A 57,671-nucleotide genomic window follows, 5' to 3' on the forward strand; every position below is an offset into this window, starting at 1 on the left:
TATTCATGACGGACTCCTTTTGTTGGTTGATCCCCATGCCCATGCGAACCAGTACGTCTACTTTGGCGCAAAAAGACGGAGGGAGTCCATCCCATCAAATGAGATCGATGGACTTTTTTGACTGGCAAGGCGCAGGAGGAGTCAATAGCGGGCTATTGACGACGAGTGCAACGCCGGCAGGCGGCTCGGCACCCCCGGAAAAAGACGCGATGTCATGTTGCATTATGGGTTGGGATTGGTATTAGGCCGCTGTCATTTGCAATGCATGACGATTGATAGCCATGTGCGCCACAGTAATGACCACTGGAAGCAAAAGTTCGGGATAAAGTCGCCTAGCCGTACTACTGCCGGGTCTGGAAGCCCGACTTGACTGATGGATACGAGTTTCCCGGCTCTGGCAAAGAGCACTCCGACGGCTAGGAGGTACACCAACGGTCCTTGCCTCCGACTGTCAAGCCTGCCCAGAAGCTGATAATCCCTGTGGAAAGATACACACCTTCCATGCTCAACGCTGCTTACTTTTGCATTTTCCGTTTTGGATCCGAACCTCGGGCGGAATAACATAGCTACAAGTACTCATCACATGAGCAACGCGGTTAAATTTCTCTTCAGCTTCCGCATACTGCCTGGCAAGCTCCTGAAGCTTTCGTTCGTCAGAGTCGACAGTTGAATAGATCACGAAGGTTTGGGGGCCTCCACATGCCTTCGCACCAACCGGAAGAACACGGCACTGCTCAAGCGACTGCGCGGATGCATCCCCCACCTCCTGCTCCATCAATAGTCGTATTTCCCGCATCTCGGATTGCAGTCCCCCGGCGATGGGGTATCGACCTTCGGTCCCTGTATGCCCGCATGCCTGCAGTCCTCCACACAGGAGCAGCATTGCAATAATTCTCTTTTCTATAGACCATGCCATGACTCTCCTTCGATATTTGGTGGTTGTCCGGTTACAGGTATAGCAGTTGTTGACTGGCCGCGCAGCAGTCAAGTCGCCTCGATGGATGCGTCAGATTTGCCTGAGAAACTGTTCGATTGCGGCATTGACCGCCTCCGGGTTCGTGATCGGGCCCATGTGGCCAAGCTCATTGAATCTCACAAGATGCGCTTGAGGAAGCGTCGAGAGCAATACACGGGCCACGCCGTGAGCCGACGCAGTCGAACGACCGCCGACCATGTAAAGGATGGGTATGTCGAGTTGGCGAAACGTTGCCAGCGGCGTAGGTTCGGACATAAGAGCATGTGCCCAGCGACGGACGTTCTTTACCGAAGCAGCAATGGACTGTTTGCGGGGTTCCGGCGTGTTTTTCCAACTACCGGTCCCCATCCAGTAGTCAATGAACGCCTCTGCCGCTGCTTCCTGGTCACCGCGATCAAGCGCCATGCTTGCCATCTGGACCGCGTTTCGAATACCGTCCGCGTCATTTGGGGGAGGACTTTCAGCATCCACCAGGGAAAACAGCGTGGGCTCATATAGAGCGAGCGCACGGACTCGTGCAGGATGGACAAGCGCGGCGATTAGAGCGACAGCTGCGCCGTAAGAGTGTCCGACCAACACAACAGGATCCTTGGCTTCAGTGAGCAGAGGTTCGATCAGCGCAAGTTCGTCGCGGAGTGAAATGATTCTGTCGGAATGCCAGTCCGGGCTCTTGCCAGCCCCATAAGAATCCGGAGCGACAATGTGATACTTTGGAAGTAACAGGTCTATAAGACCGCGCCATTGAGCGGAGGTGCTCGCGTTCGCGTGGATGCAGATAACTCTGGAGCCGGCACCACCTTCACGCACAAAGGGTTGGGGATGAGTCATAAGAACTCCAGTGGTTTTATTCAGGCTTAACGTTTGACATGAACGACGCCCGGTAAGGGCTTAGCTGTTGGCTGAATAGCGGACTGATGGCTCCGTTACGCTTTTTATGTCTTGTTCTGGGCCAAGAGCCGCTGATACTCTGCGGACATCTTGTCCATATATTCGAGTGCGGCATTATATTGGTTTGAATGAAACTCCATTAGTTTGTCAAACTGGTCAGCTGCGAGTGCGAAAGGCGCACCTGTGTTACGCATCGAGTCCATCATGGTTTTTTGAGATCGCATTACCAGGTCCCACGCCTGATGGGCCTGTAGCACGGCAGTTCTAGACTGTTCCCAGAAAGTTTTGGCGAATTCAACTTGAGCTTGGTCGATCATGGATCGTCTCCTCTGTGACTGACGAAAAAGCCTTGGCGTTTACGACTACCGACGCGATATAAATGCACAACGGCCAGTTATCACCCGTATGGCAGTTCAGTATGGAAAGCCATTCCCTGGCAAAACCACAGGCTACCGCTTTGCTTCTGGCAGCTGTGTGAAAACGACGCTGCAAAGAATCGGCAAGCCGCGCAATGTAACAACCATCGGATAAATTCTTAGCTTGCAAGCATATTTGAAGATCAGGTTTGATGCATATCGAACGACTGCCTCCGTGTCTGGAAGACAGTGCTTGAGAAACCACTAATGGCCACCCGGGGACGAGTGCATCGTTTCCTGCGATGGATTGTTTCGGAATGAATCGAAGGTACCGACCACGATTGCGGAATGCCTGGCGCAAACATCAAGGATCAACTGTTTATTTGCTGCAGAGCATATTCTGACCGGCAAACAAAGGAGACTTCTCATGAGAGAACTGTTGGCAATGACTGCCGAGCGGGCAAGTCGTTATCTCGAAGGTGTGCAGACGCGAAGTGTTGCTCCGAATGCAGACACGGTCGCTCGCCTTGCGTTACTTGATATGCCACTCGCCGACGAACCAGCGAGTGCGGAATTGCTTCTTCAGCAACTGGATGAAATCGGTTCACCGGCGACCATGGCAATGGCGGGACCGCGCTTCTTTGGCTTTGTTATCGGTGGTTCGCTCCCTGCCACCGTGGCTGCTGGTTGGCTGGCAAGCGCGTGGGATCAAAATAGCAGCCTATACAATGTCACTCCGGCTACCGCCGCAATTGAACAAATCGCACTCAGGTGGGTGCTCGATGTGCTGAAGCTACCATCGGATTGCGGCGGTGCGTTTGTCACAGGCGCCACCGTTGCGAATTTCACGGCGCTCGCTGCGGCACGGCACGCGGTGCTGGCAAAGGCAGGATGGAACGTAGAAGCCGATGGATTATTTGGCGCTCCTCCCATTACGGTCATCGTCGGTGCAGAGGCGCATCCGACGGTGCTAAAGGCACTGGGCATGCTCGGTCTTGGACGTCAGCGGGTCGTGACATTGCCAGTCGATATGCATGGCCGCATCCGCAGTGAGACACTACCTCCAATATCTGGTCCGACAATCGTATGTGCGCAAGCTGGAAATGTAAACACGGGTGCATTCGACCCATTTCTTCAGATCTGCAAACGTGCACATGATGGCGGTGCATGGGTACACGTCGATGGAGCATTCGGGCTATGGGCTGCGGTGGCCCCGTCTCGCGCTCACTTGGTTGAGGGTATTGAGGACGCCGACTCCTGGGCTACCGATGGACACAAATGGCTGAACGTGCCATACGATAATGGCATGACATTTGTTAGAGACTCGCACGCGTTACGGGCTGCGATGGCGATTACCGCGGAGTATCTTCCGACTGTGAGTGAACACCGTAATCCTGCGGACTTTACTCCCGAACTCTCGAGGCGTGCGCGCGGGGTTGAGGTCTGGGCCGCGTTGCGTTCGTTGGGGCGGACAGGATTAACCGATCTGGTTGAACGTACCTGTGCTTATGCGCGGCGGTTTGCGGAAGCGTTTTCTTTTGCCGGATACCAGGTGTTGAATGAAGTGATGCTTAATCAGGTGCTGGTCTCGTTTGGTACGCCTGAGATGACAAAGCGTGTGATCGATGACATTCAGGCTGACGGGACTTGCTGGTGTGGGGGTACAGTGTGGCAGGGACATACGGCGATGCGGATCAGTGTCGTCTCCTGGGCGACGACGTATGCGGATGTGGAGAAAAGTATTGAAGTAATTTTGCGGATAGCGGCGAGACATCGTCAGCCTGCATAGGCTGGGGTTGACGCAGCACTTCGCGCCTACTGGCATGGCCGAGGGGAACGCGCAGGAATATTAACGTTTCATTTCCTCAAAAAGTTTTGCATTTCGGTCGTCGTAAAGACCACCTTTATATTCTCGTCACGTTCAATGCGTGCCAAAGAATCGGTCATGGACTCAACAAGTGCAGTCGCGGCAGGCGAAAGAGTACGTCCTTTCTTCTTCACCACATAAAGCCGCCGTCGAAGGGTCGGCTGGATCAGCGGTTTAAAGCAAAGGCCATCGGCAATCAGGGGTTTGGCAGCAAGGGCTGGCAGCGCCGCATAACCAAATCCCTGTACCAGTAACGGCTGCAATGACGACATTGAGCCAACCTCATAGGCCGGGTTTTTATACTGAGATGCGATTTTTGAATGCATGTCAATCAACGCGCGAATGCCATTGGCACGATGTAATCCGACCATGGTGTGCGGCGCAAGCTGACTCCAGGCTAATGGCGCTTCTTCGCCAACAAGGGAATGGTCCCTTGAATAGACCGCGCCGTAGTCGTCTGTCAATAGGAGCGCGGCATCCAGTGCTGGTGTTTTCTGAAATAAGGTCGTTACCCCAAAGTCGGCCTCTCCTGAAACGACCAGCCGCGCCACGCTTTCGGTGGTTTCCTCCGACAGGCGCACGTTAATTCCCGGATAGGTTGATACGGTCTTCGCCACGGCTGGGGCCAGCACATAATTGATGAAAGAAGCGGCGGCCGCAATGATGACCGAGCCCCGTTGACGGTTGGCTGTCAGGCGCAACTCATCCAGCGATTCCTGTAAGTCGCGCAGCAACCGCTCGGCAACCGGCAGGAAGGATAAGCCTTGCTGTGTCAGCACCACCGAGCGGGTAGAGCGGTCCAGCAGCCGCATTCCGATTTCCGCCTCAAGGATCTTCACAGAGGAAGTCAGCGTTGATTGCGTCACGTGCAGACGTTCTGATGCACGAGTAAAGCTGCGTTCCCGCGCAACCGCGGTAAAGGCGCGAAGTTGTTTCAATGTAATATTCATTTATCGCTCGGATCTATTAATCCATTAAAACTATTCGTTGGACGATTCTACCCCGCGTTATTAGACTTGTGCGCAACATGTCCACCATGAGCAAGGAAAGCCCGATGAACAGCCCCGAACGTTTTAACGAAACAGCAGTTCCCCAGCATATCGATGGCCCATCGGCCTGGTATGGCGCAGAGATGGCGGCCCGTCGCGACTGGATCTATGAACTTGGCGAACAGGATCTTGCAGAAATTGATGCTGCGATCCGGCAAGTCAAATCCAGCGGACTGAGTCTGGGCGATATCACGCCTGAGACGTTTCGGCTTCCACAGTTGCACGCTCAGCTGAAGGCAATCCTGGACGAAGTCCTGAATGGCCGCGGATTTGTGCTCGTACGTGGATTCCCGGTCGATCGCTATAGTCTTGAAGAGACGGCTATCGCCTACCTCGGGCTTGGATCTTACCTGGGAAGCTTCCGGTCACAAAACGCCAAAGGCCATCTATTGGGACATGTACGCGACCTTGGTGCTGATATCAGTAAGCCCATGACGCGCTATTACCAAACCAATCGCGAGCTCGAATACCATACGGATTCGTGTGACATTGTCGGCCTGATTTGCCTGAAGACTTCGCGCTCCGGGGGCGAAAGTCGAATTGTGAGTTCGGTGACTTTGTATAACGAGATGATGGCCAGGCGGCCTGATCTGGCGGCAGAACTCTTTCATCCTTTTCCGACAGACCGCCGCGGAGAAGTGCCAGATGGCATGAAGCCCTGGTTTGATATTCCGGTATTTAACTGGTATGCCGGCCAGCTGACCACGATATATGTCGGCCAGTACATTCGCAGCGCGCAAGAGCTGTTTCCCGAGGCACGACGTCTGAGTGAGCGCGAAATTGAAGCACTGGCATACCTCGACACTCTGGCCAACGACCCGAAGCTTAACTTGCAAATGGAGTTCCGACCGGGCGATATGCAATTTTTGCACAATCACCAGTTGCTGCATTCACGCACCGACTTCGAAGACTGGCCAGAACCGGAACGTCGCCGCCATCTGTTACGGCTTTGGCTTGCACCGAAAGAAGGGCGTCCGCTTCCGGAAGTCTTTGCGACGCGATATGGTTCGACTAAACCCGGCGAGCGCGGTGGTATCATCGTTAAAGGTACCAAGCTGACGTTTGCGCTTGACCCGGTCTGACACAGACCAGACGCGCTGACGTTCAATACAGAATACAAGGAGCGAGACAATGACACTATCCAGACGTCAATTCCTTACCTCGGCGGCGGCTCTCGGCGTTGTGGGCTTTCCTGGCATCGTTTCCGCTGAAGACTGGCCCTCGAAGCCGATACGGATAATCAGTCCTTATCCGCCCGGAGGCATCGTCGATATTCTGGCACGTCTCGTCGGAGACAAGTTGTCACAGAGTTTAAAGCAGCCAGTCCTTGTCGAGAGCAAGGCGGGTGCAGGCGGTAACATCGGCACTGCCTACGTTGCACGATCACGCGGCGATCCTTATACCTTGCTACTTGGCGCAAGCGGCCCGTTGGCCATCAATGTCTCGCTTTATAAAAACATTGGCTATGACGTTGCCGCCGATTTCACGCCAATTAGCCTGCTCGCTGCAACCCCTCTGGTGCTAGTGACATCGGCCGATACGGGCGTCAAGAATGTATCAGAGCTTCTTTCGCGGATTAAGTCCCCTGGCGCCAAGGCTTTCTATGGATCAGCGGGAGCCGGGACGCCGCAGCATCTCGCTGGTGAACTATTCAAGCAAAAAACCGGTACCACGTCCACCCACGTTGCTTACAAGGGCGGCGCGCCCGCGGTGGTTGCCGTACTTGGATCGGAGGTGCTTTATGCATTTGAAAACCTCGCCCTCGTCGATGCACATATCAAGTCCGGCCGTATGATCCCGCTCGCGGTCACGACCACAAAGCGCACTTCCTTGCTGCCTTCGGTACCAACAATGATGGAAAGCGGCATTGCTGATTTTGAAGCGCGTGGCTGGTATGGTCTTCTTGCTCCCGCGGGTCTGCCCGATGCGATAATCAAGCGTCTGAGCGAAGAAACGATGAAGGCCGGGCGCATGCCGGACGTTCGCGCAAAGATTGCCGCCTTTGGATCAGATGACGTCATCAATACACCGGATGAGTTCCGCAAGTTGATCACAGCGGAAACAGCGAAATGGCGTGGCATCGTCGAAGCGGGAAAAATCACGATTGAGGGTTGATCCGTTTTCTTTAGTCCATCGGAAAAAGGGGTCTACCCGTATTCCGTTGTCCAACGATCGTTCACCTTTTATAAGGCATTGCAATGCTAAGGACAGTTTTTGTCCGACTCTCTGACACGCTGTCCATGTGGCATCCAGCCACCGTCAAAAAAAACTGGCCTGGCATGGCTGTCGCGATCGTTATAGCGCTGGCTGCCTCGTTCATTTCTGATACTTATGGTGGGCCGCAACTGCTCTATGCGTTATTTTTCGGCCTGTCATTTCACTTTCTGTCGCAGGACGTTTCTTGTAAACCCGGAATCGAATTTTGCAGTAAAACAGTACTGCGTATCGGTGTTGCGCTCCTCGGTGCACGGGTCACGTTTGGACAGATTGAGTCGATGGGTATCCGGCCCATTCTGATTGTGATCGGGGCGGTATTGATCACCATACTATTCGGCTACGCGCTGGCATTCAAACTGCGACGGCCGGCAACCGAAGGCGTGCTGTCCGGGGGCGCGGTTGCGATTTGTGGCGCATCGGCGGCATTGGCCATCGCCGCAGTGCTGCCTCAGACGAAAGAAAATGAAAAATTCACATTGCTGACGGTCGTGGGTGTGACGACTTTGTCGACCATCGCAATGATCGTATATCCCCTTGTCGCAAGGGTCCTGGGACTAGATCCGACGATGGCTGGAATTTTCATCGGCGGCACTATTCATGATGTTGCACAGGTGGTGGGGGCTGGTTACTTGATGTCCAACCACACCGGCGATGTCGCCACGCTAGTGAAGCTAACGCGGGTCGCATGTCTGGTGCCGGTCGTCATTGGCCTGACCATTATTTTTTCGACCAGGAATAGCACCACTGAGTTCGACACACCACCCTTGGTACCCTTCTTTCTGATCGGTTTCGTCTGGCTGATGGCTTGCAATAGCGCGGGTTTTATTCCGCCGGAAGTGGCGAACGGAATTAGCCGTGTGTCGCGTGCGTGCCTGGTCACTGCAATCGCTGCGTTGGGTGTAAAGACCTCATTCCAGTCGCTGGCGTCGTTGGGTTGGCGGCCGATTGCAATGCTGGTGGCAGAAACGGTATGGCTTGCAGCCTTCGTCCTGCTCGCGTTGGCCGTCCTCTGATACGTCTTCATGGCTTGAAGAGACTGCAAGCGCTATCCGGGGAACAGTTTGAAACCACTCTCGTTTAGTTCGGACCTGATGCTTTCGGCAATATCCCGGCGACGTTTTTCGTCGAGTCGTGAAGCAATTGCCGCAACACTGAGAGCCGCGTAGTGTCCTTTGGTGAGTTCGAATGCGACTCCGACCGCGTGTACTCCTGGAATCAGCAGATTAAGTCCGGTGGAGTAGCCGTCACTGCGTGTCTTTTCCACAATTTTCTTTATCCGGGATTCACTCATGCCGCTCCGTTCGTACTCGGCGGCGTGCCTGCTGTAGAGCGCCTTGAGTTCTGCAGCGGTCAGTGTGGCCAGTAAGGCCTGTCCAGCTGTCCCCAGGCCAAGAAGGCGAAAGCTGCCGGTCAGCGTCGTCATCACGCGTACCGGAAATGGTCCTCGTTCCAGATGCAGGCAATGTGCAAAGTCTCCGTTTCGGACGATCAGGAATACAGTGTCTTCCGTCGAGCGGGCAAGAGAGCGCATGAGCGGGCGGCAACGTTCCACAATGGGCGGACGAGTCATCGCCGTCAGCCCAAGTTGCATGGCATTCAATCCGAGATGATACCTTTTTGTGGCTTCATTCCGCTCCACATAACCACCCTCCGCAAGCCCACAAAGCAGACGGTACACCGTGGTTCGGTTGAGCCCCGTCAAGGCAATCATCTCATTGAGATCAGCGCCTTTTTCATGATGCTCGGACAGCATCTTGAGCATCGACAGCGCGCGGGCAATGCTTTGCGCCCCGGAAATCTTATCCGTGCTCGTGTTCATAATATGCACAATCGATATAAATGGGTTTGCTTAAGAGATCTCTTCCTATGTTAAATGTACTTTGCCTGCTTCGCACACGAAGGCATGACGGTGTCGGGATGAAAAGTACAGATCCGTAGATCTGTATCGCGCCCGAAAACCCTATTCGGCAGCCAAACGTAAGGCAATTTCGATTGAGATCAAGGAGACAAAAATGAGAAGGTTTATTGCAATAGTCGCGGCGACGTTTGGCTTGCTAGCCGTACCATTTGTTCATGCCGATACTTTTCCAAGCAAAACGATCACTCTGATCGTGCCATTCCCACCTGGCGGCAGTACCGATGTCCATCTGCGAACTATCTCCCAGCTGGCAAGCAAACACCTTAACCAGACAATCATCGTAGAGAACCGGTCCGGCGCATCAGGATCAGTAGCACTCAGTGCCCTGAAGTCAACGCCCCCTGACGGATACAAACTGTCTGTGGTGGTTCCAACCAGCTTGCGCCTCCCCCTTCTGCAAAAAATGGCGTATGACCCGCTGACTGACTTTACTTATATCAGCATGCTGTCGAGTTACGCCTACGTCGTGGCGGTACCTGCCAATAGTCCATTCAAAACCTGGAAAGAATTGCTTGCCTACGCCAAGGCAAATCCCGGCAAGCTCAGTTATGGAAGCGCGGGCTTCAATTCAACCATGCACCTCATCATGGAAAACGCAGCGATGCTGGAAGGTGTGAAGTTGAACGCCGTACCCTATAAGGGCGATGGTGACCAGATTCAGGATCTGGTCGGTGGACAGCTGGATTTTGCATTGCCTAGTCTCGGCGGCATAGCGCCCATGGTCGATACTGGGAAAGCGCGAATGCTGGCTGTGTTTACCAAGGAACGCGCCTCGCGTTTCCCGGATGTTCCCACTTTGCCGGAAGCTGGTACCAACATGATTGCGGAAGTCCCCTATGGCATTGTCGGGCCCGCAGGAATGGATCCAAAGGTAGTCGCAATCCTGGAAAACGCCTTCCGTAAGGCGTCTGATGAATTGCCAAACAGGCAGATGCTGACTCAGCTTGGACAGGTGCATTCTTACCTCGGATCTGCGGAGTATAAGGAGTGGGCTCAGCGCACCTATGCTAAGGAAAAAGAGCTGATTAAAAAGTTTGGAAAACCGGTAAAGGATTGATGAAAATGGTGCAACCCAAGACAGTAGTGATTACCGGAGCGGGATCCGGTATCGGCGCCGCGGCAGCAAGGCGTTTTGCAGCAAGCGGCTTAAACGTACTTGCATGTGATATTGATAGCGCGGCCCTGTCCAAACTCAAGATGGAAATTCCATCCGAGCGACTGGAGACCCTATGCATAGACATCGCCCAGGATAACGCTGCGGATATTGTTGCCGAAGCCAGCCAGCATAGATGGGGGCCTGCGCAGATTCTGGTAAACAACGCAGGCATCGCACCCAAGTACAACGGCGTTGCTTTGAACATACTCGACATGACGATGGATGAATGGAATCGCATCTTGTATGTCAACCTTACCTCCTCGATGCGACTGTGCCAAAGGCTGCTGCCGGCAATGAAAGAGGCACGCTGGGGACGCATCGTCAATGTATCGTCTTCGGGCGGACGTACGCGGGCGCTTGGTCCGGTCGGTCCTGCTTACATGGCGTCGAAAGCAGGACTGCTTGGTTTGACGAGACATATAGCTACCGAGCTTGGCCCGTTTGGTATCACCGCCAATGCGGTAGCGCCCGGACGGATCGCAACCGCACTCGGGGCAACGACCGGGGCAGCAGTCGCCGAGGACTACGCAAAAAGGGTGCCGGTCGGTCGCATCGGCAAGCCTGATGAAGTGGCCGCCGCCATTACCTTCCTCGCGACAGAGGACGCCAGCTTCATTAACGGCTCGGTCATCGACGTCAACGGCGGCATGTTCATGCTCTGACTATTTTTAATCCCTATTTATCCAACTATTCCATGATCTATACAGAAGAGCATCACAAGCTGATGGATGCGATCAATCGCTTCATCCAGGTCGAAATCGAGCCTTACTCCGATGAGTGGGAAGAAGCAGGCATCTTTCCCGCACATGAGTTGTTCAAGAAAATGGGCAATGCCGGCTTCCTGGGAATTAACCGGCCAGAGGCCTATGGTGGCATGGGACTTGATTACTCTTTCAATATTGCGGCTGCAGAGGCGCTTGGTTCCGTGACGGCGCAGGGCGTAAGTATGGGAATTATCGTGCAGACAGACATGGCGACACCGGCGTTGGCCCGTCATGGCAGTGATGCGTTGCGGCGCGAATATCTGGCTCCCGCTATTGCCGGGGACGTCGTGATCTCCATCGGCGTTTCCGAAACGGGCGCCGGCTCGGATGTTGCGTCACTGAAGACTCGTGCCCGTAAGGATGGTGGCGATTACATCATCGACGGATCGAAAATGTGGATCACCAATGCGACACAGGCCGACTGGATCTGCCTGCTTGCCAATACATCGGACGGCCCGGCGCACAAGAACAAGTCTCTGATTATTGTTCCGTTGAGGGAGAACGGCAAGCTGCGTCCGGGAATAGAGATGAAAAAAATTCGCAAGATTGGCAACTGGTCATCCGATACTGCTCAAATCTTTTTTGATGGGGTCCGCGTTCCACAAAGCAATCGCATTGGACAGGAAAATATGGGTTTCATCTACCAGATGGAACAATTTCAGGAAGAACGGCTTGCTGCTGCTGCACGGCGTCTGGGCGCGGTACATCTGATTACCGAAGTGGCCGACTATTTGCGCCAGCGAGTGGCTTTTGGAAAACCGTTGCTGGACAACCAGTACATCCAGTTTAAGCTGGCTGAACTCAAGACAGAAGTTGAAGCTTTGCGCGGACTCATTTATATGGCGGCTGAAAAATATATTGCGGGCGAAGATGTTGTCGAGCTTGCATCGATGGCCAAGCTGAAGGCGGGCAGACTTGCGCGTGAAATTGCTGATTGGTGTGTGCAGTTTTACGGCGGGATGGGATATACCTGGGAGAACCGCGCGGCACGTGCCTACCGCGACTCCAGGCTTGGATCAATCGGCGGCGGTGCTGATGAGGTCATGCTGTCGATCATCGCCAAAAAAATGGGCCTGACGACGGCCCGTTCAGCCTGACGAACCTGTTCCCGCAGCTTGCAGCACTGCAGCAGGCGGCGTGTCATACCAGTCGGAGCCATCACGCAACATGATCCATTGGTTACGTGATGGGTCGGACTGGTATAAGACGCCCGTCGAACCGGTCCGGACAGATCATCCCCAGAAACCGTATCCAACAGGGCTGCGGCGCTCCGCAAGTTTTACTTGCCGCCGAATGATCGGAATCCGATACTGCGCAACTGCGCCCCGATCAGCGAGGCGATCTCCCTGCATCGGGCTGCCGGAAAGCGTGAACCAATGCCAGCGATACTCACGCCGGCATAATTGCCTTTTGTAATTTCGAACGCGACTCCTACGCCACAAACACCTTCAGTGATGATATCGACTGTCACGGCATGGCCGTTGGCGCGAATATTTTTTACCGCCTGTTTCAGCTCGCGCAAGTTCAAGCCGTGGCTTTCGTACTCTTCCCGGTGACGGATATAAATTGCCTCGATCTCTGCATCCCCCATGGTTGCAAGCAAGGCTTGACCAGCAGTCCCCAAACCGAGAATGCGCAATCCTCCTACATGCTGGGTAATCGCCTTCACCGGGAAACTACCTTGTTCGATATGCAGACAGTGTGCGTAGTCCCCGTTACGAACCACCAGAAACACGGTATCTTCGGTTTCACGCGCAAGCAGTTGCATCAGTGGCTTGCACGATTCAACAATAGGTGCGCGACTCATCGCCATCAAGCCTATCTGCATTGCTTCCACGCCTAAGCGGTATTTCTTCGTTGTCGAATCACGCTCAACGAAGCCCGCCTGGACCAGCGCACTGACAAGCCGATAAACCGTAGTGCGGTCCAGTTCACTTTTCTCGACAAGCCCTGCCAGTTCGATACCCTCCTGGTGACTCTGTTCAATCAGGCTGAGCAGGCTGAGCGCGCGATCAAGACTTTGTGTCCCGGTACTCATATTTCGTTGCTGTTCATAATATGCACAAAGTATATATCCAAGGTTGCGCTAGATGGGCGACAGGTTTGAAATGTATCTCACCAATGGGATATCTTTCAAGGAGACGCTATGCACGACCAAGCACTGTTAATTGAAAACGTGGGATCGGTAAGAAGGATCTGGCTGAACCGGGGCGACTTTGCCAATGCCCAGACGCGGCAGATGCTTCTGGACCTGGATGTTGCAATCGCCGAAGCCGGTCGCGACGACTCCGTGCGCGTCATTATCCTCGCAGGGAAGGGGAAGCATTTCTCAGCCGGTCACGACCTCAAGGAAGCGCAGGCCAAACGCTCCGATTTTACTGCGGAGGAGCGCTGGGATTATGAAGAGTATCACTACCTCGACTACTGCCTGAACATATGGGATTGTCCCAAGCCGACGATCACACAGGTGCAGGGCGCCTGCGTTGCCGGCGGATTCATGCTGGCCAACATGTGCGATCTGGTCGTTGCCGCCGATGATGCATGGTTCTGGGATTCAGTCATGTTTTCAATGGGTCTGGCCGGGACCGAAGTCTTGTTTCAACCCTGGGTGATGGGCCTGCGTCATGCGAAGGAATTTCTGTTCACTGGCGAGCGTATCAGTGCGGAGGATGGCTATCGTATAGGGATGGTCAACCGCGTAGTGCCGCGCGCTGACCTCGATACACGCACGATGGAGATTGCCCAGAAAATCGCAAAAGCGCCACCATTTGCAACGCGCGCACTGAAAAAATCGCTCAATCGCACCTACGACATCCAGGGTTTCCGAAATGCCGTGCAAGCGCATTTCGATACCCATCAGGTTACCCATGCCTCGGCGGAATTCGCGCAGATCAGGAACGCCGGGCTTGCAAAGGTAATTGACCAGAACAAGACGACACTTGCGGAGTGTAAATGAACAAGCGTGACATATCGACACAGGTTGCCGCAGTAACGGAACGTGGTTCCTTGCGCCCGATGGACTTGCTGCTTAATCCGAGATCGATCGCTTTCATTGGCGCATCGGCCGATCCGTCACGGCTTGGCGGGATTGCAATAGATCATCTGGTCAAGTTTGGCTTTGAAGGCAAGGTCTATCCGGTTAACCCGAAGTACCAGGAAATGCACGGTCTGCAGTGTTATCCCGATATCGAAAGCTTGCCCGAGGCGCCAGATCTGGCGGTCCTGGCCATCGGTGCAGACATGGTCTTTCCCACGCTCGTCAAGTGTCATGCGAAAGGCATTCGCGCTGCCATCATCTATGCATCCGGCTTTGCAGAGGAAGGCGAGGAAGGAGCCCGGTTGCAGCAACAGATCGCCGACTTTTCCCGCGAGCACGATATGGCGGTCTGCGGACCCAACTGCATGGGCCTGGCGAACCTGAGTACGGGTGCCATTACTGCATTTGCCACCATCTTTCGCGATTACCCGCCCAATACGGGAGCCGGTCATGTAAGTCTTGTGACACAGAGCGGCAACATGTGCGCCATCTTGTATGTGGCCGGCTATGAACGCGGTATAAAGTTTAACCAATTCATCAATACCGGTAATGAGGCCAGTATTGAGTTTGCCGAATATCTCGAATATCTGGCCGATGATCCGCAGACACATTCGGTGATTGGCTACCTCGAAGGCTTGCGCGACGGTGAACGCCTGATCAGGGTAAGCGAGAAATTTCACCGTGCGGGAAAGGCGCTGATACTCATCAAATCCGGAGAAACCGAACAGGGTTCCATCGCTGCAATGTCACATACCGCTTCCCTGGCGGGCAATCAGGCAATCAACCGCGCCGCGTTTCGGCAATTAGGCATCATGCAGGCACGCGATCCCATGCAACTGGTCGACGTCGCTTACCTTGCGGGCATGAAAGACAGATCCGCAGGCAGACGCATTGCGGTCGCCTCAATCTCCGGGGCGATGGGCGGCTTGCTGACGGATCTGCTGGTATCGGCCGGGCTCGAGGTTCCGGTCCTTCCTCAGGATGCGCAAAGAATACTCAAAGAAAAAGCGCCCATGCTGGGGATGGTAGCCAATCCCATCGACCTGACCGCTAACCTGTATAACCGCGAAGGACTCGCTGCGGAGGTGTTTGCAACGCTGGTCGCCGATAGCAATATTGATACGGTCCTGGTCTATGCGACTGGCTACCTGCTTGACCGCATTGCTGACGAACTGATTGATGCATCACGTCGTTCCGGTCGACTGTTCATTGCCATCGATACCGGCAAGGCAAAATCGCGCGATGATCTTGAACGTGCGGGTATTCCCGTCTTTACCGATGTTGCGCGGGCGGTCGGCGCGATGGCGACATATCTACCGTGGCGTGAAGAGGCAAGCCGGCGCGACCACTGGAGAGCGTTGCGCACCGAACGGGAAGTGGCAACCGGGGAAAAACTTCTGCTTTCTCCGCGGATGGATGAGTACCAGACCAAGCGTCTGCTCGAATCACATGGTGTGCCGGTGTGTGCGGAGCGGGTCGCCAGAAATGCCGATGAGGCCGCTGCCTTCGCCGACATGACTGGCTTTCCGGTTGCACTCAAGATTCTGAGCCCCGACATTGCACACAAGACTGAAGCCGGCGGCGTCCGCTTGCATCTGACGAACGCAGATGCAGTCAGGAACGCTTACGCCGAAGTGATGGATAACGTGCGTGTGTCGCAGCCCGAAGCCGAACTGCGCGGCGTGCTGGTGCAGAAAATGGAAGCTGGCGTAGGTGAACTGATCGTCGGTATCACAAGAGATCCGATCTTCGGGTTGTCGATGACGGTGGGATTGGGTGGCATTTTCACCGAGCTATTCCGCGATGTCTCCCATCGACTGCTTCCGGTTGATGAAACGATTGCGCACGAGATGCTTAAGGAACTGCGTGGCTACAAGCTGCTGACCGGGTTTCGCGGCAAGCCTCGGGGCGATATCGCAGCGGCCTGCTCGGCTATCGCAGCCGTCTCGACGCTTGCAATGCATCTCGATGGGGCGATCAATGAACTTGAGATCAATCCGCTTCTGGTAAGGGCAGAGGGCGATGGCGTGGTTGCGCTTGATGCACTGTTGTCCACCACACCAGTTGACTCCAATAGTTAATAGTTAAAGGAAACGCGACATGAAACAGCTACGAACGGCTTTGGTAACCGGGGCAGCACGCGGAATCGGTCTCGCGACCGCAATCAATCTGCTTGAGGCCGGCCACCATGTCGCCATGGTAGACCTTGACACGGAGGCGCTGGAGTCCGCGGCGGCCGATCTGCCGGCGGATCGCGTGCTGCCGCTGGCAATCGATCTGCGTCAGCCCGATGCACCGCAACGACTGGATACGGCAATTCGGGCGCGCTGGGATCCGGTTGCCATCCTGGTAAATAATGCCGCCGTCTCGCCCAAGCATGCGGGCAAGGCGGCAGGCCTGGCAGGCATCTCGCTGGAAGAATGGGAGTTTGTCATGCAAGTCAACGTCACAGCGCCGATGCGGCTCGCGCAGCAGTTCGTGCCCGCGATGCGGGAACGCGGCTGGGGCCGGGTCATCAATACCTCGTCGCGTGCGGGCCGCACCAATCCGAACCAGGCGAGTTCGGCGTATGCGACCTCGAAGGCCGCCATCCTTGGACTGACGCGTGCCATTGCAACCGAGTTCGCGCCGTATGGGGTGACAGCGAATGCCGTTGCGCCAGGTTTGGTAGAAACCAAACTGGCACTGGCAATGAGTCCCGACATCCTGGCGCAGATCCGCGCCAAGACACCCGCCGGCCGCGGCGGAACACCGGAAGAAATCGCAGCCGTCATTGCCTTCCTTGCATCGGAAGAAGCTGCATTTGTGACGGGTGCATGTTTCGATGTCAATGGCGGAGCGTTCATGAACTGACACTGACCAACCGTCTTATCGCGTTGATAGTTTGCAGATTAAAACCATATACAGGAGACACGTATGCGCTTCACGCACTTTTTTGCAGCTTGCCTGGCTGGATTGTTCCATCTGGTTACGGCTAACGCTGTTGCTGCCGACAATTATCCGAGCCGTCCCGTTACCGTACAAGTTGCGTTCTCAGCAGGGGGTGCAACCGATCGTCAATTCAGGGTGCTGGCAGGATTGGCAGCGAAGCATCTCGGCCAGAACATCATTGTTGAAAACAAACCGGGAGCAGCGGGCACGCTCGCGGCGAGTACGCTGGCCTTGTCCGGCAGACCCGATGGTTACACGCTGGCCCAGGCACCGGTCGGCGTATTCCGGGTGCCGCATATGCAAAAAGTGAACTGGGACCCGGTACGCGATTTCAGCTACATCATCGGGATGTCAGGCTACGTGCTTGGCGTCGCAGTACGCGCCGACTCGCCGTTCAAGACATGGGAAGACGTTGTCCGCCATGCGCGCGCCAACCCCGGTTCGGTGAGTTATGCATCGACTGGTATCGGCGGCACACTGCACCTGGCGATGACGGATATTGAAAAGCAAACAGGGGTTCGGTTTAATCATATTCCTTATAAAGGCGCGGCGGATTCCTCGCGTGCACTCCTTGCAGGCGAAGTCATGCTACAGGCCGATGCCGTCAGCGGTTTCGCCGGTCTTGCCAACGCAGGCAAGACACGCATCCTGATGGTATGGGAGCCGACCCGCTACGCCGGCCTGCCCGACGTGCCAACCGCGCGTGAACTGGGACTCAATATCGTGTACCAGAGTCCTTTTGGACTGGTAGGGCCAAAGGGAATGCCGGCGGAGATAGTCAGCAAAATTCACGACGCGTTCAAGAAGGCTCTCGAAGATCCGGAGCATGTCCAGCTGCTGGGGCAGATTCACCAGACGCTGTGGTACCGCTCGCCAGCGGATTACGCGGCATACGCAAAATCGGCGTTCCTGGAGGAGCGCAAGTTAATGGAGCAGGCAGGTCTAATTTCGAAGGACTAAAAACCTCCAAACATGTTGCGATTTAACCAGGAGACCTTTATGAGCATCAAAGCTTTCATCCTCGCTGTCTGTGCTTCCATCACCGCATGTCTCAACGTTACTGTTGCACAAGCCGAAACATTCCCAAGCCGGCCAATCACAATACAGGTTGCTTATCCGGCGGGCGGCAGCACTGACCGTGAAATCCGTGTACTGGCCAATCTGGCCAGCAAGGAGCTCGGCCAGCCCGTTATCGTGGAAAACAAATCCGGCGCGGGCGGAACACTGGCGGCCAGCACGCTTGCCAGCACTGGCAAACCCGATGGCTATACCCTGGCGCACGCACCCGTGACTGTCTGGCGAATGCCGCACATGCAAAAAGTGAGTTGGGATCCGCTGCGTGACTTTACCTATGTGACAGGTCTGTCCGGTTACTTGCTCGGGGTCGCCGTGCGTTCCGATTCAGAATTCAAGTCGTGGAACGATATCGTGAAGTATGCACGGGCCAATCCGGGCAAGGTTAGTTATTGTTCGGTCGGCATTGGCAGCACCCAGCATCTGGGCATGGCCGAAATCGAGCGGCAAACCGGTCTCAAGTTCAACCACATACCGTATAAGGGCGGGTCCGAGACGGCCCGCGCGCTCCTCAGCGGCGAAGTCATGATTTCCGCAGACGCCATCAGTACCCTTACCATGCTGGGAGATAAAGCGCGCATCCTGATGCTGTGGGAGCCCGAACGTTACGCAGGGTTGGCTGATGTGCCGACAGCGCGTGAACTTGGCATCAACCTGGTATCCCAAAGTCCTTATGGCCTGGTCGGCCCGAAAGGTATGCCGCCTGAAGTCGTACAGAAACTGCACCGTGCGTTTGACAAGGCCTTGAACGATCCACAGCATCTGGAAGTGCTCAAATCAATCCACCAGACCCTATGGCGGAAAACACCTGAAGAATATGCGGCGTACGCGAAAACCGCATTTGAAAAGGAACGAAAATCCCTTGAGCAGGCAGGCTTGCTGCCATGAAGTTAAGAAGGGCGTATTGTTTTGACGTCCCGCCAGAGCCACCAAAGTTCGTCACCCTTTACAGATGGAGACTATTCACGTGTCTAATTTATTTACCTCGGCCCATGAAGACATGCGACGCGGCATTAAGAAGTTTGTCGACCAGGAATTGAACCCGCATGCGGACGAGTGGGAAGCTGCCGGCGCTGCGCCGCTGCCATCCATCTTTGCGCGCGCTGGAGAACTTGGCTTGCTTGGCATTAACAAGCCGGTTGAATTTGGCGGGCTCGGTCTGGATTTTTCGTACGTCATGGTCGCAGCGGAAGAGCTGGGGCATGCGCATTCGCCCAGCATTCCGTTTGCCATTGGGGCCCACTTGTCAGCGATACCGGCCCTTACCGCACACGGCAGCGACGCACTGCGTAACGAGTTCCTGGTTCCCGCAATCAGCGGCGAAGCGGTGGCCAGTATCGGGGTGAGCGAATCGGGCGCCGGTTCCGATGTATCAGCCATAAAAACCACGGCACGCAAGGATGGCGGCGACTATGTCATCAACGGCGCCAAAATGTGGATCACGAATTCCACGCATGCGCGCTGGATCAGCTTGCTGGTCAATACATCGGAAGAGGGAGGGCCTTATCGCAACAAGTCCTTGATCCTGGTTCCCATGGATACGCGTGGAGTCAGTGTGGGTAAGCCACTGCATAAGCTTGGCATGCACTGTTCCGACACGGCACCGGTATTCTTTGACGAAGTAAGAGTCCCGCAACGCCACCTGATCGGTGAAGAAGGAAAAGGTTTCATCTACCAGATGGAACAATTTCAGCATGAACGGCTATGGGCTTGCCTGCGCAGCATTTCCGCACTGGAAGACGCTATTGCATTGACGGTCGACTATACCAGCGAACGCCGCACGTTCGGCAAGCCGCTGATTGAAAACCAGGCGCTCTATCACCGCCTCGCCGACTACCTGTCACAGATCGAAGCAGTACGTTCGATTGCTTATCGCGCCGGCGAAGCGCTGGTGTCGGAACTGGATGTCACCCGTCTGGTGTCGATGGCAAAATATCTGGTCGGTAAGCTGGCACTGGAAGTCCCGTCCGGTTGTGCCCAGTATTTCGGCGGCCAGGGTTATATGTGGGAAAACCGCATTACCCGCATGTTGCGGGATTTGCGTATCGTTGCCGTCGGCGGTGGTGCGAACGAGATCATGCTTGACGTGATTGCGAAGGAAATGGGCTGGATTGGGAAACGGAGCCGGCAGAGAGGCAGTAATTGAGCACGCCGTCATCAGAAATAAAGCTGCCGGGAATCATGCGGTGCGTCGACCTGCCGCGCTTTGGCGGGCCAGAGGTCATGCGGCTGACAGAACGACCGGTGCCGCGGCCAGGCGCGTCAGAACTTCTCATCCAGGTTGCCGCCGCCGGCGTGAACCGTGGCGACACCGTTCAGCGTCGTGGCCATTATCCGCCACCGCCGGGAGCTTCAGATATTCCGGGGCTTGAGGTGGCCGGCGTTGTTGTGGAGGTCGGTTCATCTGTCAGCGGATGGAAGGTGGGTCAGCGAGTTTGCGCCCTGCTGACCGGCGGAGGTTATGCGGAATATTGCCATGTCCCCGCCGTCCAGTGTCTGCCGGTACCCGTCGGCTTGTCATTCACGGAAGCCGCAGCGCTGCCCGAAGCCTGCTTCACCGTGTGGACTATGCTGTGGGACGCGGGGCGTCTCGCTCCAGGTGAAACAATTTTGATCCAGGGCGGCACCAGCGGAATCGGTGTGATGGCGATCCAGATGGGCGCAGCACTGGGACACCGGGTTATTGCAACGGCAGGATCCGATACGAAATGCGAGGTATGCAAGTCACTTGGTGCTGAAGCTGCTATCAACTATCGGACGACCGACTTCGAGTCCGCCGTCAAAGATTTGACCTCCGGTCGTGGAGTGGATGTCATTCTTGATATGGTAGGTGGCGACTACGTGAAACGCGAACAGAACATCATGACGGATGGTGGGCGCCTGGTATTCATTGCGTTTTTGGGCGGAACCTCAGCCAGTTTTGATATCCGGCAGATGATGCATCGGCGGTTGACCTTAACCGGGGCAACACTGCGTGCGCGGTCTGTCGAGTTCAAAGCGGCCATCGCCGACCAGTTACGTACGCAAATCTGGCCACTGATCGAGACAAAGCGAATACGCCCAATCATTGATAGTACCTATCCTCTTGAGCAAGTTGCGCAGGCGCACGAGCGTATTGAATCCGGCGATCACATCGGAAAGATATTGCTAACGCTATCTGACGTTGAAAATGATTTAATTCGCCCTTAACGATTGGTCTTTAGCGTTTAGCGCAAGGATTGAAATTGAACGACAAATAAAGGAAAAGATGAAATCCGAACCGGTGTTATGCAGCATACAGAATGGCATCGCAACACTCACCCTGAATGGTCCTGATACGGGAAATGCTATCGATCTTTCGTTTGCAAGCGCGTTTTCCGAGGCAGTTGAGCATATTGCAGGCAATCCATCAGTGCGTGTACTGCTGATCAACGGAAAGGGACGTGCGTTTTGCGTCGGCGGAGATATTGCTGCGATGTCCCGATCGGAAAATCTACCGGATTTTCTCAATGCTTTGCTGACTACTCTGCACAGCGCTGCACGGCGAATTGCTGCCTTACCTGTTCCGGTTGTTTGCGCAATCCATGGCCCAGTCGGCGGCGGTGGCATCGGGATCGCATTATGCGGCGATATCGTGCTTGCATCGGAATCAGTGAAGATTCGCGGTGGCTATTCTGCCATTGGCTTGTCACCAGACTTCGGTGCTTCGTGGTGGCTCACCAAACGCGCTGGCCCGGCACGTGCCAAAAGAATTCTGTTACTTAATGAAGCCATCGACGCTGCCAAATGCCTGGAGTATGGCTTGCTGGACGCCGTGTATCCGGATCAGGAGCTGGCGGCCGAAGCGGCATCCCTCACGAATCGCCTGGCGTCAGGTGCGACACAGTCTTTTCAAAAAATAAAACAGCTGGTTGATGGCGTGGCGGGCCGTTCTCTGGAAGAGCATCTTGACCTTGAAGCCCGCTACATGATCGCATCAAGCAGCACCATTGATGCCTCTGAAGGGCTGCGCGCCTTTCTCCGGAAAGCTACGCCTGTATTTCAAGGGCGTTAGATAGCGTTTCAGCTACGCCCTCACGCTTTGTACATGTTCGGAGCCTGATCGACGACGACGCAACGTCAAGCGTTGTACAGGCAGGTGTTCGCGTGGCACGAACACGCCTTTCGAAACATTGAAATAGCCGGACCGGATTGTCCTATCTATACTCGATTCCGATATCGATAGGAGACAACATGCTCAAAAATGCACTGTCCGGCATTAAAGTGCTCGATCTGTCACGTATTCTCGCCGGCCCCTGGTGCACCCAAAACCTGGCCGACCTTGGTGCCGACGTCACCAAGGTCGAACATCCCGACCGCGGCGACGATACGCGTGGTTGGGGGCCTCCCTACCTGGAAGGCGAAGATGGCCAGAAAATGTCCGCGTACTTTGCCAGCTGCAACCGCGGCAAACGTTCAGTGGGTGCCGACTTTTCAACTGCTGCCGGAAAAGACCTGATTCTGAGTTTAGCCAAGGAATCGGACATCCTTGTCGAGAATTACAAACCTGGCACGCTGGTACGCTATGGGCTGGATTACCCGACCCTAGCAAAGGAAAATCCCCGCCTTATTTATATTTCGATTACCGGGTTTGGCCAGGATGGGCCAATGTCCGACAAACCGGGCTACGACTACGTGTTCCAGGGGATGGGCGGCCTGATGAGCTACACGGGCCATTCCGACGGCATGGCCGGGGCCGGCCCATTGCGAACAGGCGTCGCGGTTGTTGACATTACCACTGGAATGTATGCGACCGCGGCGGTGCTGGCAGCACTGTATCAAAGGGAGCGCACCGGCGAAGGTACCTTCATTGACCTCGCTCTGCTAGATGTTGCGGTTGCGCTCAATGCGAACCAGGGTGCAAACTACCTGATATCCGGCGTAAATCCACCGCGGTCAGGAAACGCCCATCCGAATTGCGCGCCGTATGAGGTGTTTCGCTGCGCCGACGGGTACTTGATCCTCGCCATTGGCAACGACAGTCAATTCCAGCGCTTTTGCGAAGTCGCGGGGATGCCCGCGTGGGCGAAGGACGCAAGGTTCAGCACAAACTCCCAGCGCATCGCGAACCTGCCCGCACTCAGGCAACTACTGGAAGATGTCTTCGTCACGCGTTCACGGCAAAGCTGGAGTGAGTCGTTCGACGCGGCCGGGGTGCCGTGGGGACCAATCAATACGCTCGATCAGGTCTTCGCCCATCCGCAGGTGCAACACCGACGCATGATGCAGCATGTGCCGCACCCCGTCATGGGATCGGTGCCGCTGGTAAGAAATCCGATGCTTAGCGACGAGAAAGAGCGAACCCTTTCCGTGGCGGCACCGCCCCTGCTTGGGGAACACGATTGCAGTATTGCCCCTGTCTGCGATTGATCCCGCTTGCAGACACCCATTCCATTTACGGAGGAGACCACATGAAGACAAACTTAATCATTGCCGCAGCCATGCTCACAGGCGGGCTTACCCTAAGTGCGCAAGCCGCCGATTATCCGGACAAGACCGTCCGTATCATCGTGCCTTACGCGCCTGGAGGTACGACTGATGTCATCGCGCGCATCGTCGGCGCAAAGCTCGGCATTATCCTCAAGCAGCCATTCATCATTGAGAACCGTCCCGGAGCCGGCGGCGGCATCGGCAGCGCCTACGCTGCGAAACAACCCGCCGACGGCTATACACTGGTGATGCTGGTAGAAAGCTCGCACGCGGTGAATCCTCAGGTCTATGCAAAGACTGCCTATGATCCGATAAAGGACTTCGCCCCGATCAGCAACCTCGCCGATGTACCGAACGTCCTGGTCGTCAATCCGTCTATGCCTGCTGCCAGCGTTCCTGCGCTGGTCAAGGAGCTCAAGGCGAATCCGCAGAAATATTCATTCGGTTCGTCCGGCAATGGCGGCTTGAGTCACATGAACGGCGAACTCTTCATGACGACCACCGGGACGACCATGCTGCATGTTCCCTACAAGGGGCTCGGCCCGGCGCTGAACGACCTGATGGCAGGGCAGGTTCAGGTAGTGTTCGACAATATTCCGTCGTCCGCCGGCCTGATCAAAGCCGGAAAAATCCGTCCTCTGGCGGTAGCGGCAAAGCAACGCTTGCCGATCCTACCCAATGTGCCGACTTATGCCGAAGTGGGGCTGGCGCCAATGAATAACCCGTCATGGTTCGGACTCGGTGCCCCGGCCGAGACACCTCCGGCTGTGCTCGATAAACTGAACAATGCGGTGCGCGAAGCCCTGGCTAGCCCGGAAGTCGCGTCGGCAATCGAAAATCAGGGAGCGGTACCCAACTACACGCCACGAAATGAATTTGCGGACCTGATCAAGTCTGCGAACGTACACTGGAAGAAGGTGGTAACCGATATTAAATTTGAAAAAATGTGACGGGAAAAACAATGGCTGAACAACTAGCAATACGGCATGCGGTCGTTACGATGGATAAGGGCATCGCGACGCTGACTATCAGTGATGCGGGCTCGCTCAATATCCTGAGTACGCCGGTCATTAAAGACGTCATCGCCCAGTTGAAAATTCTTCGCACCGACAGCAGCATCCGTACACTGGTGCTGCGTGGCACTGGCGACAAGGGGCTGATCGGCGGAGCGGATATCAAGGAAATGGCTGCACTGAATCGCCAGACTGGCGAGGAGTTCATCAGTAACCTGAGGGAAATGTGCGACGGCCTGCGTCAATTTCCGGCGCCTGTCATTGCACGCATGCCGGGCTGGACGTTGGGCGGTGGTCTTGAAGTCGCGATGGCATGTGACCTGCGCATCGCCTCCCAGGGTGCGAAATTTGGCATGCCCGAAGTCAAGGTCGGCATTCCTTCGGTCATCCATGCATCGCTGATTCCACGATTGATTGGTGGTGCCCGCGCTGCATGGTTATTGTTGACTGGAGAAACGGTGGATTCTGCAACAGCGCTTGCCTGGGGGCTGGTGCATGAAGTTGTGCCGGACGATGAACTCGACAGCGCGGTCTCTCGTGTCGCCAGCTCGCTTGCGGGTATGGGACCGGAGGTGCTGCGCCAGCAGAAGCGCCTGCTACGGGAATGGGAAGACCAGGGGCTTGATGCGTCGATTGTCGCCAGCGTGCGGGAGTTCGGCGCGGCGTTTGAGACGGGCGAGCCGCAGCGCTACATGCAGGAATTTCTCGACAAGAAAGCGGCAAGGCATTCGTCGTGAAATCCGGATGCTGAATCCTGATTGGTACTGCCTGTCATGGATTCAGCATGGATGGCGAAAGAAAATATCGCGTTGGGTGGTGCATGCCAGCGCGTCATTCACTCATCAGAAACTGGATAAAGGCAGCAGTAAAAGACGGTAACTGCTCGCCTGACTTCAGAATCAAATTCAGTTCCCGCAGTGCCCATGGTTCGAGCAAGCCGACCTTTGTCACTTTGCCTTCGCGTAAAGAAGCAGCCGCGACACTTTCGGGAACAAGTGCGATTCCGACTCCTCCTGCCACCAGAGCAAGCACCGCTTCAAAACTATGCGCGTGGATACGCACGTTCGGATTTTTTCCTGCGCGCTGCGCCACTTCTCTGAGAAACAGGAAATTGCTGCTGTGTTTTTCCATGCAGATAAAGTCGAAATCAAGCGCGGCGCCGAACCGGACTTCTTTTTCTCGTGCCAGTGGATGATTGACAGGTACTACCAGAATCAATGTGTCGACGGCATAGCGCAACACATCGACGCCACTTGCTTCCACAGAACCGGCAAGCACGCCGATATCCGCCTCGCCGGCAGCAATCGCCGCTGGGATCATCGCGCTGGCACGCTCCTCGAGATCGATATTTACATTCGGGTTCGAAACAAGAAAACCACTGACAGCAGGGATGATAAAGCCGTTTAACGAGCTGCTATTGGCAAGGATCCGAATCTGTCCCTTGAGACCTGCAGAAAACGTTCCGACCTCGTCATGCATACGTTCGACGCCGGCCAGCAATCCGCGCACATGCCGTGCGAGCACTTCGCCAGCCGGCGTTAAATCCATTCCGCGTGCGCTTCTCAGAAACAGGTAGGTCCCGAGCGCCTGCTCAAGATTCTTAATCCGATAACTCGCCGAGGATGCCGTTATATGTAAGCTCGAAGCGCCCGCAGACAGGCTTCGCGCTTCAGCGATGGCGAGGAAAAGCTTGAGGTCAGTCAGTTCGTATCGCATAGTCTCGCGCTTAGAGCGGGTTTCATATTGAAGTACTGTCGCCTCGGGCCGCCTTGACGCGCCGGGCGGCGTTGCTTGTCGCTTGTGTGGCCCGCCACACGGCGCTCCGCGCGCCTTGCCCTGCACGCCAAATCGACCCGCTTCTCCGCACACCAATATGAAACCCGCTCTAGCGATGTCAGGAAATTCAGTTTATCACTGAAGGCTCTCCCGGCAGGCACGTCACGATGGCGAGAAGGTCGCAAGTCCTGCGACCTGCAGACCGGCCAAGGTTCATCAACAGCATAGGGGGCACTGTCTACCAGCTTCTGATTGTGCAGCTTTGGTCCTGCCTAGAACGCAGGGATGCCGGTCTGTTCACGACCCAGAATCAACGCATGGATATCGTGTGTGCCTTCATAGGTATTCACTACTTCCAGGTTCACCATGTGACGGATCACGCCAAACTCATCCGAAATACCATTCCCGCCCAGCATGTCGCGCGCCATACGCGCCACATCCAGTGCCTTGCCGCAGGAATTACGCTTCATCATCGACGTAATCGCGACAGCGGCAGTACCTTCATCCTTCATGCGACCCAGACGCAGGCAGCCCTGCAGGCCCATGGTGATTTCCGTCTGCATGTCAGCCAGCTTCTTCTGGATCAGCTGGTTGGCTGCCAGCGGCTTGCCAAACTGTTTGCGGTCCAGCACATACTGGCGGGCCGTGTGCCAGCACGATTCCGCCGCACCCAGCGCACCCCAGGCAATGCCGTAACGCGCCGAATTCAGGCAGGTGAACGGTCCCTTCAAGCCACGCACTTCCGGGAACGCATTCTCTTCCGGACAGAACACGCCATCCATCACGATTTCACCAGTGATCGATGCGCGCAAACCAAACTTGCCATGGATCGCCGGCGCCGACAAACCCTTCCAGCCCTTTTCCAGCACGAAGCCACGGATCGCACCTTCATCATCCTTGGCCCACACCACGAANAAACTTGCCATGGATCGCCGGCGCCGACAAACCCTTCCAGCCCTTTTCCAGCACGAAGCCACGGATCGCACCTTCATCATCCTTGGCCCACACCACGAAGACATCGGCAATCGGCGAATTGGAAATCCACATCTTGCTGCCGGTCAGGCTGTAGCCGCCGTCCACTTTCTTGGCCCGGGTCACCATCGAACCGGGATCGGAACCATGGTTGGGCTCGGTCAGGCCGAARCAGCCGATCCATTCGCCGGTGGCCAGCTTGGGCAGGTATTTCTGTCTGGTCTGTTCRTTGCCGAATTCAAAGATGGGCACCATCACCAGCGAGCTTTGCACGCTCATCATCGAGCGGTAGCCGGAGTCGACGCGCTCGACTTCGCGGGCGATCAGGCCGTAGGACACATAGTTGAGGCCGGGGCCGCCGTATTGCTCGGGGATGGTGGGGCCRAGCAGGCCGAGTTCGCCCATTTCGCGGAAGATCTTGCCGAATTCAAAGATGGGCACCATCACCAGCGAGCTTTGCACGCTCATCATCGAGCGGTAGCCGGAGTCGACGCGCTCGACTTCGCGGGCGATCAGGCCGTAGGACACATAGTTGAGGCCGGGGCCGCCGTATTGCTCGGGGATGGTGGGGCCGAGCAGGCCGAGTTCGCCCATTTCGCGGAAGATCGCCGGATCGGTTTTTTCATGGCGGAAGGCTTCCAGCACGCGTGGTTGCAGCTTGTCCTGGCAATACGCATTGGCGGCGTCGCGCACCATGCGTTCGTCGTTCGTCAGCTGCTGATCATGGCGGAAGGCTTCCAGCACGCGTGGTTGCAGCTTGTCCTGGCAATACGCATTGGCGGCGTCGCGCACCATGCGTTCGTCGTTCGTCAGCTGCTGATCCAAGAGCAGCGGATCGTCCCAGTGAAATTGCACTTTCTGGTCGAGAGGCCTCAAGTTAACTCCTTGTTCGGTTGAAGTATCAGATTTCTTATTCGCCAATATCATCCGGCGGCGGTAGCCGATAGGTCGCTGGCGTACGGCTTAGCTTGATAGGAGAGCCTATGCCTCGATAGCCGTTCGGCATGCTGACTAACATTTCGCGGTGCGCGCTGTGCGGATGCTCAAGTGCACTCTTGACATCAAGGATTGGCGCGCAGGGAACACCTTCTTGCATCAGCCGCTCGGTCAGCGTCTCGCCGTCGAATTCTTGCAGCAGTGTCGTCAATTTTTCACGCAACAGGCTGCGATTGGCCGAGCGGGAACCGGCATCAAGGAATTCATTTTCATAGGCGAGGGTCGGCGCGCCCAACACCTTGCAAAGAATCTGAAACTGGCGATCGTTCCCGACTGCGAGATAAATCGGAGAAGTACGAGTTGGAAAGCTGTCGTACGGATAGATGTTGGGATGAGCATTTCCAGTACGCACTGGTGTTTTGTCATTCAGGAACCAGTTCGCTGCATGCGGATGGAGCAGTGAGAGTCCGCTATCGTAAAGAGCCGCCTCGACGAACTGCCCCTTTCCGCTGCGCTCGCGTTCGTTGACGGCGAGTAGTATTCCGATCACCGCGTTCAGCCCTGTGACCATATCAACAACCGGCAAGCCGACGCGTAGTGGCTCGCTGCCCGCTTCGCCATTGACGCTCATGATGCCACTCATTGCCTGAATCGCTGCATCGTAACCAGGCAAACCGCCGAGCGGCCCGTCGGCACCGAATCCGCTTACCCGGCAGTGGATCAGGCGGGGAAAACGCTCGGACAAGGTTTCATAGCCTATCCCCCATTTTTCCAGTGTGCCGGTCTTGAAGTTTTCAAGCAGTACGTCCGCATCCGACAAAAGCTCAAGCAAGCTTGCGCGACCATCGGGCTGGCTTAAATCGAGCCGCATGCCGCGCTTGTTCCGATTCAGGCCGAGATAATACGAAGCGACTCCGTTAAGAAACGGTGGTCCCCATGTGCGGGTATCGTCGCCCTGGGGCGGTTCAATTTTGAGCACGTCAGCGCCATGGTCGCCGAGAATTTGACCGCAATAGGGTCCGCCGAGAATACGCGAAACATCGATTACTTTGAGGCCCTGCAGGGCTCCTGTCGCTGTAGTTGTCATCGTTCTTTAGTCCAGTTGTGCACCCGAGCTTTTAACGACATCCTTCCAGCGCGTGACTTCACTCACCATGAAGGAGCGGAGGCTTTCGGGGTCGCTGCTGGGTGCCATTTCCAGCCCTTGCTTCTCCAGTGACTTTGCCAGCTCCGGTCGTTTCAACGCCGTAGCAAATGCCCGGTTCAGGTTGGCGACGACATCCGGAGGCGTACCGGCCGGCGCGACAATGCCGAAGAAGACGCTGACGTCGAAGCCTTTGACTCCCTGTTCAGCGACGGTCGGTACGTCAGGGAGGGCGCGTGAAGGACCGCTTGTCGTTACGCCGAGCACGTGCAACTTGCCGGCTTTGATAAACGGCAGTGCGGTAAGGACATCCGTAAAAGCCATGGAAACATGGCCGGCAATCAGATCGTTCAGCGCGGGCCCTGTTCCTTTATAGGGAACGTGCATAAAGTCCGTCCCTGCGAGCTTGTTGAACATGACCCCGGCGAGATGAGACGATGCGCCATTGCCGGAAGAGGCGTAGGTTAGTTTGCCGGGATTCGCTTTGCCGTACGTTATCAATTCCTTGACATTCTTCACCGGAATGCCGGGATGTACTACCAGTACGTTCGGCAGATAACCCAGATTGATAATGGGTGTGAAGCTGCGCAACGGGTCGTAGCTGATTTTCTTGTAAAGGCTTGCATTGATGGCGAGCGGACCAGAGGTGCCGAACAGGATGGTTTGACCATTCGCCGGTGCCCGGGCAACAAAGTCAGCACCGATGTTACCGCCGGCGCCGGCGCGGTTGTCGACGATGACGGTTTGCCCGAGAATGTCCTTCAGTTCATGGGCAATGGCACGCGCCATTGCATCCGTCGGGCCGCCAGGTGCGAACGGAACCACCAGCGTAATCGGCTTGCCCGAGGCTGCGTCCTGCGCCAGGACGGCGGAATGGTTAAAAATGCCAAGTAAGCCTGCAAGAACGATGGAAGCGATTTTCACTATTGTCTCCTTTATTGCCCTGAGTAGGCGTTGTTTTACTGCTCAAGTAGGTTTAGTGTTGCCGGATCCGCATTTGCCTCATCATCAAAGAGCAGTTGTGCTCCCGCATCACTGTAGGGTTTGAGCGGGTCCCGCGGCGAGAGACGGTGCATAACAACTAACTGCGCCAATGCCATGCGTTTTAGCGAGCCGGTTTTGCTTGCCTCCCATGCCATCGCGATAGCGGAACTTAGGTGATACAGCGCTGATGCAGCCTGGCGCGCGTGGCGGTCGCCTCCCGCGGCGGCGGCCTCTTCGGCAAAGCTGGAGGCTTGGGCAATCAGTGCTGAAAACCGCGCACGTACGACAGGGTGCATGGTCGTCTGTTCCAGCAGAGTCGAGAGATGATCCTGGAGTACTTTCAGCGAGCCTTCGCGAACGATTGCCCGAATCACATCCTGCGCCACGATATTGCTTGTGCCTTCCCAGATTGAACCAAGATGGGAATCCCGGAGCAATCGCGGATCGCTCCACTCTTCAATGTATCCGCAGCCGCCACGCACTTCCATCGCATCGCCCGTCACCCGACGCGCGTCGCGACAGGCACGGAATTTCAGCATTGGCGTGAGAATGCGCACGAGTGCATATGCCTTGCTGTCCCCGCCGTCGGCGCGCCGCAGGGCATCCGCCGCCTGAAACATCATGGTACGGGCTTGCTCACCAGGCAGCATTATTTTGGCGAGCTGTCGCTGCATCAGCGGCATATCAATTAAACGTTTGCCAAACGCCTTGCGGTGGCGCGCAATGTATTGCGCTTCAGCGGCCGCCCGGCGCATCATGCCGGCGGCACGCACACCATTTGAAAGGCGAGAGTTATTCACCATGTCTGCCATCTGCACAAATCCGCGCCCGAGCTCGCCGACAAGGTACGCGGTAGCGCCTTCAAGCCGAATCTCTCCGCTTGCCATGGAGCGGGTTCCAAGCTTGTCCTTGAGCCGGATGATGCGGTAGGCATTGGGAGAGCCATCTTCAAGCCGGCGTGGCAGCAGGAACAGGGAGACGCCCTTCATACCCTCAGGAGCGCCTTCCACCCGGGCCAGCACCATCGCAAGCGCGGCGTCCGGATTCGAGCAGAACCACTTGTCGCCGCTCAGCTTCCAGACTGCCCCGTCACGCTGCGCCACGGTCGCGGTTGCGGCAATGTCGGACCCTGCGCCTTGTTCGGTCATAAACATCGCCCCCTGTGCAAGCGCATCCAGGTCCTGCGATGTCAGTGCCGGAAGATAACGCTCCACCAGTGCCGGGTCGCCAAACTTGCGCAGGGTCCTGGTCAGGGAATCGGTCATCGACACCGGACAGCAAAGCCCGAATTCAGCCTGCACGAACAGGAATGTCAGCGCGTATTTCACAGCAGCAGGCATTGGCTCGGACCAGCCGAGCACACCGCCGCGATGTGACATGGCGGCCAGGCCGAAGTCGGAATAAGCGATTTTTTCCATTTCCACGTAAGCCGGATGCTTGACGATGCGCTGCAAGTCCTTTCCGGTACGGGTGCGATGCTCCAACGTTGGCGGATGGCGATCGGAGGTCTGCGCCAGGGCGTCGAGGACGCCGCCTGCAAGTTCGCCAAGACGGTGAAGATGGGGCTTGAGATGATCGACGAGTTGCGCAGGGAGATAGAGCCTTAATAGCGATTCCAGCTCGCGGTCTTCGACAAAAGAATTGGTACCAAAGCGATCCGGAATGGCTTCTTCATGGATAGCGTCGCGGGCAGTCATTGATCGTCTCCGATTACAAAGGTGGTAATTCATTGTGCGACTCGGTTCGATATGCGTCAAATATTGAATTACAATGATTCGATATTATTTTCTAATCGATGCCGATGGAATTCAGACACCTGAAGTACTTTGTTGTGCTGGCTGACGAGTTGCATTTCGGCAGGGCGGCAAAGCGCCTGGCGATTTCTCAGCCGCCTCTCAGCCTTAACATCCAGCAACTGGAAGCATCACTCGGTGCGACGCTTTTCGAGCGCAACAGTAAGTCGGTGAAACTGACGCCGGCGGGTGTGGCGTTTCGTGAAATTGCATTTCGCTTGCTAGCCGAAGCAGAGGAGGGCAAGGAGAGGGTGCGGCAAATTGCAAAGGGTGCCGGCAGCCGGGTACGCATTGGCATTGTCGGATCAATGCTGTTTCGTGGCTTGCCCGAGCGCCTGTCCGCCTTCCAGAAAGAACATCTTCGGGTGGACATCGTTCTCTCTGAAGGTAATTCCAGCGAGCAGGTGGATGCCCTGGTCCGCGGCCAGATCGATCTTGGCTTTGTCCACACGGCGCGCATTCCGCGAGAACTTAACAGGACGCTTTATGCATCCGAACCATTTGTATGCTGTTTGCCGAGCTACCATCCTGCGGCGGGAAAAGAAGCGGTCGATTTAAGCATTCTTTCGGCCGAACCGCTCATCATGTTTTCCCGTGGCGCTTCACCGGATTACTACCAGCGTATTTTGGCGTTATGCGAAGAACAAGGCTTGCAGCCGACAGTCCGGCATGAGGTGCGCCATTGGCTAAGTGTCGTTTCGCTTGTTTCCAAAGGAATGGGCATTGCATTGGTGCCCAGTGCGCTTGCCGATGCCGGAATTGGGGGCGTACGGTTTCTTTCAATCGGAGCGTCCAGATACCGGTCCGAGGTCTATGCGGTATGGGACGAGCGACAAATGCCGGCTGTCTTGCCGACATTGATTGAGGCACTCAAGAAAGACTGAAGCACTGCGGAGTAATTGCCGGACTTTTCCGCCCCGTGAATGCGGAGGAGAGGAATGGGTAGCGATAGTTTTCGCATATCCTGTCTTGTGCGGTGATCATTGCCAAGCAGCATGAAACATCTTTCATTGCGTCCTGAGTGATATCGAATAATGCCGAAACCGGGTTTTCAACTGCATTTCACACTAGTTTCCCACTTCCGTTAAAGTGTTGTCTGATGTGTGAAGGTAAATGCGACATCGGAGCGTGAAGAAGTTCCACACCCTGCGTTTGCTTTTATCCCGGCGATGCTGCGAAAGCTTGCTTGCGCCCGGATGTCAAATAATCCCGACCGTGGACAAGGAAATATGGATAAGAACGGCAAGGTGCAATCTGAACAGCAGCCGCTAACTGCGAAGCGCGAAGAAGTTTGGTACTTCGGATGGAATATTGTGGGGGCGGCGACTTTACTCACCTTGCTGACCGTGGGTATGCGCCTCGGCATTGGCCCATTCTTCCTTCCGATGTCTCAAGACCTTGGCTTTAGTCGGAGTTTGCTTTCCGGGATCATCGCGATTGGCATGCTTTTTTATGGCTTGGCCATGCCTTTGGCCGGCTACATGGTAGGACGTTACGGAACCCGGTTCGTATTGTTGCTTGGCACAGGGATTGTTACTGCATCTGTCATCTGGTCGATATTCGCGCGTTCACCGGTTACCTTTCTTTTAGCGTTTGGTGTGCTGATGTCTGTTGGTCTCGCATTTACCAGTCCGGTGGCACTTACGCCTGTCATCAGTCGATGGTTCACACGTCAGCGCGGGATGGCACTGTTTTTCCTGTCAACGGGTTCCATGGCGGGCATGGCTGTCATGACGCCCTTGCTGACATTCGCGATTGAAGCATTTGGCTGGCGTACCACGCTCCTGGGTTTTGCCGCCGTCTTTATTGTAGTCACAGTTCCTACAGCGCTATTTATCATCCGAGACAGTGCCCCGCTCAATACGGATCTTCTGCCGGATCAGATTCCCGTCCAAAATGCGCCGCAACCTGAAGCAGTAGCTGCTTTGAAATTTGGTGAAGCGGTCCGGACGTCTCCATTCTGGAAAATCTTTCTAGGCTTGTTTGCCTGTGGTTTCAGCATGAATCTACTGGGTACCCATGGCATGCCGATGCTGATGGACCATGGTTTTGATGCGATGACCAGCTCCATGGGTATCGGGGTGATTGGTTTCGTCGCCATTTTTGGCACTTTAATCCTCGGGCGCTTGTCGGATCGCTTACCACGGCGGAATATCCTGGCGGCTATCTATTTCATCCGTGGGTTTGGCTTCTTTGCATTGCTACTTGTAGGTACACATTGGGAACTGTACATAGCAGCGGCGATAGGCGGTCTTGTATGGGCCGGCAGTATCGCTACCTCGTCAGCGATCCTGGCCGATGTCTATGGAGTCCGTCTGGTTGGCGTCATGTATGGCTGGGCCTACCTGGGCCATCAGATCGGTGCAATGATAAGTTCATGGCTGGGCGGATGGGGTTTTGAGGCGTTCGGCACACACTGGATTGCTTTCGGTACCGCTGGACTTTTGCTCCTGATTGCCGCTACGGTTTCTCTGCGATTGCCTGACAGGCGTAAAGCCTTAACGGCACGCGGCCTCGCAATGTAGTTTCGCATTCTATGGCAGAACTGTTCGGCTTATGCAATTCCGGTGCGAATCGCACCTTCGACGCATTCCATCATGTAAACAAACCAGTTCATGGAGCCGGCCTTTCCTGCTCATCCTCTGCCTCCGGATCAGGTTCAACGGCGTTTCCATTACCCGCCGGCGCGATCCTGCTTCGCATTTTTCGGGCAAGGCTGCCGATCGTTTGCTGCAATCGCTCTGCCATTACCTTTTCTGCGGGGTCGAGGAGGAGCTCTACCTCCCTTACAGCCATTGGGATTGCGGTTTCGACCTGGACCGCCATCTCGCGTGCGATTTTTTCGACATATTTGGGTCCCACACGGACTGATTCAGCCAACGCACGGATCTGCGGTGGGCCAATCTTGCCCGGCTCGGTCTCCCCGCCGATGGTGAATGCAAAGTTTTGTCCAAGTCCTGGATATACGCGAGTGCTCATGAGATCGTAGAAAGGGGCGAGGCGTAATCCTTCGTCCGTGGCGATCATCGACAGGTTCTTGGCATGCGAGTCATTGTTGCCAACATAGAGATTGAAGAACAGCCACCTCAGCAAATTGCGTTGATCGACGGCCGGGCGTGCGGAGTCCTTGAGGATCTCAAAACAGTCCCGGAACGACGGGCCGCCGTCTGCCTCGTATTTCACGTCAGAGGGCTTTCCGGCAATCTGGCAAAAGTCAGCCTGCCAAAGTCGCTTTAGCAATCCGTCTTCCCGGATCACCCGGTCGTACCGCTCAACCAGGCATGCTTTGACAACCGGCTGGTACGTCACGTTCGCTGTTGGTAGTTCGCAGAGCTGTGCTGCGCGCATGATGATCGTCTCGTTGACAGCAGAGGCGAAAATTTTGATATCCGGGCGCACCATGTCAGGCTTCAGAATATGCGTCGATGGCGCCGAGCCCATTGGCCGCAAGGGGTGTCCGTCCTCAGTGAGAGATACCAGCATTTTGAACTGCGCGCCTGAGATCGAGATGCGCGGTTTGGGTAGATCGGCAGCTGCTTTCTCGACGGCGGCACGTTCTCCGGCGAGTTCTCCATCAGCGTGGACCAATGCATTGACCTGTTCCCAGGTTAGACGCTGATAGATCGGATGCTGCGGTGCCTGCCCTTCGGGAAGGAGCACAACTGAGCCGGCGGTATCTCCGCCAACCATCGACAGCATCCCAAAAACGCTGGAGACGTGATGGCGAAGGCTAATGATCTTCCGCTGGTCGCCTTCCGGGAGCAAGTTTTCGAAAAAAGCATGGACCTGCGCGGAATTATTTGAGCCCGGCGCCAGCGGCAATGTTGCATGTAATGCCGTGGCTCCCGGCCGCCCGAGCCAGCTGTTTACGTAGCTAAAGCTCAGGGGATCCGTACGATGCAGGGTACCGACCAGTTCATCGTCCATGTAGACCGAAAGAGCATTTGGCACGGCTTGATCGCTCATGACTTACCTTTTTTTCTGATCACAACCTCAAGGCCTAAAAGAGCAAGAATATCCATCGCTTTCTGCATCTGAACAGTCTTTTTTCCTTTCTCAAGGTCCACAATAAAGCGGTTACCCACGCCACCAAGTCCGGCGATGTCGAGTTGCGTCATGCCTTGGCTTTTACGTACCTGTTGGATGAGGGAACCAATATCCTCCATCCGTGAAACAGCGATGGGAAAGTCGCCACCATTCCGGTGCGGTAATTTTTCTTCCATTTCATGCCCCATCATTGAGTAAAAATGACCGATCAGTAATTTTATACAAGATACGCGGACCTATCAATTAAAAATGCCCGATCGGTAATCTTGGAGCTCAACGCTATGTTTCTGTACTTCATAGTTACCGATCGGGCATTTTTGCATGGGCCTATCCGAGATTACGAAGAAGCTGGCTGTAACACCATGAAAGCACATTGCAAATCCAGGTTTCAGCGTTGAACAGGCAGGGCAGCGAAAGACTACGCCTGCACCACCCGAATAAAGCGCCGACTTTAAACAAATAGCAATTCCTGAAAAGCGAGCCACGGGTATAACGATGTACAGGCTTTTCCAATCGCGTGTAAAGGCGGCCTATGAACCTCGAAAAGGTGATATTTGCGTTTTTTATCGTTTTTGCAGCAACGCTAAACTTTGGCTTTTTTATCGGCGATATCGACCGTCCAGAGTTGCATAATGTTTATGAACTGTTCGCCGCTATTGTCGTGAATTTAATTGCAACAATACTGAAATTCGGTGACCGCACGCAGATTGGCGCAGTGCTTTTATCCACTAGTCTGGTTGCGGATATTCAACTGATCGCGGCGGCGGTTATCTGGACCGTTGTCGTGCATGTTACCGGCACCGGTATGACACCCGAACACACGGCCAGTGTCGTTTCCTTATCCGGCGGAGCGCTTTTAGCCAATATCGTCTCTCTCATCATGCTCATTGTTGAAACAGTCATGATGCGGCGTTAATCGTGAATAGTGTATTTTTCCTGATTCTGCGGCGCATGAGGGCACCCCTCATCGTGCTTGTCGTTCTCTACGCAGTGGGAGTACTGGGATTGACTCTCGTTCCTGGCGAGAACGCGGATGGGACGGCGGCACCGCCCCTTGGTTTTTTCCACGCCTTTTACTTCATCAGTTACACCGCCACAACAATTGGTTTCGGCGAAATCCCCAAGGCCTTCTCCGATGCGCAACGACTGTGGGTCACGGTATGTATCTACATGACGGTGATTGCATGGACCTACTCGATCGTCACCGTACTGGCGCTGCTAAAGGACACCGCATTTCTACAAACCTTGGTCGCCTCCCGTTTTGCCCGGCGTGTAAAACGTATACAAACCCCTTTCTACCTGATTTGCGGATGTGGAGAGACCGGCAGTCTTATCTGTCGCGCTTTAGATATTCTGGGTTATGACTTTGCCATTCTGGAGAAAGATGGACTGCGGGTTGAAGAACTGGATATGGAGGACTTCATCACGAATGATCCGGTTCTTGCAGCTGACGCCTGCGTGTCGGACTATCTGCTGATGGCGGGCCTGCGCCATCAGCAATGTCGCGGAGTGCTGGCAGTGACCAACGATGAACAGGCCAATCTCGCGATCGCCATCAATGTACGTCTTCTCAACCCGGAGATAACTGTTCTTGCTCGGGTACGGAGTCCATTGGTCGCCGCCAACATGGCCACATTCGGCACTCACCATATCGTGGATGCCTATGAGAGGTTTGCCGAATACCTGGCGATGGCAATTTTCTCTCCAGAGCGCTTTCGCCTTATCGAAATACTGACCGCGCTGCCGGGAACACCGCTACCGCAAGTGCACCGTCCGCCGCGCGGGCATTGGATCCTTTGTGGTTACGGTCAATTCGGAAACGCGATTACCCGTTTTTTTGCATTACCCGGCGTTAAGCTGTCTATTATTGATCCGAAGGGAGACGCCCCTGAGAATTTTCAGATCCTGAGGGGAACCGGAACGGAGGCAAGCGTATTGAAAGAAGCCGGCATCATGGAAGCCCGCGGTATTGTGGCCGGGAGTGACAACGACATCAGCAATCTCTCCATCGCCATGATGGCCAAAAAACTCAATCCGGATATATTTATTGTGGCGCGCCAGAACCAGGCCGCCAACGATGTGCTGTTCGATATATTTCGGCCCGATTTCAGCATGGTGCATACCCGCGTCGTGGCGCAGGAATGCATTTCGATTCTTACCACTCCGTTCCTTGCTCGTTTTCTCGGCGCTGTGCGAGGGGCTGACGAAAGCTGGTGCAAGAAAGTCTCCTCCCGCCTGGAATCTCTCTGTGACGGCCTCGTACCGGAAGTCTGGGACGTTAAGATTGAAGAGCACATCGCGCCGCCGGTACACCAGGCACTGATGGAGCACCAGCCTATCAGTGTCGGCCAGTTAATGCGGGACAATGCGAACTGGACAGCGGCCTTGCCAGCCATAGTCTTGATGATTGTGCGGCAAGGGGAGCAAGTTCTCCTTCCGGACGATGAGGTCAAGCTGAAGGCAGGCGATGCCCTTCTGATTGTCGGCCAGCACGCTGCTCGTTCTGCGCTACATCTGACACTGCAGAATGCGAATGCTTTGGATTACGTCCTTACCGGCCAGGACAGGCGCGGAGGCTGGTTGTGGCAGTTCCTTTTCGCTAAACGCTAGAGCAGTTGCGGTCTGACTGGCCGCCGGCTTGACGCGTCGCCGCTTCTCGCCCAATATTTCCGTTTGGAAAACATAACTGCTTCGACAAATACAGGCTTTAGAGGGAGGGATGGCGACTGCGCCGCTCCTGTGTAAGCCGGCGGGATGAAGGAATACGATGAACCTACGCTTTCTGGAAACATTCGTCTGGCTCGCTCGAATCCGTAATTTCCGGATGACCGCAGAGAAGCTCCACACGACGCAGGCGGCCGTGTCCAGTCGGATCGCGACCCTTGAGCAAGAACTTGGCGTGCGCCTATTCAACCGTGCCGACCGCGAAGTGACACTGACGCTGGAAGGAACCAAGGCGCTGATTTACGCCGAGCGCCTGGTGAATACTACCCAGGAGATGCTGGAAAACATGAAAGATCCGGCGCTATACACCGGGGTGGTACGCATCGGCGTCATCGAATCCATTATTCACTCTTGGTTTCCCGACCTGATGACGCGCATACATCGCGCCTATCCGCATCTGGAAGTGGAACTGGCAGGGGATACGACCATACGGTTGATCGAGCAATTCAACAAAGGGCATCTTGATGTCATCCTGCAGACCGATCCCGTGTTCGAGACAAATGTACAGAATTTGCCCCTATGCGATTTCCCGATGCGCTGGTTTGGTGCAACCGGATTGAATCTCCAGGGTGATGTACTGACCCTGGCCGATATCGCGACGTTTCCGATCCTGAGCTTTTCGCGCAATTCAGGTCCGCATCGGTATCTGGAACGGCTGTTCAAGGATAAAACCGAGAAGCCGGTCAGGATCAATTGCATGACGTCGGTGTCTGCGATGGTGCGGCTCGTCGTCGACGGCTTCGGCCTGGCCATGCTCCCGCCTGCAATCGTGCAGAAAGAGCTGGCCAGTGAGAGTGTGTCTGCCCTGCGCATCGACAGCGATATGCCCAACATGTCCCTTATCTGCTCTTACCGGTCGCGATCGGAAACGCGGCTGTTTCAGCAGATCGCCATTGCTGCGCAGCAAAGTGCGCAGGATTTTGCGCGCGGGCTACCGGGAGAAGTGGCACGCATGCCGTCGACAGAAGTGCCGGGTGATCCATGGGCAATGGCGAGGCCATAAATTTAATTGATCGGAAATGGAAAAAATTTCTTGTTTGCTTTGACAATTCGTCGGCGTCAGAATAGATAATCGTTAACACAACTCTCTGGCTGGCTTCTATGAACGCTGACAAGGAACGCGGCTTACTTTGCATCTGGACCGATGTTGATCGTGAGCACGAACTGGATTTTAATCGCTGGTATGACCGCGAACATATGCAGGAGCGCGTGGCGATTCCTGGCTTTCAGAGCGCGCGTCGTTTTGCCGCAGTAAGCCCCTGTCCAAGGCCTTATCTGGCGCTTTACTACACGGACAGCCTTGATACTTTCCAGTCTGAGGCCTACCGGACCGCATTTGCAAACCAGACTACCTGGTCGCTCGAGAACTTCAAACGCATGCGCGGCACGCAGCGGCGCGTCGGCCGTTTGAGTCTGGAGCATGGTGAAGGGGAGGGCGGGGCGCTCGCATTGTTTGTCGTGCCAGAAAATATCCTCAGCCAGGCGGACATCAAAAACCAGCTGCGGCAGAACCTGATGGATCTGACCGGCGAAGACCACATCATACGCACGACGCTGCTTGAGACCGATGCGGCCTTGTCCACGCCTGTGACGGCAGACGCGCAGCCTACACCTGCGGATGGCGTTGTGATGATTGAGGCCACGCGCGTGGAAGTTGCACAGCAACATGCGCAGGCGTTATCCCAATCCGTAGGGCTTCCCTTGGAAGAAGTCTATTCGTTTCAGTCGCTCTGGCGGCTTGCTTCCTAAATTTTTTTGGAGAGAGACACATGACCCTGAACCGCCGCTACTTCCTTACCGGCATGGCCGCCCTGTGCCTAAGCCTGTCATCAGCCCATGCTGCCGAACGCTGGAACATGTCCACCGAGCAGCCCGATGGTAACTACATCACGGCTGTCGCGCGCGACTTTGCGGCTGACGTGGCCAAGGCTACCAACGGCGAACTCGACATCAAGATTCATTCCAATTCGGTGCTGTTCAAGCGCGCCGATCTCAAGCGTGCCGTCCAGACCGGTCAGGTGCCGCTCGGCGACGTGCTGGTGTCGGTGCTGGGCAACGAGGATGCCATCTTTGAAGTTGACGCGGTTCCTCTGTTGGCACGCGACTTCGACAGCGCCTGGAAGTTGTGGCAGGCAAGCCGCGCACAGATGGAGGCGCGCTTGCAGAAGCAAGGCATCAAGCTGCTTTATAGCGTGCCATGGCCACCGCAGGGTATCTACACCAAGGTGCCCGTCAAGCAAATGTCCGACTTCAAGGGTATGAAGTTCCGCGCCTACAATGCCGCAACGTCGCGCCTGGTCGAACTGATGGGTGCCTCGCCGACCACGGTCAACTCGGGCGACGTTCCGCAAGCTTTCGGAACCGGCCTGATCGAAGCCATGATCACGTCGCCGGCCACCGGCGTCGACTCCCAGGCGTGGGACTTCGCCAAGTATTACTACGACGTGCAGGCTTTCATCCCGAAGAACGTGGTCATGGTCAATGCACGTGCGTTCGCAAGGCTGCCCCAGGCTTCACAGAAAGCAGTACTGGCTGCTGCCGAACGTGCTGAAAAGAAAGGCTGGGAAGTCGCGCGGTCCAAGACCAGTGAGCTGACTCAGACTCTGGCCAAGAACGGCATGGTCGTCGGCCCGACGCCTGAAGCAATGCAACCGGAACTGGCCAAGATCGGTGCAGTAATGGCTGAAGAATGGCTGAAGAAAGCCGGTCCCGAAGGCAAGGCGATACTTGACCAGGCTAAGCGTTAAGCAATGACGTTCCTGCATCGGCTATACCGGCTCTCCGGGCTATTGTCAGCGACAGCTCTGGTACTGATCTGCGTGTTGATCATGGCGCAAGTCATCGCCCGGAATTTTGGCTCCACAGTGCGTGACGCGGAAGAGTTCGCCGCTTGGGCGATGGCCGCGGCGGGCTTTCTCGGCTTGCCTTATGCGTTGCACTGCGGGTCTCATATCCGGGTGGAGGTGGTCATGCGCTTCATTCCACAGCGCCTCCATCAGCCGATGGAAGTTCTGGTATCGGTTATCGGCCTGCTGCTGGCAGCTTATCTGGCTTGGTATTGCACTGCGTTTGTGATTGAAAGCTATCAATTCAATGAGGTGTCGCAGGGCTTGATTGCGGTACCGCTGTGGCTGCCTCAGTTACCAATGGCGATCGGCACGATCCTGCTGGTGGTGGCTTTTGGAGAGCGGCTGGTGCGAGTGCTGCGGCATGAAAATTTTGAAATCGGTGCTGGCGAAGCGAGGAGCGAGTAATGGACATGCTGTGGCTCGCGATCGTGCTTGGCGGCGCACTTCTCGTGCTGTTAAGCATGGGCGTATGGATTGCGCTGGCGCTGATCGCCGTAGGTATCATCGGCATGGAGGTCTTCGCCGGCGCGCCTGGCGGATCCATTCTCGCCACGAACAGTTGGGCATCAAGCGCCAGCTGGACCATGACGGCCCTGCCATTGTTTATCTGGATGGGCGAAATTCTGTTTCGCACCAAGCTGTCGGAAGACATGTTTGCAGGACTGGCACCCTGGGTGGACAAATTGCCAGGTCGTCTGCTGCATGTCAATGTCCTCGGGTGCGGTATCTTTGCCGCGGTCAGCGGATCGTCTGCAGCGACAGCCGCCACCATAGGCCGTATTTCCCTTCCCGAACTCAAGTCGCGCGGTTATCCAGAGAGTATTTCCATCGGATCGCTGGCAGGGTCGGGGACGCTGGGTCTTCTGATTCCGCCTTCGATTATCATGATTGTGTATGGCGTCGCAGCCCAGATCTCAGTCGCCCGGCTGTTCATCGCCGGCGTGTTGCCCGGGCTGCTCCTGATGGTCCTGTTCTCGGGATACATCATTCTATGGGCGGGACTGAACAAGGAGCAGATTCCTGCTGCAACGCTGAAGATGAGTTTCGTCGAGAAACTTAACGCGTCGAGAAGCCTGATTCCGGTAGTGCTTTTGATCATCGGCGTCATCGGCTCCATCTATGCTGGATTTGCGACCGCCACTGAAGCTGCCGCTATCGGCGTGGTTGGCGCACTATTGATCGCAGCCATGTCGGGTATGCTGACGCGCGTCACATTTGTCGAAAGCCTGCTCGGCGCGGTGCGAACTTCGACAATGATCTTCTTCATTCTGCTGGGGGCAGCCTACCTGACTTCTGCGATGAGCTTTACCGGTCTGCCCGCAGCGCTTGCGAACTGGATTGCCGGCGTGGGCATGCCTGCCTGGGCGCTGCTGGCGGCGCTGACCTTGTTCTTCATCGTACTAGGCTGCTTTCTGGATGGAATTTCGATCGTGTTGCTGACGACTTCGGTGATTTTGCCGGCTGTCCAGGCGGCGGGCATCGATCTGCTCTGGTTCGGTATTTTTATCGTTCTCGTCGTCGAGATGGCACAGATCACGCCGCCTGTTGGCTTCAATCTGTTCGTCGTGCAGAGCATGAGCGGAAAGGACATCTTCACGATAGCAAAGGCCTCTTTCCCGTTTTTCGTTCTCATGATCGTTGCCGTCGCGTTGATCACAATGTTTCCGCAGATTGTGTTGAGCCTGCCGAGCGCCATGGTGGCCCGCTGAACCTGTTGACGAAAGTGATTCATGTCCCTTCCTCCTAATACCCTGGATTACTGGCGCGGTGAACTGCACAGTGGTCGCGTCAGCAGTCGGGAGCTGACTGAACTGGCGCTGCAGGCCGCATTGAACTCGAGCGAAGCCCAGTCAACCTTCATCGCAGTGCATGCCGCCACTGCGCGTGCCACGGCTGACGCAATGGACACGCTGCGTGCAGCCGGGGTGCCATTGGCGCCGCTGGCAGGCATTCCCATCTCGATCAAGGACTTGTTCGATGAAAACGGACAAGTCACGCGTGCAGGTTCCATAGTTCGAAATGACGCGGCACCGGCATCACGCGACAGCATCGTCGTGGAACGCCTGCGGCAGGCTGGCGCGGTGATCATCGGCCGCACCAACATGACTGAATTTGCGTATTCGGGCCTGGGTCTGAATCCGCACTACGGCACGCCGCGCAACCCCTGGGATCGCGAGACGGGAAGGATTCCCGGCGGTTCTTCTTCAGGCGCCGCCATATCGATCACCGAAGGTGCCGCCGTTGCTGCGATTGGCACCGATACAGGGGGCTCTGTCCGCATTCCTTCCGCACTTTGCGGGCTGACCGGATTTAAACCAACTGCGAGGCGTGTGCCCGACACCGGCGTATTGCCGCTATCGACCAGTTTGGATTCGATCGGTCCCCTTGCCCGCAGCGTGTCCTGCTGTGCCCAGCTCGATGCGGTACTGTCTGGCACTTCTCGTACGGATCTCCGCCCAGTCTCACTGGCCAACCATCGTTTTGCCATACCGCGCACCCTGGTCTTTGACGGCATTGATGCTACGGTGAGCGCAGCGTTCGAAGCGGCATGCGGCACGTTGTCGAAGGCGGGGGCAAGGCTAGTCGAGATTGAGGTGCCGGAGTTTGCCGAACTTGCGCATATCAACCGGCACGGAGGCTTCATAGCCGCCGAGTCGTGGACCTGGCATGCCGATATGCTCGGACAACGTGAAGCGGAATACGATCCGCGAGTGGCGGTACGGATTCGTAGAGGCGCTGCAATGCGAGCCTCGGATTACATCACGCTACTCAACGATCGCAGGCGCTGGAGTGCGGGCGTGCAGCAGCGCCTTGCGGATGCGGGCTGCGATGCGTTTTTGATGCCGACCGTACCGGTAATCGCGCCGCCGATTGCCGCACTGCGTGACAGCGACGAACTGTATACGTCCACCAACCTGCTCATCCTGCGCAATCCAACACTATTCAACTTTGTTGATGGCTGTGCGCTGAGCTTGCCCTGCCACAAGCCGGGCGATGCGCCGGTCGGCCTGATGGTTGCAGGCATGCATGGACAGGACGAGCAGATACTCATGCTCGGCGCAGCCATTGAAGCAGCGCTCTAGCAAGTGATCTAAATCGTTAGGGCAGGATTCTGCGTATGCCTGTCCGCCGTCACACTATAAGGAGATGCAATGGCAGACAGGATTGCTGTCATTCTTGGCGGCACCGGCATGGTCGGTGCCAATATGGCCCAGCTGCTGGACAAGGTGGGCGGATGGGACGTGACGATCGTGTCGCGCCGTCCGCCGCAGTTTGAGACCCGGGCCCGTCATGTCGAGTGTGACATGAGCGACCCCGCCGATTGTGCGGTCGCACTGGGACAACTGACACAGGTCACGCACATTTTCTGGACCGGCCACGCGACCGGTACGCGTTGGGTGGACAAGGCTTCCAGGGATACAGACCTGTTCCGAAATGCCATGACGTCGATCCTGCCGGGTGCCAGCCGTCTGGAACACGTTTCGCTGCTGCAGGGTTCGAAATATTACGGTCGACACCTGGGGCCATTCAAGACACCGGCGAAGGAGAGCGACGCACGCCACTTTCCGCCGAACTTCTATTACACGCAGGAAGACCTGCTCAAAGAGCTTGCACGCGGCAAGCGATGGAGTTATTCACTGATGCGGCCGCATATCGTCTGCGGCTATGCGCGCACGGACATCAACCTGCCCAAGCCGATCGCCGTCTACGCCACCTTATGCAAGAAATTGGGATTGCCGTTGCGCTTTCCAGGGCCGGAAGCCGCATTTCGTGCTATCCATTGCGCAAGCGACGTCGAGTTGCTGAACAAGGGCATGCTCTGGGCGGCCACCACGCCTGCAGCCGCCAACGAGGCTTTCAACATGGTTAACGGCGACCACTTCCGGTGGCAATATCTATGGCCGCGGATTGCGGAGTATTTTGAGCTCGAGAACGGTGGGGTACAGCAGATCGATCTCGAACTCATGATGGCGGACAAGGAAGAGTTATGGAATGAAATCGTGCAGGAGCATGGCTTGCTGCCGACGCCATTTTCGGAGGCCGCCAATTGGGCATTCGCCAATTATGCATTTGCTCCGACCTGGGACATCATGCTCGACAACACGAAGGCAAGAAAATATGGGTTCCAGGAATTTGTCGATTCGGAAGACATGTTCATCCGGATCTTTGACAGCTTCAGGCAGCAACGCTTCATTCCCTGAGTTCGAGCGGGTATGCGCAACTGCCGTCTACACCATCATTCGCATCCGTTTCCGATGCCGGGACGGTGCAACACCGTAATAGGGCCAATATCATGACCACCGATGCATCACATTTCAGCCTGCAAGACAGTCGGCGCTGGCAATTCTGGATTGATCGTGGCGGCACCTTCACCGATATCGTTGCTCGCCGCCCGGACGGCCTTCTGGTGACCCACAAGCTGCTCTCCGAAAACCCCGGCCAGTATGACGACGCAGCATTGGCGGGTATCCGCGCGTTGCTGGGATTGAAGACGGGCGATCCAATCCCGGCTGACCAGGTGGAAGCGGTCAAGATGGGAACCACGGTTGCGACCAATGCCTTGCTTGAACGCCAGGGCGAACCCACGCTGCTGCTCACCACCAAGGGATTCCGGGACGCGTTACGTATCGGATATCAGGCACGTCCGCGGATATTCGATCGTCGCATCACGCTGCCAGAACTTCTGTACCGCCGTGTCGAGGAAATCAACGAACGTATCACCGCGCAAGGCGACGTATTGCAGGAAATGCAGCAGGACGAGTTACGGGTGAAGCTGCAGGCGGCGCTCGACGCCGGGATACGCTCGATCGCGATTGTCTTCATGCACGCATACCGGTATCCGCAGCACGAGCAGGTAGCTGTGAAGATGGCAAATGAGATAGGTTTTACCCAGGTATCGGCTTCCCACCAGATCAGTCCGATGATGAAACTGGTTGGACGCGGCGATACCACCGTCGTTGATGCTTATCTGTCCCCGCTGCTGCGGCGCTACGTGGACAGGATCGCGCGGGAGCTTTCCGGCATCAAGCTGATGTTCATGCAGTCCAGTGGTGGACTCACCGCAGCCGATCAGTTTCAGGGAAAGGATTCAATTCTGTCAGGTCCCGCCGGCGGCATTGTCGGCATGGTGCGTGTAGCGGAGGCCGCAGGCGCGCATCAGATCATAGGATTCGACATGGGTGGCACGTCGACCGACGTGTCTCATTACAACGGGGAATTCGAACGCGCATTCGAGACCCAGGTTGCCGGTGTGCGGATGCGCGCTCCGATGATGAACATCCATACGGTGGCCGCGGGCGGCGGGTCGATCCTGCAATTCGATGGCGCACGCATGCGCGTCGGGCCGGACTCGGCGGGTGCCAACCCGGGACCTGCAGCTTACGGCAATGGCGGACCGCTCGCCGTTACGGACTGCAACGTCTTGCTGGGCAAAGTTCAGCCTGCGTTCTTTCCGCAGATCTTCGGACCGCAGGCAAACCAGCCGCTCGATACCGGGACAGTGCAGCAAAAATTTAAAGACCTGGCAGCCCAAATTACCGCAGATACCGGCCGTGCCAGCACGCCGGAATCGGTTGCCGAAGGCTTCATCAGCATCGCCGTGTCCAACATGGCAAATGCGATCAAGAAAATTTCCGTTGAGCGTGGTTACGACGTGACTAAATACACGCTGGTCAGCTTCGGTGGCGCCGGCGGCCAGCATGCCTGCCTGGTGGCCGATGCGCTCGGGATGAATCGTGCACTGATTCATCCGCTGGCCGGCGTATTGTCTGCCTACGGGATGGGACTGGCGGACATCACGGCCATGCGGGAAACCAGCATTGAATTACCGTTGCACCAGGATAGCCTGTCGCAATGCGACGTGGTACTGGCAGAGATGGCTGTCAGAGCAACGCAGCAGGTCGCGACACAGGGCATCGCGCAGGAACGCATCAGTCTCGTCCGGCGCGCTCACCTTCGTTACGAAGGAACGGACGCTGCATTGGTGGTCGATTACGTGGACGTGCCTGGAATGCAGGCAGCGTTCGAGGCCGCCTACCGGCAGCGCTACAGCTTTCTGATGCCGGACAAGCCGCTCATCATTGAAGCCCTATCGGTGGAGGCGATTGGCCGGAGCGGCGAGCAGGCACGGGCTCCCGACGTTACGCAGGCAAGCGCCGGTACATTGCCCGCAGCCACCGCGACTGTGCGCATGTATTCGGGCGGCCGATACCATGACACGCCGGTGTACCGACGGGAAAACCTGGGCGCCGGACTCCGCATTGCCGGTCCCGCTATCGTTTCCGATGCCAATGCCACGACGGTGGTGGAACCTGAATGGCAGATGGAAACCCTGCCGGGTGGCGAATTCCTCCTCACGCGTGCCGCGCAACGCGCACAGCGTTTTGCGATTGGCACCGCGGTCGATCCAGTGATGCTTGAAATTTTCAACAACCTGTTCATGTCGATCGCGGAACAAATGGGCGCAACACTTGCGAACACCGCATTCTCGGTCAACATAAAGGAACGACTCGATTTCTCGTGCGCGCTTTTCGACGTCGACGGTAGCCTTATTGCGAATGCGCCGCACATGCCGGTGCATCTCGGTTCGATGGGCGAGAGTATCAAGACCGTCATCCGAAAAAACGCGGGATGCATACGACCCGGGGACACTTATGTGCTGAATGACCCCTACAACGGTGGCACACACCTGCCCGACGTTACTGTCGTCACGCCGGTATTTGACGAAGCGGAACAGGACCTGCTGTTTTTCGTTGCGTCGCGCGGCCATCATGCGGACATCGGCGGCATCACGCCCGGCTCAATGCCGCCGAACAGCAAGTCAGTTGAAGAAGAAGGTGTGCTGCTGGACAATTTCAAGCTTGTCGAGAGCGGGCACCTGCGCGAGCGCGAGTTACGTGAACTGCTCAGTGGAGGCCGCTATCCTACCCGCAATCCGGATCAGAATGTCGCCGACCTGCGCGCACAGATCGCCGCCAATGAGAAGGGCGTCGCCGAACTGCGGCGCATGGTACGGGAGTTCGGCCTAGAAGTGGTCAGGGCTTACATGAAGCACGTGCAGGACAACGCGGAAGAAGCGGTGCGCCGCGTCATCGGCGTGCTGAAAGACGGCGAATTTGCCTACGAAATGGACAACGGCGCAACCATTCGGGTAGCCGTCAAGGTCAACAGCGAAGCGCGTAGCGCAGTCATCGACTTCACCGGCACGTCAGATCAGCTGCCGAACAACTTTAATGCACCGTCAGCCGTATGTATGGCCGCGGTACTGTATGTGTTCCGCACACTGGTCGACGACGAGATCCCGATGAATGCCGGCTGCCTGAAGCCGCTGCAGGTCATCATTCCTGAAGGCTCGATGCTCAATCCACACGTTCCCGCCGCTACCGTCGCCGGCAACGTCGAGACGTCGCAATGCATTACCGATGCGCTGTATGGCGCGCTCGGCGTCATGGCAGCCGCACAGGGGACCATGAACAATTTCACGTTTGGTAACGCCCGGTACCAGTACTACGAGACCATCTCGGGCGGTTCCGGTGCGGGCCTGCTTGGCAAAGACGAACGTGGCGAGCTGCTTTGCTTCGACGGTACCGATGTGGTTCAGACGCACATGACCAACTCCCGTCTTACCGATCCCGAAGTACTGGAATGGCGCTTCCCTGTCTTGCTGGAGAGCTTCGAAATCCGTACTGGAACTGGCGGCGCCGGGCAAGGCACTGGCGGAAATGGCGCAATCCGTCGCATTCGCTTCCTCGAACCAATGACGGCGTCCATCCTGTCGAACCGACGACGTATTCCTCCGTTTGGACTGGCGGGAGGAGCGCCGGGAGTCGGCGGCCTCAACTATGTGGAGCGACGGGACGGTACGCGCATTGACCTTGGCGCGACCGATTCAATCGAGATGCTGCCCGGCGATGTGTTTGTCGTCGAAACGCCAGGCGGCGGCGGGTTCGGTCCGCCGCGCGTGGCCAAAGCCGGACAACATTGAGTCATCAAAAATTGAACAAAAACGCAATATTTATTCATGTCGCTGGTTTATGGACACTCTCCACGCTGGATGCTTCGGCAAAGTGGCTGGTTCTTGCAGGTGTGCCGGTGCTCATGGTGACATGGGTGCGCTACGTGATGCACATTGCCCTGATGACCGCGCTTGTGCTGCCATCGCAACGCAGCGCCATCTTCAAGACCCGGTCCTTGTCACGCCAGTTGATCCGCGGCTTGCTGATGGTATTGTCCACAGTGCTGTTCTTCTCGGTTCTCAGGCGTCTTCCGCTTGCCGAAGCAACCTCACTCAATTTCATGGCCCCGTTGTTCCTGATGGCCATGGCGCCGTGGCTGCTTGATGAGACGCATCGATGGCACCGCTGGGTCGGCGTGGTGATGGGTTTTGCTGGTGTGCTGATCATCGTGCGCCCAGGATCGCCGCTTGATCCTGTTGGCGTCGCGCTTGGTCTGCTGACGGCACTCACGTTTGCCTTTTTTCAGATCGCCACGCGTCGCGTCGCGCATGATCACCCGTTAACGACAAATTACTATGGCGGTCTTTTCGGCTCGGTCGCGTTGACACTGGCGTTACCATGGTTTTGGAAAACACCGGAGCTGTCGCCAGGACAGTGGTTGCTGTTGATGTCTACCGGCGTTACCGGGTTTGTCGGTCACTTGATGCAGATTATGGCGTACAGCAAAGCACAGGCGACACTGCTTGCACCGTTCAGCTATTTGCAGATCATCGCGGCGGTCGCGCTCGGCTGGCTGGTGTTCGGCCAGCTGCCGGATCTGACCACGGTGTTTGGCATTGCCCTGATCGGCCTCGCGGGACTTGCCGTGGTGTTATGGGAAACGCGGATGGCGTTCTCGCGGACGGTGAAGCAGTAATAGTCTGTGTCCGGTCCGACGTGAGCGGATCCGGGCTGGTTTCTTCCTGTACCTGCCAGGTACAGGAAGAAACAGGCAGATGCGCTTGACGTTTAAATGACGCCTTGGGCCAGCATTGCGTCCGCCACTTTGACGAAACCGGCGATGTTTGCTCCGTCCACATAACTAAGGCTGCCATCTGCACGCTTGCCGTACTCCAGGCAGGCTGCGTGGATGGCTTGCATGATCTGCAGCAGGCGGCCATCTACCTCTTCACGCGGCCAGGAAATGCGCTCCGCGTTCTGGCTCATCTCCAGGCCGGACGTGGCGACACCTCCGGCATTGCTGGCCTTGCCTGGCGCATAGAGAACACCGGCTGCTTCGAATGCTTTTGCAGCATCAATGGTCGACGGCATGTTGGCGCCTTCGGCCACGCACAGTACGCTGTTCCTGATGAGAGTCGCAGCATCATTGGCATCCAGTTCATTTTGGGTCGCGCATGGTAGCGCCACATCCACCGGAACATGCCATGGGCGCACACCGGGCTCGAAGCGCGTGCCGGTACGTCCGGCATAATCGCTGACGCGGCCATAAAGATGGTTCTTCACTTCCATCAAAATGGCGAGCTTTTCGGGGGTGAAGCCGTCTTCATCGATGATGGTGCCGCTGGAGTCGGACACCGTAATGACCTTTGCACCAAGGGCCATGGCTTTTTCCACCGCGTACTGCGCGACATTGCCTGAACCGGAGACACTAACGCGCAGACCGTCAAACGATCGGCCACGCGTCTTGAGCATTTCATCTGCAAAATATACGGTGCCATAACCAGTAGCCTCGGGACGGATCAGCGAACCGCCGAAGCTCAAGCCTTTGCCGGTGAATACGCAGTCAGCACGGTTGGTCAGTTTCTTCATCATGCCGGTCATGTAACCCACTTCGCGGCCACCTACGCCAATGTCACCGGCAGGAACGTCGGTATCGGCGCCGACATGGCGAAACAGTTCGCTTACGAAGGCTTGGCAGAAGCGCATGACCTCGCCTGGGCTCTTGCCTTTTGGGTCGAAATCCGACCCGCCTTTGCCCCCACCCATAGGCAGCGTGGTCAACGCATTCTTGAAGGTTTGCTCGAAGGCCAGGAATTTCAGGACTGACAGGTTGACGGTCGGATGGAAGCGCAGGCCGCCCTTATAGGGGCCGATCGCCATGCTGTGCTGAATGCGATAGCCGCGATTGACTTGGACCTGGCCGTGATCATCCACCCAGGAAACACGAAACATCACTACGCGCTCAGGCTCCACCAGGCGGTCAAGCAGACCTTGATCGGCATATTTCGGATGCTTCTCAATGTAAGGCCACAAGCTTTCCATGACTTCTGTGACTGCCTGAAGGAATTCAGGTTGACCGGAATTGCGGTCAGCAACATGTTGCAAGAACTGGTGCGCTGAAGCGTACTTCATATCGGATTCCAAAAGAAAGAAAAGATTTAAAACCTTATTTTCGCATGATTGATGCACCAGGATAGTGCACTTCTTTTATCCTGATCTATAGTTGATATGTTCGTTCCTCGCATTAATTGTCGTTATTACCTATGGATGTGATTACCGGAGAAGAATTAGGTGATGTAAATAAATAATCATTTTGCAAGGCTAGCCCCGTCCACTTACCGAAGTCGGTTAGAATCGACAGTACGTACCGGATTCTCCGGCGTCCATGGCACGAGCCCCGCCGAGAAGTCCCACGCGGGGTTTTGTGTTTTTGGAATTTAGTGCATTTTTGGAGTATGTGATGGCTACAGCAGCGAAGAAGGAAAGCAAACCAAATGCCGGTTTCATGAAACCCGTGACGCCTTCCGCCGTACTCGCGGACGTGGTCGGTTCGGCGGCTATGCCACGTACCGAGGTAACGAAAAAGGTATGGGATTACATCAAGGAGCACAATCTGCAAGATCCGGCCAACCGCCGCATGATCAATGCTGATGCAAAACTGGAAGCCGTATTCGAAGGAAAAAAACAGGTATCCATGTTTGAAATGACCAAGCTGATTTCAAATCATTTGAAATAGCAGCCAGCTGGCTGTAACACTGCCTGTGCCAAGCTTGTCGCATCGCCGCGTCATCAATCATGGAGATGCGGGAGCGGCGGCGCAGGTCTGGGCGCCACTCATTCCACCTTATCACTACGTTGTATTTCCGAAGGAATCGCATGACCGTTACCCTGTACTCCGCGTCCATTCCAGTTTTCAGGCAGATGCTGAACAGCCTCAGCGCAATTCTGGACAAGGCAGAACAGCACGCCACTGCAAAAAACATCGATCCCGATGCGCTGCTGCAAGCACGCCTTTTCCCTGACATGTTTCCATTGATCCGTCAGGTGCAGATAGCCGCGGATTTTGCCAGAGGCGTAGCGGCCCGGCTTTCTGGCGTAGATGTCCCCAAGTACGAAGACAACGAAGTAACGTTCGCAGACCTGCAATCGTTACTCAGTAAAACCCTGGCGTTCATTGATGGCTTTGCGCCCGAACAAATCGATGGCAACGAAGACCGTGAAATCATTACGCGTCCCGGCACGCCAAAAGAAAAGAGATTCAATGGCCAGTCGTATTTGTTGAACTACGGTCTCCCGCAGTTTTTCTTCCATGTCACCACGACCTACGCGATTTTGCGCCACAACGGTGTGGAAGTCGGTAAGCGGGATTATATGGGCGCGTACTAAAAGGCATAGGCTTTTCCGGACCGTAAAATGCATCGCGGAGCATTGCTTGATACGGTACTTAATGTGACCTTCGAAAATCTCCGACAATGCCTGACTGCGGACTTCCGTCATGGTATTGCCGGCTGCCATGTCGTTGCTGACGTACAGGTTGCCAATGATGTTCACTGGAATGAAGGTCTGGGCGCCGTCGCGGAGACGGGTGTAGGGCAGGGCGCACGCGCCCCGCGCCACATCGCCTGAGTTCAGATTCACCAGTACACCAGTACTCCAGCGCCAATTTCGCCTTCCGGGTTGTAGAACGCAGGTAATTCAGGGTTGCGCATTGCGGCTGGCCATTTGCCATCGCCCTCCGATGCAAACCAACGTTCCTGCGGATAATGCACAAAAGGGCGGTTAGCAACGGTTTCACTCATCCGCATTAAAACTCAACCGACGCATAGAGGGACGAGCAGCGCCAACAAAAATTAGCTGCCCGATGCAGGAAATCACGAGACGGAATGTGCAGAAAGAGGAGAAATGATCTTGTGCCAAGCCCTTGAATTTTTGTGACGGATCTCCATCTCAAAGATGTCTCCTCCACCTCCTCTTGGTGGATTTCGCCCGGTGCCTCTACAGGGACCCGGGCTTTTTTGCGTCAGCATTTTCGTAATCATCGAGAGAATAACCGCCCTTTCGCGATATAAGCCTAAACGGCAGTGGTGGCAAAGCGCGGACCATACGCTTTGGGTCAATGCCTGAGAAAGGCTATTACATCGGACCGATATTTCCGGTTCGTCAGTCGATTGTCAGGTTCGGGGCGCAAGCTCAAATTAAACACATCCTTTCAAAACCATCCGGAGACAAACATGACAAATGCAAAAACACTGGTAGCACCCGCCAAAACATGGGCAACCATGGACAATCGCGCAAAAGCGATTTTTCTTGCGAAGCTCACGCTGATGCTTTGTAGCTTTGGGTTTATCTTCGGCGGTGTCCTTGTCGAGGGGATGGTTTATGACAAGCTTCCCGACGCATAACGGACGACCTGCTTAGGTAGCCCTGAAAACAAAAGTCTAGAGCAGTACCAAAGCGATGGCACTTTTGCGCGTGCAGGCAAGAGCCATGCGTTAATCCAGAAGGGTCCGGGCCATCTCAAACCGCTCGGACCAATATCGATTGGTCAGCTTGTCTACCCGCACTCGGCCGCGGGCGTTAGGCGCATGAATGAACTCCCCTTTGCCAAGGTAAATTCCCACATGGGAAAACGGGCGACCCAAGGTATTGAAGAACACCAGGTCGCCAGCCCGAAGCTGGTCGAATCCCGTATCGCGCCCCTGGCGCGCAAGTGAAGCCGCATTTCCCGTCAGCGGCAGTCCGGCTGCCTCGCGGTACACGTAGGCGACCATCCCCGAGCAGTCCAGCCCCGCGTCCGGATTTTTTCCGCCAAAGCGATATCCGGTACGCAGGAGCATCAATGCGTACATGGCTACTTCCTGTGCGGCGGGCGAGGCTTGTCGTTCATTCTGAAATGTGTCGACGGTGACCCGCTCCTTCGAAATGTGCGGCGTGCTGCTGCAGCCGACGAGGCTGAGAAGGAGGAGGGCAACAGGAACGGTTCGTCTCATGCAGGTCCATGTAGGTTTTTGGCAGTCGAATGATATCAGGCGCCAGACTTATTCTCTTTTCCAGTGACACAGAACGTGAAAACAAGACCTTTATTAAAGTGCCTTTAATCTTAACGATTACTTCTTGATTATTTCTTGTAATTACCGCTCGAAAAAACGAGATCGCCTGCCTTCTCGAGGTAAACCGTCTTCGCTTCAATCGCCTTCGATACAGGGTTTGGCCACTTGTAATCAGCATTGCCTTTTCCAGGTGATTTGTTGGCTCGACGGTATGGCTGGCGTCAACGAGAAGGTTTGGTGTTACATCAAATTGCCATCGTTACTTGCAAGTAACGATGCGACGTTCTGCGTTGTATTTATTATCAACTTCGTAGAATTGCCGTCGGAAGGCATCAAAAGGGCGGGAATCAGCCTTATTTCTATCCATATGTGTCTTCGAGATAAATTTTTTGAGCTAGTTGCACGAGCAATTTCCTGTGCTAGTATTGTCAACGTTACTCGCGAGTAGATAAAAACAAAGGCGGGTGGCGCGGAATAAAAATCGAATGCACTGCACAAAAAAGGAGACAACCTTGCAGGCAATAGCGAGTCATTCCATTCTCGAGGTCCGTGGCGTCACGCTACAGTTCGGCGGCGTCAAGGCGCTCGACAATGTCACCTTCAGTGTTGCTGACGGTAGTATCACTTCCGTTATCGGACCGAACGGTGCGGGAAAAACGTCGGTTTTCAACACAATTTCGGGGTTTTACAAACCGACCTCCGGCGACATTTTTCTGCATCAGAAAAGCCTGTCCGGTATCGCCCCGCCGCGACGTGCTGCCCTTGGGCTCGCGCGCAGCTTTCAGAATATCGCCCTGTTTCGCGGAATGACGGTCCTCGACAACATCAAGCTGGGCCGTCATTGTCACCTGAAGACGGGTCCGCTTGCCGGGCTTTTTTTTACTCCTGGTGCGCGCCGGGAAGAAGAACAACTGCGGCAGGAAATCGAAGAGCGCATTATCGACTTCCTGGAAATTGACCATATCCGCAAGGCGCCGGTCAGCTCCTTATCATACGGTTTGCAGAAACGGGTCGAGCTGGCACGCGCGCTTGCCATGAAACCCAAGATCCTGCTTCTGGACGAACCGGTCGCGGGCATGAATCGCGAAGAGACCGAGGACATGGCGCGCTTCATCCTTGAAGTGCGCAGGGAGTGGGGGATCACGATCCTGATGGTCGAGCATGACATGGGTATGGTGATGGACCTGTCCGACCATGTGGTCGTGCTCAACTTCGGTCAGGTCATCGCGAGCGGCCTTCCCTCCGAAGTGCAAGCCAACCCGGAAGTTATCCGCGCCTACCTGGGATCCGGCGATATTCAAGCGCTGCGCGCGCAATACAAGAACGCCGCGACGCGGACAGCACGAAACGGGATGAGGAGCGCCGCCTGATGTTCGACTGGCTGTTTTTCCTGGAGATATCGCTGGCGGGTCTTGGCACCGGCGGACTGTATGCCCTGACTGGTCTGGCTTTCGTCATCATCTACAAAGCGACACGCGTCGTGAATCTGGCAATTGGCGATATGCTGATGGCCGGTGCGTATTTGTTCTTTGCCTTCTCCGTCGGTGCGGGGCTGCCGTTGTGGATTGCCATACCGGCAGCGCTGCTGGCCATGGGCGTGCTTGGTATGGCAGTAGAGCGCGTAGTGATACGCCCCATGCTGGGGGAATCCCCGATTGCGTCCTTCATGGTGACAGTCGGCCTGTCATCGATATTAGTGGGCCTCGTGGAACTGATCTGGACCGCTGATCAGCGCCGGCTTCCGGAATTTATTCCTTCCACACCGATACGAATAGGCGAGGCATTTCTGGCGCCGAAGATTTTCTATGGGTTCTGGGTTGCGGTTGCCTTGATCGCCATCGTCCTGGTGACCTTCCGATACTGGCGTGGTGGTGTGGCCTTGCGTGCCACCGCATCGGATCAGGCGGCGGCGTATTCAATGGGAATCAATGTGCCGCGTGTCTTTTCTCTTGCATGGAGCTTCGCAGCCGTCATTGCCGGAGTGGCAGGCATCGTCGTCGGTGCGATTGGCGGCCTATCGTCCTCCATGGGCGTGTTCGGGCTATCGGTGCTGGTGGTGGTGATTTTCGGCGGCCTGGACAGCGTTGCCGGCGCGCTGGTCGCCGGTCTTGTCATCGGTCTGGTAGAGGCATGGGCAGGGGCGTATCTGGGCGGCGAATACAAGTTGCTGGCGACATTCATCCTGCTGGTGGTCATCCTGTTGATACGTCCGTACGGACTGTTTGGCACTCATGAGATAGAGAGGCTGTAATGCGTATTGGCTCCGCCAAGGAAAGCTACGCCGATGACGAGTCCTTATTCGACAGCGCAACTCAGCGCGCATGGTTCGCGGTACTGCTCGTCACACTGGCCGCATTTCCTTTCATTGCCGGTGAATACTGGTTGTACCTGGCGTGTCTGGTGGCGATCAATATCGCGAGTACGACAGGACTTAATCTGCTGACCGGCTATACCGGCCTGGTTAGCCTCGGGCAGGCCGCTTTCATGGGGCTCGGTGCCTATACGGTTGCCATACTGCAGATCCGCT

General features: G+C 55.9%; 52 protein-coding genes and 4 pseudogenes (1 of these 56 running past the window's edge). 37 read left to right on the top strand and 19 right to left on the bottom strand.

What is annotated here, in order from left to right:
• Positions 1–505: 505 nt before the first annotated feature.
• From ASE07_RS12080 to ASE07_RS12090, 3 genes are all read right to left on the bottom strand, one after another.
• Positions 506–916 carry a hypothetical protein gene (locus ASE07_RS12080; protein ID WP_057291082.1) on the bottom strand — a complete coding sequence of 137 codons (411 nt, stop codon included), beginning with the start codon at positions 914–916 and terminating at the stop codon, positions 506–508.
• 90 nt (positions 917–1,006) lie between these two features.
• Complete coding sequence (locus tag ASE07_RS12085; RefSeq protein WP_057291083.1) at positions 1,007–1,804, bottom strand: alpha/beta fold hydrolase; 798 nt, start codon at positions 1,802–1,804, stop codon at positions 1,007–1,009.
• A 104-nt stretch (positions 1,805–1,908) separates the two neighbouring features.
• Entirely contained in the window at positions 1,909–2,181 is a 273-nt protein-coding gene (locus tag ASE07_RS12090) for a hypothetical protein (protein ID WP_057291084.1), read from the bottom strand.
• Positions 2,182–2,647: 466 nt separating this feature from the next.
• Between ASE07_RS12090 and ASE07_RS12095 the strand changes: the two genes are divergently transcribed.
• Complete coding sequence (locus ASE07_RS12095) at positions 2,648–4,009, top strand: pyridoxal phosphate-dependent decarboxylase family protein (protein ID WP_057291085.1); 1,362 nt, start codon at positions 2,648–2,650, stop codon at positions 4,007–4,009.
• A 68-nt stretch (positions 4,010–4,077) separates the two neighbouring features.
• Here ASE07_RS12095 and ASE07_RS12100 read toward each other — a convergent pair whose 3' ends face one another.
• Positions 4,078–5,037 carry a LysR family transcriptional regulator gene (locus tag ASE07_RS12100; RefSeq protein ID WP_057291086.1) on the bottom strand — a complete coding sequence of 320 codons (960 nt, stop codon included), beginning with the start codon at positions 5,035–5,037 and terminating at the stop codon, positions 4,078–4,080.
• A gap of 104 nt (positions 5,038–5,141) precedes the next feature.
• Between ASE07_RS12100 and ASE07_RS12105 the strand changes: the two genes are divergently transcribed.
• The 3 genes from ASE07_RS12105 (at position 5,142) to ASE07_RS12115 (ending at position 8,366) form a co-directional block, all read left to right on the top strand.
• Entirely contained in the window at positions 5,142–6,218 is a 1,077-nt protein-coding gene (locus ASE07_RS12105) for a TauD/TfdA family dioxygenase (protein WP_156396561.1), read from the top strand.
• 49 nt (positions 6,219–6,267) lie between these two features.
• Positions 6,268–7,251, top strand: a complete 984-nt coding sequence (locus ASE07_RS12110) for a Bug family tripartite tricarboxylate transporter substrate binding protein (RefSeq protein ID WP_057291088.1) — start codon at positions 6,268–6,270, stop codon at positions 7,249–7,251.
• 125 nt (positions 7,252–7,376) lie between these two features.
• Positions 7,377–8,366: a YeiH family protein gene (locus ASE07_RS12115; RefSeq protein ID WP_057291089.1), complete on the top strand. Its 990-nt coding sequence runs from the start codon at positions 7,377–7,379 to the stop codon at positions 8,364–8,366.
• A gap of 32 nt (positions 8,367–8,398) precedes the next feature.
• Here the strand turns inward: ASE07_RS12115 and ASE07_RS12120 are convergent, their stop codons facing one another.
• Positions 8,399–9,172, bottom strand: a complete 774-nt coding sequence (locus ASE07_RS12120; RefSeq protein WP_057291090.1) for an IclR family transcriptional regulator — start codon at positions 9,170–9,172, stop codon at positions 8,399–8,401.
• Positions 9,173–9,365: 193 nt separating this feature from the next.
• Between ASE07_RS12120 and ASE07_RS12125 the strand changes: the two genes are divergently transcribed.
• From ASE07_RS12125 to ASE07_RS12135, 3 genes are read left to right on the top strand one after another with little or no spacing between them, the layout of a single operon-like run.
• Positions 9,366–10,328, top strand: coding sequence for a tripartite tricarboxylate transporter substrate binding protein (locus tag ASE07_RS12125; protein WP_057291091.1), 963 nt, complete (start codon positions 9,366–9,368; stop codon positions 10,326–10,328).
• A 5-nt stretch (positions 10,329–10,333) separates the two neighbouring features.
• Positions 10,334–11,089 carry an SDR family oxidoreductase gene (locus ASE07_RS12130; protein WP_162256877.1) on the top strand — a complete coding sequence of 252 codons (756 nt, stop codon included), beginning with the start codon at positions 10,334–10,336 and terminating at the stop codon, positions 11,087–11,089.
• Positions 11,090–11,121: 32 nt separating this feature from the next.
• Complete coding sequence (locus ASE07_RS12135; RefSeq protein WP_057291093.1) at positions 11,122–12,288, top strand: acyl-CoA dehydrogenase family protein; 1,167 nt, start codon at positions 11,122–11,124, stop codon at positions 12,286–12,288.
• A 182-nt stretch (positions 12,289–12,470) separates the two neighbouring features.
• Here the strand turns inward: ASE07_RS12135 and ASE07_RS12140 are convergent, their stop codons facing one another.
• A complete protein-coding gene (locus ASE07_RS12140) occupies positions 12,471–13,229 on the bottom strand; it encodes an IclR family transcriptional regulator (RefSeq protein WP_057291094.1) in 759 nt (252 codons plus the stop codon).
• 108 nt (positions 13,230–13,337) lie between these two features.
• Between ASE07_RS12140 and ASE07_RS12145 the strand changes: the two genes are divergently transcribed.
• From ASE07_RS12145 to ASE07_RS12195, 11 genes are all read left to right on the top strand, one after another.
• Positions 13,338–14,147: an enoyl-CoA hydratase gene (locus tag ASE07_RS12145; RefSeq protein WP_057291095.1), complete on the top strand. Its 810-nt coding sequence runs from the start codon at positions 13,338–13,340 to the stop codon at positions 14,145–14,147.
• The gene (locus ASE07_RS12150) at positions 14,144–16,309 is read left to right on the top strand and encodes an acetate--CoA ligase family protein (protein WP_327196052.1); all 2,166 of its coding nucleotides are present in this window, start codon (positions 14,144–14,146) and stop codon (positions 16,307–16,309) included. The genes ASE07_RS12145 and ASE07_RS12150 overlap by 4 nt, the downstream gene beginning before the upstream one ends.
• A gap of 19 nt (positions 16,310–16,328) precedes the next feature.
• The gene (locus ASE07_RS12155; protein WP_057291096.1) at positions 16,329–17,081 is read left to right on the top strand and encodes an SDR family NAD(P)-dependent oxidoreductase; all 753 of its coding nucleotides are present in this window, start codon (positions 16,329–16,331) and stop codon (positions 17,079–17,081) included.
• A 63-nt stretch (positions 17,082–17,144) separates the two neighbouring features.
• Positions 17,145–18,119 carry a tripartite tricarboxylate transporter substrate binding protein gene (locus tag ASE07_RS12160; protein ID WP_057291097.1) on the top strand — a complete coding sequence of 325 codons (975 nt, stop codon included), beginning with the start codon at positions 17,145–17,147 and terminating at the stop codon, positions 18,117–18,119.
• Positions 18,120–18,158: 39 nt separating this feature from the next.
• The gene (locus ASE07_RS12165) at positions 18,159–19,121 is read left to right on the top strand and encodes a tripartite tricarboxylate transporter substrate binding protein (protein WP_057291098.1); all 963 of its coding nucleotides are present in this window, start codon (positions 18,159–18,161) and stop codon (positions 19,119–19,121) included.
• Between the two features lie 79 nt (positions 19,122–19,200).
• The gene (locus ASE07_RS12170) at positions 19,201–20,379 is read left to right on the top strand and encodes an acyl-CoA dehydrogenase family protein (RefSeq protein WP_268793421.1); all 1,179 of its coding nucleotides are present in this window, start codon (positions 19,201–19,203) and stop codon (positions 20,377–20,379) included.
• A gap of 35 nt (positions 20,380–20,414) precedes the next feature.
• Positions 20,415–21,422 carry an NAD(P)H-quinone oxidoreductase gene (locus tag ASE07_RS12175; protein ID WP_057291100.1) on the top strand — a complete coding sequence of 336 codons (1,008 nt, stop codon included), beginning with the start codon at positions 20,415–20,417 and terminating at the stop codon, positions 21,420–21,422.
• Positions 21,423–21,480: 58 nt separating this feature from the next.
• Complete coding sequence (locus ASE07_RS12180; protein ID WP_057291101.1) at positions 21,481–22,266, top strand: enoyl-CoA hydratase-related protein; 786 nt, start codon at positions 21,481–21,483, stop codon at positions 22,264–22,266.
• 179 nt (positions 22,267–22,445) lie between these two features.
• Entirely contained in the window at positions 22,446–23,621 is a 1,176-nt protein-coding gene (locus ASE07_RS12185) for a CaiB/BaiF CoA transferase family protein (protein WP_057291102.1), read from the top strand.
• 41 nt (positions 23,622–23,662) lie between these two features.
• A complete protein-coding gene (locus tag ASE07_RS12190) occupies positions 23,663–24,631 on the top strand; it encodes a Bug family tripartite tricarboxylate transporter substrate binding protein (RefSeq protein ID WP_057291103.1) in 969 nt (322 codons plus the stop codon).
• A gap of 11 nt (positions 24,632–24,642) precedes the next feature.
• Positions 24,643–25,431: an enoyl-CoA hydratase gene (locus ASE07_RS12195; RefSeq protein ID WP_057291104.1), complete on the top strand. Its 789-nt coding sequence runs from the start codon at positions 24,643–24,645 to the stop codon at positions 25,429–25,431.
• Positions 25,432–25,525: 94 nt separating this feature from the next.
• On the opposite strand, the gene ASE07_RS12200 is transcribed toward ASE07_RS12195, so the two are convergent.
• The 7 genes and pseudogenes from ASE07_RS12200 to ASE07_RS12220 form a co-directional block, all read right to left on the bottom strand.
• The gene (locus tag ASE07_RS12200) at positions 25,526–26,410 is read right to left on the bottom strand and encodes a LysR family transcriptional regulator (protein ID WP_057291105.1); all 885 of its coding nucleotides are present in this window, start codon (positions 26,408–26,410) and stop codon (positions 25,526–25,528) included.
• A gap of 332 nt (positions 26,411–26,742) precedes the next feature.
• A partial coding sequence (locus tag ASE07_RS29270) for an acyl-CoA dehydrogenase family protein (RefSeq protein ID WP_268793422.1) occupies positions 26,743–27,384 on the bottom strand: 642 nt, incomplete at its 5' end.
• 1 nt (position 27,385) lies between these two features.
• Positions 27,386–27,859 (bottom strand): annotated as a pseudogene (locus tag ASE07_RS30650) (acyl-CoA dehydrogenase family protein); the annotation flags it as partial.
• A gap of 63 nt (positions 27,860–27,922) precedes the next feature.
• Positions 27,923–28,369 (bottom strand): annotated as a pseudogene (locus ASE07_RS30655) (acyl-CoA dehydrogenase family protein); the annotation flags it as partial.
• Positions 28,353–29,465 (bottom strand): CaiB/BaiF CoA transferase family protein, encoded by a 1,113-nt coding sequence (locus tag ASE07_RS12210; protein ID WP_057291106.1) that lies wholly within the window; start codon positions 29,463–29,465, stop codon positions 28,353–28,355. The gene ASE07_RS12210 and the pseudogene ASE07_RS30655, both read right to left, overlap by 17 nt.
• A 6-nt stretch (positions 29,466–29,471) precedes the next feature.
• Positions 29,472–30,407: a Bug family tripartite tricarboxylate transporter substrate binding protein gene (locus ASE07_RS12215; RefSeq protein ID WP_057291183.1), complete on the bottom strand. Its 936-nt coding sequence runs from the start codon at positions 30,405–30,407 to the stop codon at positions 29,472–29,474.
• Between the two features lie 74 nt (positions 30,408–30,481).
• Positions 30,482–32,203, bottom strand: a complete 1,722-nt coding sequence (locus ASE07_RS12220) for an acyl-CoA dehydrogenase family protein (RefSeq protein WP_057291107.1) — start codon at positions 32,201–32,203, stop codon at positions 30,482–30,484.
• Between the two features lie 104 nt (positions 32,204–32,307).
• Between ASE07_RS12220 and ASE07_RS12225 the strand changes: the two genes are divergently transcribed.
• Together ASE07_RS12225 and ASE07_RS12230 are read left to right on the top strand one after the other, a co-directional pair.
• Positions 32,308–33,183 (top strand): LysR family transcriptional regulator, encoded by an 876-nt coding sequence (locus ASE07_RS12225; RefSeq protein WP_156396564.1) that lies wholly within the window; start codon positions 32,308–32,310, stop codon positions 33,181–33,183.
• 345 nt (positions 33,184–33,528) lie between these two features.
• Positions 33,529–34,824 (top strand): MFS transporter, encoded by a 1,296-nt coding sequence (locus ASE07_RS12230; protein ID WP_200960927.1) that lies wholly within the window; start codon positions 33,529–33,531, stop codon positions 34,822–34,824.
• An 88-nt stretch (positions 34,825–34,912) separates the two neighbouring features.
• On the opposite strand, the gene ASE07_RS12235 is transcribed toward ASE07_RS12230, so the two are convergent.
• Both ASE07_RS12235 and ASE07_RS12240 read right to left on the bottom strand, forming a co-directional pair.
• The gene (locus ASE07_RS12235; protein ID WP_057291109.1) at positions 34,913–36,265 is read right to left on the bottom strand and encodes a type II toxin-antitoxin system HipA family toxin; all 1,353 of its coding nucleotides are present in this window, start codon (positions 36,263–36,265) and stop codon (positions 34,913–34,915) included.
• Entirely contained in the window at positions 36,262–36,522 is a 261-nt protein-coding gene (locus ASE07_RS12240; RefSeq protein ID WP_057291110.1) for a helix-turn-helix domain-containing protein, read from the bottom strand. The genes ASE07_RS12235 and ASE07_RS12240 overlap by 4 nt, the downstream gene beginning before the upstream one ends.
• 356 nt (positions 36,523–36,878) lie before the next feature.
• Here ASE07_RS12240 and ASE07_RS12245 point away from each other — a divergent pair, with 356 nt between their 5' ends.
• From ASE07_RS12245 to ASE07_RS12295, 11 genes are all read left to right on the top strand, one after another.
• A complete protein-coding gene (locus ASE07_RS12245) occupies positions 36,879–37,262 on the top strand; it encodes a DUF6394 family protein (protein ID WP_057291111.1) in 384 nt (127 codons plus the stop codon).
• Between the two features lie 2 nt (positions 37,263–37,264).
• Positions 37,265–38,956, top strand: coding sequence for a potassium channel family protein (locus tag ASE07_RS12250; protein ID WP_057291112.1), 1,692 nt, complete (start codon positions 37,265–37,267; stop codon positions 38,954–38,956).
• 157 nt (positions 38,957–39,113) lie between these two features.
• Positions 39,114–40,073 carry a LysR family transcriptional regulator gene (locus ASE07_RS12255; RefSeq protein ID WP_057291113.1) on the top strand — a complete coding sequence of 320 codons (960 nt, stop codon included), beginning with the start codon at positions 39,114–39,116 and terminating at the stop codon, positions 40,071–40,073.
• Between the two features lie 98 nt (positions 40,074–40,171).
• On the top strand, positions 40,172–40,819 hold the full coding sequence (locus ASE07_RS12260) for a DUF4286 family protein (RefSeq protein ID WP_057291114.1): 648 nt from the start codon (positions 40,172–40,174) through the stop codon (positions 40,817–40,819).
• A 20-nt stretch (positions 40,820–40,839) separates the two neighbouring features.
• The gene (locus tag ASE07_RS12265) at positions 40,840–41,817 is read left to right on the top strand and encodes a TRAP transporter substrate-binding protein (protein ID WP_057291115.1); all 978 of its coding nucleotides are present in this window, start codon (positions 40,840–40,842) and stop codon (positions 41,815–41,817) included.
• A 3-nt stretch (positions 41,818–41,820) separates the two neighbouring features.
• Positions 41,821–42,324: a TRAP transporter small permease gene (locus tag ASE07_RS12270; RefSeq protein WP_057291116.1), complete on the top strand. Its 504-nt coding sequence runs from the start codon at positions 41,821–41,823 to the stop codon at positions 42,322–42,324.
• A complete protein-coding gene (locus tag ASE07_RS12275) occupies positions 42,324–43,628 on the top strand; it encodes a TRAP transporter large permease (RefSeq protein ID WP_057291117.1) in 1,305 nt (434 codons plus the stop codon). The genes ASE07_RS12270 and ASE07_RS12275 overlap by 1 nt, the downstream gene beginning before the upstream one ends.
• A gap of 21 nt (positions 43,629–43,649) precedes the next feature.
• On the top strand, positions 43,650–45,002 hold the full coding sequence (locus ASE07_RS12280; RefSeq protein ID WP_057291118.1) for an amidase: 1,353 nt from the start codon (positions 43,650–43,652) through the stop codon (positions 45,000–45,002).
• A 69-nt stretch (positions 45,003–45,071) separates the two neighbouring features.
• A complete protein-coding gene (locus ASE07_RS12285; protein ID WP_057291119.1) occupies positions 45,072–46,121 on the top strand; it encodes an SDR family oxidoreductase in 1,050 nt (349 codons plus the stop codon).
• 92 nt (positions 46,122–46,213) lie between these two features.
• A complete protein-coding gene (locus ASE07_RS12290) occupies positions 46,214–49,903 on the top strand; it encodes a hydantoinase B/oxoprolinase family protein (RefSeq protein WP_057291120.1) in 3,690 nt (1,229 codons plus the stop codon).
• An 11-nt stretch (positions 49,904–49,914) separates the two neighbouring features.
• Positions 49,915–50,790: a DMT family transporter gene (locus ASE07_RS12295; protein WP_235548444.1), complete on the top strand. Its 876-nt coding sequence runs from the start codon at positions 49,915–49,917 to the stop codon at positions 50,788–50,790.
• Between the two features lie 92 nt (positions 50,791–50,882).
• Here the strand turns inward: ASE07_RS12295 and gdhA are convergent, their stop codons facing one another.
• Positions 50,883–52,226 (bottom strand): NADP-specific glutamate dehydrogenase, encoded by a 1,344-nt coding sequence (gene gdhA, locus ASE07_RS12300; RefSeq protein WP_057291122.1) that lies wholly within the window; start codon positions 52,224–52,226, stop codon positions 50,883–50,885.
• Positions 52,227–52,578: 352 nt separating this feature from the next.
• Here gdhA and ASE07_RS12305 point away from each other — a divergent pair.
• Both ASE07_RS12305 and ASE07_RS12310 read left to right on the top strand, forming a co-directional pair.
• Positions 52,579–52,830, top strand: a pseudogene (locus tag ASE07_RS12305) (SWIB/MDM2 domain-containing protein); the annotation flags it as partial.
• Positions 52,831–52,970: 140 nt separating this feature from the next.
• A complete protein-coding gene (locus tag ASE07_RS12310; protein ID WP_057291124.1) occupies positions 52,971–53,480 on the top strand; it encodes a DUF1993 domain-containing protein in 510 nt (169 codons plus the stop codon).
• A 108-nt stretch (positions 53,481–53,588) separates the two neighbouring features.
• Here ASE07_RS12310 and ASE07_RS29690 read toward each other — a convergent pair.
• Both ASE07_RS29690 and ASE07_RS29695 read right to left on the bottom strand, forming a co-directional pair.
• Positions 53,589–53,732, bottom strand: a pseudogene (locus ASE07_RS29690) (hypothetical protein); the annotation flags it as partial.
• Positions 53,729–53,893: a hypothetical protein gene (locus ASE07_RS29695; protein WP_235548445.1), complete on the bottom strand. Its 165-nt coding sequence runs from the start codon at positions 53,891–53,893 to the stop codon at positions 53,729–53,731. The gene ASE07_RS29695 and the pseudogene ASE07_RS29690, both read right to left, overlap by 4 nt.
• A gap of 432 nt (positions 53,894–54,325) precedes the next feature.
• Here ASE07_RS29695 and ASE07_RS28760 point away from each other — a divergent pair, with 432 nt between their 5' ends.
• On the top strand, positions 54,326–54,496 hold the full coding sequence (locus ASE07_RS28760; protein ID WP_156396566.1) for a hypothetical protein: 171 nt from the start codon (positions 54,326–54,328) through the stop codon (positions 54,494–54,496).
• 90 nt (positions 54,497–54,586) lie between these two features.
• Here ASE07_RS28760 and ASE07_RS12320 read toward each other — a convergent pair whose 3' ends face one another.
• Positions 54,587–55,084, bottom strand: coding sequence for a C40 family peptidase (locus ASE07_RS12320; RefSeq protein WP_082584108.1), 498 nt, complete (start codon positions 55,082–55,084; stop codon positions 54,587–54,589).
• Between the two features lie 545 nt (positions 55,085–55,629).
• On the opposite strand from ASE07_RS12320, the gene ASE07_RS12325 reads away from it, so the two are divergent.
• The 3 genes in view from ASE07_RS12325 to ASE07_RS12335 are tightly spaced (each overlapping or abutting the next) and all read left to right on the top strand, a layout consistent with a single transcriptional unit that may run on beyond the window.
• Entirely contained in the window at positions 55,630–56,514 is an 885-nt protein-coding gene (locus ASE07_RS12325) for an ABC transporter ATP-binding protein (RefSeq protein ID WP_057291127.1), read from the top strand.
• The gene (locus ASE07_RS12330; RefSeq protein WP_057291128.1) at positions 56,514–57,395 is read left to right on the top strand and encodes a branched-chain amino acid ABC transporter permease; all 882 of its coding nucleotides are present in this window, start codon (positions 56,514–56,516) and stop codon (positions 57,393–57,395) included. Before ASE07_RS12325 ends, ASE07_RS12330 begins: the two co-directional genes overlap by 1 nt.
• On the top strand, positions 57,395–57,671 hold the start of the coding sequence (locus tag ASE07_RS12335) for a branched-chain amino acid ABC transporter permease (RefSeq protein ID WP_057291129.1). Its footprint extends 764 nt past the window's final position; the window shows 277 of its 1,041 coding nt (coding positions 1–277); it begins with the start codon at positions 57,395–57,397; its stop codon lies beyond the right edge, outside the window. The genes ASE07_RS12330 and ASE07_RS12335 overlap by 1 nt, the downstream gene beginning before the upstream one ends.

This window comes from Noviherbaspirillum sp. Root189 (assembly GCF_001428545.1).
Taxonomy (GTDB): Bacteria; Pseudomonadota; Gammaproteobacteria; order Burkholderiales; family Burkholderiaceae_D; genus Noviherbaspirillum.

Bases quoted from the DNA above. Each gene is read 5' to 3' on its own strand.
- ASE07_RS12325 (WP_057291127.1), top strand. From the start codon at position 55,630: ATGCACTGCACAAAAAAGGAGACAACCTTGCAGGCAATAGCGAGTCAT.
- ASE07_RS12110 (WP_057291088.1), top strand. From the start codon at position 6,268: ATGACACTATCCAGACGTCAATTCCTTACCTCGGCGGCGGCTCTCGGC.
- ASE07_RS12270 (WP_057291116.1), top strand. From the start codon at position 41,821: ATGACGTTCCTGCATCGGCTATACCGGCTCTCCGGGCTATTGTCAGCG.
- ASE07_RS12175 (WP_057291100.1), top strand. From the start codon at position 20,415: ATGCGGTGCGTCGACCTGCCGCGCTTTGGCGGGCCAGAGGTCATGCGG.
- ASE07_RS12125 (WP_057291091.1), top strand. From the start codon at position 9,366: ATGAGAAGGTTTATTGCAATAGTCGCGGCGACGTTTGGCTTGCTAGCC.
- ASE07_RS12185 (WP_057291102.1), top strand. From the start codon at position 22,446: ATGCTCAAAAATGCACTGTCCGGCATTAAAGTGCTCGATCTGTCACGT.
- ASE07_RS12310 (WP_057291124.1), top strand. From the start codon at position 52,971: ATGACCGTTACCCTGTACTCCGCGTCCATTCCAGTTTTCAGGCAGATG.
- ASE07_RS12245 (WP_057291111.1), top strand. From the start codon at position 36,879: ATGAACCTCGAAAAGGTGATATTTGCGTTTTTTATCGTTTTTGCAGCA.
- ASE07_RS12280 (WP_057291118.1), top strand. From the start codon at position 43,650: ATGTCCCTTCCTCCTAATACCCTGGATTACTGGCGCGGTGAACTGCAC.
- ASE07_RS12200 (WP_057291105.1), bottom strand. From the start codon at position 26,410: ATGCGATACGAACTGACTGACCTCAAGCTTTTCCTCGCCATCGCTGAA.
- ASE07_RS12275 (WP_057291117.1), top strand. From the start codon at position 42,324: ATGGACATGCTGTGGCTCGCGATCGTGCTTGGCGGCGCACTTCTCGTG.
- ASE07_RS12190 (WP_057291103.1), top strand. From the start codon at position 23,663: ATGAAGACAAACTTAATCATTGCCGCAGCCATGCTCACAGGCGGGCTT.
- ASE07_RS12285 (WP_057291119.1), top strand. From the start codon at position 45,072: ATGGCAGACAGGATTGCTGTCATTCTTGGCGGCACCGGCATGGTCGGT.
- ASE07_RS12120 (WP_057291090.1), bottom strand. From the start codon at position 9,172: ATGAACACGAGCACGGATAAGATTTCCGGGGCGCAAAGCATTGCCCGC.
- ASE07_RS12160 (WP_057291097.1), top strand. From the start codon at position 17,145: ATGCGCTTCACGCACTTTTTTGCAGCTTGCCTGGCTGGATTGTTCCAT.
- ASE07_RS12330 (WP_057291128.1), top strand. From the start codon at position 56,514: ATGTTCGACTGGCTGTTTTTCCTGGAGATATCGCTGGCGGGTCTTGGC.
- ASE07_RS12225 (WP_156396564.1), top strand. From the start codon at position 32,308: ATGGAATTCAGACACCTGAAGTACTTTGTTGTGCTGGCTGACGAGTTG.
- ASE07_RS12290 (WP_057291120.1), top strand. From the start codon at position 46,214: ATGACCACCGATGCATCACATTTCAGCCTGCAAGACAGTCGGCGCTGG.
- ASE07_RS12155 (WP_057291096.1), top strand. From the start codon at position 16,329: ATGAAACAGCTACGAACGGCTTTGGTAACCGGGGCAGCACGCGGAATC.
- ASE07_RS12320 (WP_082584108.1), bottom strand. From the start codon at position 55,084: ATGAGACGAACCGTTCCTGTTGCCCTCCTCCTTCTCAGCCTCGTCGGC.
- ASE07_RS12220 (WP_057291107.1), bottom strand. From the start codon at position 32,203: ATGACTGCCCGCGACGCTATCCATGAAGAAGCCATTCCGGATCGCTTT.
- ASE07_RS29695 (WP_235548445.1), bottom strand. From the start codon at position 53,893: ATGAGTGAAACCGTTGCTAACCGCCCTTTTGTGCATTATCCGCAGGAA.
- ASE07_RS12145 (WP_057291095.1), top strand. From the start codon at position 13,338: ATGCACGACCAAGCACTGTTAATTGAAAACGTGGGATCGGTAAGAAGG.
- ASE07_RS12100 (WP_057291086.1), bottom strand. From the start codon at position 5,037: ATGAATATTACATTGAAACAACTTCGCGCCTTTACCGCGGTTGCGCGG.
- ASE07_RS12260 (WP_057291114.1), top strand. From the start codon at position 40,172: ATGAACGCTGACAAGGAACGCGGCTTACTTTGCATCTGGACCGATGTT.
- ASE07_RS12090 (WP_057291084.1), bottom strand. From the start codon at position 2,181: ATGATCGACCAAGCTCAAGTTGAATTCGCCAAAACTTTCTGGGAACAG.
- ASE07_RS12105 (WP_156396561.1), top strand. From the start codon at position 5,142: ATGAACAGCCCCGAACGTTTTAACGAAACAGCAGTTCCCCAGCATATC.
- ASE07_RS12165 (WP_057291098.1), top strand. From the start codon at position 18,159: ATGAGCATCAAAGCTTTCATCCTCGCTGTCTGTGCTTCCATCACCGCA.
- ASE07_RS12195 (WP_057291104.1), top strand. From the start codon at position 24,643: ATGGCTGAACAACTAGCAATACGGCATGCGGTCGTTACGATGGATAAG.
- ASE07_RS12130 (WP_162256877.1), top strand. From the start codon at position 10,334: ATGGTGCAACCCAAGACAGTAGTGATTACCGGAGCGGGATCCGGTATC.
- ASE07_RS12240 (WP_057291110.1), bottom strand. From the start codon at position 36,522: ATGGAAGAAAAATTACCGCACCGGAATGGTGGCGACTTTCCCATCGCT.
- ASE07_RS12085 (WP_057291083.1), bottom strand. From the start codon at position 1,804: ATGACTCATCCCCAACCCTTTGTGCGTGAAGGTGGTGCCGGCTCCAGA.
- ASE07_RS12135 (WP_057291093.1), top strand. From the start codon at position 11,122: ATGATCTATACAGAAGAGCATCACAAGCTGATGGATGCGATCAATCGC.
- ASE07_RS28760 (WP_156396566.1), top strand. From the start codon at position 54,326: ATGACAAATGCAAAAACACTGGTAGCACCCGCCAAAACATGGGCAACC.
- ASE07_RS12210 (WP_057291106.1), bottom strand. From the start codon at position 29,465: ATGACAACTACAGCGACAGGAGCCCTGCAGGGCCTCAAAGTAATCGAT.
- ASE07_RS12140 (WP_057291094.1), bottom strand. From the start codon at position 13,229: ATGAGTACCGGGACACAAAGTCTTGATCGCGCGCTCAGCCTGCTCAGC.
- gdhA (WP_057291122.1), bottom strand. From the start codon at position 52,226: ATGAAGTACGCTTCAGCGCACCAGTTCTTGCAACATGTTGCTGACCGC.
- ASE07_RS12095 (WP_057291085.1), top strand. From the start codon at position 2,648: ATGAGAGAACTGTTGGCAATGACTGCCGAGCGGGCAAGTCGTTATCTC.
- ASE07_RS12235 (WP_057291109.1), bottom strand. From the start codon at position 36,265: ATGAGCGATCAAGCCGTGCCAAATGCTCTTTCGGTCTACATGGACGAT.
- ASE07_RS12255 (WP_057291113.1), top strand. From the start codon at position 39,114: ATGAACCTACGCTTTCTGGAAACATTCGTCTGGCTCGCTCGAATCCGT.
- ASE07_RS12115 (WP_057291089.1), top strand. From the start codon at position 7,377: ATGTGGCATCCAGCCACCGTCAAAAAAAACTGGCCTGGCATGGCTGTC.
- ASE07_RS12080 (WP_057291082.1), bottom strand. From the start codon at position 916: ATGGCATGGTCTATAGAAAAGAGAATTATTGCAATGCTGCTCCTGTGT.
- ASE07_RS12150 (WP_327196052.1), top strand. From the start codon at position 14,144: ATGAACAAGCGTGACATATCGACACAGGTTGCCGCAGTAACGGAACGT.
- ASE07_RS12265 (WP_057291115.1), top strand. From the start codon at position 40,840: ATGACCCTGAACCGCCGCTACTTCCTTACCGGCATGGCCGCCCTGTGC.
- ASE07_RS12180 (WP_057291101.1), top strand. From the start codon at position 21,481: ATGAAATCCGAACCGGTGTTATGCAGCATACAGAATGGCATCGCAACA.
- ASE07_RS12230 (WP_200960927.1), top strand. From the start codon at position 33,529: ATGGATAAGAACGGCAAGGTGCAATCTGAACAGCAGCCGCTAACTGCG.